This window comes from Sphingopyxis sp. (genome assembly GCF_034380315.1).
In the GTDB taxonomy this organism is placed as follows: domain Bacteria; phylum Pseudomonadota; class Alphaproteobacteria; order Sphingomonadales; family Sphingomonadaceae; genus Sphingopyxis.
On record NZ_JAXMPB010000003.1, the window covers coordinates 55,233 to 109,580 of the forward strand.

General features: G+C 63.5%; 64 protein-coding genes, 2 tRNA genes and 1 other RNA gene (2 of these 67 running past the window's edge). 27 read left to right on the plus strand and 40 right to left on the minus strand.

Annotated elements, in window-relative coordinates:
• From U0S50_RS06220 to U0S50_RS06230, 3 genes are all read left to right on the plus strand, one after another.
• On the plus strand, positions 1–1,535 hold the 3' portion of the coding sequence (locus tag U0S50_RS06220) for an ATP-dependent helicase (RefSeq protein ID WP_322308262.1). 769 nt of this gene lie to the left of the window's left edge; 1,535 of the gene's 2,304 nt are visible here — the last part of the coding sequence; its start codon lies beyond the left edge, outside the window; it ends in the stop codon at positions 1,533–1,535.
• 74 nt (positions 1,536–1,609) lie between these two features.
• Entirely contained in the window at positions 1,610–2,464 is an 855-nt protein-coding gene (locus U0S50_RS06225; protein ID WP_322307909.1) for a DUF4349 domain-containing protein, read from the plus strand.
• A 110-nt stretch (positions 2,465–2,574) separates the two neighbouring features.
• Positions 2,575–3,738, plus strand: a complete 1,164-nt coding sequence (locus tag U0S50_RS06230; protein WP_322307910.1) for an acyl-CoA dehydrogenase family protein — start codon at positions 2,575–2,577, stop codon at positions 3,736–3,738.
• Positions 3,739–3,756: 18 nt separating this feature from the next.
• Here the strand turns inward: U0S50_RS06230 and U0S50_RS06235 are convergent.
• A tRNA-Ser gene (locus U0S50_RS06235) sits at positions 3,757–3,849 on the minus strand.
• 240 nt (positions 3,850–4,089) lie between these two features.
• Between U0S50_RS06235 and U0S50_RS06240 the strand changes: the two genes are divergently transcribed.
• Positions 4,090–4,866, plus strand: a complete 777-nt coding sequence (locus U0S50_RS06240; RefSeq protein ID WP_322307911.1) for a DUF1134 domain-containing protein — start codon at positions 4,090–4,092, stop codon at positions 4,864–4,866.
• Between the two features lie 165 nt (positions 4,867–5,031).
• Here U0S50_RS06240 and U0S50_RS06245 read toward each other — a convergent pair whose 3' ends face one another.
• The 4 genes from U0S50_RS06245 to petA are packed head-to-tail and all read right to left on the minus strand — an operon-like array spanning position 5,032 to position 8,307.
• Entirely contained in the window at positions 5,032–5,586 is a 555-nt protein-coding gene (locus U0S50_RS06245) for an adenine phosphoribosyltransferase (RefSeq protein ID WP_322307912.1), read from the minus strand.
• A 25-nt stretch (positions 5,587–5,611) separates the two neighbouring features.
• A complete protein-coding gene (locus tag U0S50_RS06250; protein WP_322307913.1) occupies positions 5,612–6,421 on the minus strand; it encodes a cytochrome c1 in 810 nt (269 codons plus the stop codon).
• Between the two features lie 31 nt (positions 6,422–6,452).
• Positions 6,453–7,736, minus strand: a complete 1,284-nt coding sequence (locus tag U0S50_RS06255; RefSeq protein WP_322307914.1) for a cytochrome b/b6 — start codon at positions 7,734–7,736, stop codon at positions 6,453–6,455.
• A 13-nt stretch (positions 7,737–7,749) separates the two neighbouring features.
• Positions 7,750–8,307: a ubiquinol-cytochrome c reductase iron-sulfur subunit gene (gene petA / locus U0S50_RS06260; RefSeq protein ID WP_322307915.1), complete on the minus strand. Its 558-nt coding sequence runs from the start codon at positions 8,305–8,307 to the stop codon at positions 7,750–7,752.
• A 224-nt stretch (positions 8,308–8,531) separates the two neighbouring features.
• On the opposite strand from petA, the gene U0S50_RS06265 reads away from it, so the two are divergent.
• Positions 8,532–8,990: a tRNA (cytidine(34)-2'-O)-methyltransferase gene (locus U0S50_RS06265; RefSeq protein ID WP_322307916.1), complete on the plus strand. Its 459-nt coding sequence runs from the start codon at positions 8,532–8,534 to the stop codon at positions 8,988–8,990.
• Positions 8,987–9,847, plus strand: coding sequence for an oxygen-dependent coproporphyrinogen oxidase (gene hemF, locus U0S50_RS06270; RefSeq protein WP_322307917.1), 861 nt, complete (start codon positions 8,987–8,989; stop codon positions 9,845–9,847). The genes U0S50_RS06265 and hemF overlap by 4 nt, the downstream gene beginning before the upstream one ends.
• Positions 9,848–9,911: 64 nt before the next feature.
• On the opposite strand, the gene U0S50_RS06275 is transcribed toward hemF, so the two are convergent.
• Both U0S50_RS06275 and U0S50_RS06280 read right to left on the minus strand, forming a co-directional pair.
• Entirely contained in the window at positions 9,912–10,757 is an 846-nt protein-coding gene (locus U0S50_RS06275) for a hypothetical protein (protein WP_322307918.1), read from the minus strand.
• A gap of 51 nt (positions 10,758–10,808) precedes the next feature.
• A complete protein-coding gene (locus tag U0S50_RS06280) occupies positions 10,809–11,555 on the minus strand; it encodes a hypothetical protein (RefSeq protein ID WP_322307919.1) in 747 nt (248 codons plus the stop codon).
• Between the two features lie 132 nt (positions 11,556–11,687).
• Here U0S50_RS06280 and lipB point away from each other — a divergent pair, with 132 nt between their 5' ends.
• Positions 11,688–12,356: a lipoyl(octanoyl) transferase LipB gene (gene lipB / locus U0S50_RS06285; protein ID WP_322307920.1), complete on the plus strand. Its 669-nt coding sequence runs from the start codon at positions 11,688–11,690 to the stop codon at positions 12,354–12,356.
• Between the two features lie 9 nt (positions 12,357–12,365).
• Positions 12,366–12,701, plus strand: a complete 336-nt coding sequence (locus U0S50_RS06290; protein ID WP_322307921.1) for a hypothetical protein — start codon at positions 12,366–12,368, stop codon at positions 12,699–12,701.
• Positions 12,702–12,707: 6 nt separating this feature from the next.
• Here U0S50_RS06290 and queE read toward each other — a convergent pair whose 3' ends face one another.
• The 8 genes from queE to U0S50_RS06330 form a co-directional block, all read right to left on the minus strand.
• Complete coding sequence (gene queE, locus U0S50_RS06295) at positions 12,708–13,340, minus strand: 7-carboxy-7-deazaguanine synthase (protein ID WP_322307922.1); 633 nt, start codon at positions 13,338–13,340, stop codon at positions 12,708–12,710.
• Positions 13,341–13,342: 2 nt separating this feature from the next.
• Positions 13,343–14,035, minus strand: coding sequence for a 7-cyano-7-deazaguanine synthase QueC (queC, locus tag U0S50_RS06300; RefSeq protein ID WP_322308263.1), 693 nt, complete (start codon positions 14,033–14,035; stop codon positions 13,343–13,345).
• 200 nt (positions 14,036–14,235) lie between these two features.
• Complete coding sequence (locus tag U0S50_RS06305) at positions 14,236–14,646, minus strand: hypothetical protein (protein WP_322307923.1); 411 nt, start codon at positions 14,644–14,646, stop codon at positions 14,236–14,238.
• A gap of 146 nt (positions 14,647–14,792) precedes the next feature.
• Positions 14,793–15,707 (minus strand): Hsp33 family molecular chaperone HslO, encoded by a 915-nt coding sequence (locus U0S50_RS06310; protein WP_322307924.1) that lies wholly within the window; start codon positions 15,705–15,707, stop codon positions 14,793–14,795.
• Positions 15,704–16,630, minus strand: coding sequence for an ornithine carbamoyltransferase (argF, locus tag U0S50_RS06315; RefSeq protein ID WP_322308264.1), 927 nt, complete (start codon positions 16,628–16,630; stop codon positions 15,704–15,706). Before argF ends, U0S50_RS06310 begins: the two co-directional genes overlap by 4 nt.
• The gene (locus U0S50_RS06320; protein ID WP_322307925.1) at positions 16,627–17,814 is read right to left on the minus strand and encodes an aspartate aminotransferase family protein; all 1,188 of its coding nucleotides are present in this window, start codon (positions 17,812–17,814) and stop codon (positions 16,627–16,629) included. Before U0S50_RS06320 ends, argF begins: the two co-directional genes overlap by 4 nt.
• Positions 17,815–17,923: 109 nt before the next feature.
• A complete protein-coding gene (locus U0S50_RS06325) occupies positions 17,924–18,910 on the minus strand; it encodes an LLM class flavin-dependent oxidoreductase (RefSeq protein WP_322307926.1) in 987 nt (328 codons plus the stop codon).
• 70 nt (positions 18,911–18,980) lie between these two features.
• Positions 18,981–19,424, minus strand: a complete 444-nt coding sequence (locus tag U0S50_RS06330; RefSeq protein ID WP_322307927.1) for an Lrp/AsnC family transcriptional regulator — start codon at positions 19,422–19,424, stop codon at positions 18,981–18,983.
• 82 nt (positions 19,425–19,506) lie between these two features.
• Between U0S50_RS06330 and U0S50_RS06335 the strand changes: the two genes are divergently transcribed.
• From U0S50_RS06335 to U0S50_RS06350, 4 genes are all read left to right on the plus strand, one after another.
• Positions 19,507–20,097: a LysE family translocator gene (locus U0S50_RS06335; protein WP_322307928.1), complete on the plus strand. Its 591-nt coding sequence runs from the start codon at positions 19,507–19,509 to the stop codon at positions 20,095–20,097.
• A 74-nt stretch (positions 20,098–20,171) separates the two neighbouring features.
• A complete protein-coding gene (locus U0S50_RS06340) occupies positions 20,172–21,188 on the plus strand; it encodes an aldo/keto reductase (RefSeq protein ID WP_322307929.1) in 1,017 nt (338 codons plus the stop codon).
• 72 nt (positions 21,189–21,260) lie between these two features.
• A complete protein-coding gene (locus U0S50_RS06345; RefSeq protein ID WP_322307930.1) occupies positions 21,261–21,710 on the plus strand; it encodes a DUF411 domain-containing protein in 450 nt (149 codons plus the stop codon).
• A 27-nt stretch (positions 21,711–21,737) separates the two neighbouring features.
• Entirely contained in the window at positions 21,738–22,325 is a 588-nt protein-coding gene (locus U0S50_RS06350) for a hypothetical protein (protein ID WP_322307931.1), read from the plus strand.
• Here the strand turns inward: U0S50_RS06350 and U0S50_RS06355 are convergent.
• Entirely contained in the window at positions 22,322–23,191 is an 870-nt protein-coding gene (locus U0S50_RS06355; RefSeq protein ID WP_322307932.1) for a dienelactone hydrolase family protein, read from the minus strand. The two genes, U0S50_RS06350 and U0S50_RS06355, sit on opposite strands and share 4 nt — an antisense overlap.
• 328 nt (positions 23,192–23,519) lie before the next feature.
• Between U0S50_RS06355 and U0S50_RS06360 the strand changes: the two genes are divergently transcribed.
• Positions 23,520–24,593: a hypothetical protein gene (locus U0S50_RS06360; protein WP_322307933.1), complete on the plus strand. Its 1,074-nt coding sequence runs from the start codon at positions 23,520–23,522 to the stop codon at positions 24,591–24,593.
• On the opposite strand, the gene U0S50_RS06365 is transcribed toward U0S50_RS06360, so the two are convergent.
• The 7 genes from U0S50_RS06365 to eno form a co-directional block, all read right to left on the minus strand.
• Positions 24,571–24,918 (minus strand): DUF2794 domain-containing protein, encoded by a 348-nt coding sequence (locus U0S50_RS06365; RefSeq protein WP_322307934.1) that lies wholly within the window; start codon positions 24,916–24,918, stop codon positions 24,571–24,573. The two genes, U0S50_RS06360 and U0S50_RS06365, sit on opposite strands and share 23 nt — an antisense overlap.
• On the minus strand, positions 24,918–25,634 hold the full coding sequence (gene epsC / locus U0S50_RS06370; RefSeq protein ID WP_322308265.1) for a serine O-acetyltransferase EpsC: 717 nt from the start codon (positions 25,632–25,634) through the stop codon (positions 24,918–24,920). The genes U0S50_RS06365 and epsC overlap by 1 nt, the downstream gene beginning before the upstream one ends.
• Before the next feature lie 81 nt (positions 25,635–25,715).
• Positions 25,716–26,369 (minus strand): hypothetical protein, encoded by a 654-nt coding sequence (locus U0S50_RS06375; RefSeq protein ID WP_322307935.1) that lies wholly within the window; start codon positions 26,367–26,369, stop codon positions 25,716–25,718.
• A 114-nt stretch (positions 26,370–26,483) separates the two neighbouring features.
• Positions 26,484–27,857, minus strand: a complete 1,374-nt coding sequence (locus U0S50_RS06380) for a pyruvate dehydrogenase complex E1 component subunit beta (RefSeq protein ID WP_322307936.1) — start codon at positions 27,855–27,857, stop codon at positions 26,484–26,486.
• 1 nt (position 27,858) lies between these two features.
• On the minus strand, positions 27,859–28,929 hold the full coding sequence (gene pdhA / locus U0S50_RS06385; protein ID WP_416194963.1) for a pyruvate dehydrogenase (acetyl-transferring) E1 component subunit alpha: 1,071 nt from the start codon (positions 28,927–28,929) through the stop codon (positions 27,859–27,861).
• 202 nt (positions 28,930–29,131) lie between these two features.
• A complete protein-coding gene (locus U0S50_RS06390) occupies positions 29,132–29,458 on the minus strand; it encodes an FtsB family cell division protein (RefSeq protein WP_322307937.1) in 327 nt (108 codons plus the stop codon).
• A gap of 112 nt (positions 29,459–29,570) precedes the next feature.
• Positions 29,571–30,845 carry a phosphopyruvate hydratase gene (eno, locus tag U0S50_RS06395; RefSeq protein ID WP_322307938.1) on the minus strand — a complete coding sequence of 425 codons (1,275 nt, stop codon included), beginning with the start codon at positions 30,843–30,845 and terminating at the stop codon, positions 29,571–29,573.
• Between the two features lie 248 nt (positions 30,846–31,093).
• Here eno and U0S50_RS06400 point away from each other — a divergent pair, with 248 nt between their 5' ends.
• From U0S50_RS06400 to U0S50_RS06420, 5 genes are all read left to right on the plus strand, one after another.
• On the plus strand, positions 31,094–31,657 hold the full coding sequence (locus U0S50_RS06400; RefSeq protein ID WP_322307939.1) for a hypothetical protein: 564 nt from the start codon (positions 31,094–31,096) through the stop codon (positions 31,655–31,657).
• Positions 31,658–31,664: 7 nt separating this feature from the next.
• On the plus strand, positions 31,665–32,120 hold the full coding sequence (locus U0S50_RS06405) for a phage holin family protein (protein WP_322307940.1): 456 nt from the start codon (positions 31,665–31,667) through the stop codon (positions 32,118–32,120).
• Complete coding sequence (locus tag U0S50_RS06410) at positions 32,120–32,521, plus strand: hypothetical protein (protein WP_322307941.1); 402 nt, start codon at positions 32,120–32,122, stop codon at positions 32,519–32,521. The genes U0S50_RS06405 and U0S50_RS06410 overlap by 1 nt, the downstream gene beginning before the upstream one ends.
• Positions 32,505–32,873, plus strand: coding sequence for a hypothetical protein (locus U0S50_RS06415; RefSeq protein ID WP_322307942.1), 369 nt, complete (start codon positions 32,505–32,507; stop codon positions 32,871–32,873). Before U0S50_RS06410 ends, U0S50_RS06415 begins: the two co-directional genes overlap by 17 nt.
• 83 nt (positions 32,874–32,956) lie before the next feature.
• Positions 32,957–33,175 (plus strand): DUF4170 domain-containing protein, encoded by a 219-nt coding sequence (locus tag U0S50_RS06420; RefSeq protein ID WP_322307943.1) that lies wholly within the window; start codon positions 32,957–32,959, stop codon positions 33,173–33,175.
• Positions 33,176–33,211: 36 nt separating this feature from the next.
• Here the strand turns inward: U0S50_RS06420 and U0S50_RS06425 are convergent, their stop codons facing one another.
• The 3 genes from U0S50_RS06425 to U0S50_RS06435 form a co-directional block, all read right to left on the minus strand.
• A complete protein-coding gene (locus U0S50_RS06425; RefSeq protein WP_322307944.1) occupies positions 33,212–33,490 on the minus strand; it encodes an ETC complex I subunit in 279 nt (92 codons plus the stop codon).
• 65 nt (positions 33,491–33,555) lie between these two features.
• Complete coding sequence (gene hrpB, locus U0S50_RS06430; protein ID WP_322307945.1) at positions 33,556–36,036, minus strand: ATP-dependent helicase HrpB; 2,481 nt, start codon at positions 36,034–36,036, stop codon at positions 33,556–33,558.
• Between the two features lie 7 nt (positions 36,037–36,043).
• Positions 36,044–37,057: a polyprenyl synthetase family protein gene (locus U0S50_RS06435; RefSeq protein ID WP_322307946.1), complete on the minus strand. Its 1,014-nt coding sequence runs from the start codon at positions 37,055–37,057 to the stop codon at positions 36,044–36,046.
• 108 nt (positions 37,058–37,165) lie between these two features.
• Between U0S50_RS06435 and U0S50_RS06440 the strand changes: the two genes are divergently transcribed.
• Together U0S50_RS06440 and U0S50_RS06445 are read left to right on the plus strand one after the other, a co-directional pair.
• Positions 37,166–37,453, plus strand: a complete 288-nt coding sequence (locus U0S50_RS06440) for a chorismate mutase (RefSeq protein ID WP_322307947.1) — start codon at positions 37,166–37,168, stop codon at positions 37,451–37,453.
• The gene (locus U0S50_RS06445; RefSeq protein ID WP_322307948.1) at positions 37,450–38,145 is read left to right on the plus strand and encodes a glutathione S-transferase N-terminal domain-containing protein; all 696 of its coding nucleotides are present in this window, start codon (positions 37,450–37,452) and stop codon (positions 38,143–38,145) included. Before U0S50_RS06440 ends, U0S50_RS06445 begins: the two co-directional genes overlap by 4 nt.
• Positions 38,146–38,181: 36 nt before the next feature.
• On the opposite strand, the gene U0S50_RS06450 is transcribed toward U0S50_RS06445, so the two are convergent.
• The 11 genes from U0S50_RS06450 to U0S50_RS06500 form a co-directional block, all read right to left on the minus strand.
• Positions 38,182–39,486: a sensor histidine kinase gene (locus U0S50_RS06450; RefSeq protein WP_416194970.1), complete on the minus strand. Its 1,305-nt coding sequence runs from the start codon at positions 39,484–39,486 to the stop codon at positions 38,182–38,184.
• Positions 39,487–39,593: 107 nt separating this feature from the next.
• Complete coding sequence (locus U0S50_RS06455) at positions 39,594–40,259, minus strand: response regulator transcription factor (RefSeq protein WP_322307949.1); 666 nt, start codon at positions 40,257–40,259, stop codon at positions 39,594–39,596.
• Positions 40,260–40,358: 99 nt separating this feature from the next.
• Positions 40,359–40,667 (minus strand): hypothetical protein, encoded by a 309-nt coding sequence (locus tag U0S50_RS06460; protein WP_322307950.1) that lies wholly within the window; start codon positions 40,665–40,667, stop codon positions 40,359–40,361.
• A 74-nt stretch (positions 40,668–40,741) separates the two neighbouring features.
• Positions 40,742–40,816: transfer RNA gene (locus U0S50_RS06465), tRNA-Val, on the minus strand.
• A 162-nt stretch (positions 40,817–40,978) separates the two neighbouring features.
• Positions 40,979–41,251, minus strand: a complete 273-nt coding sequence (locus U0S50_RS06470; protein ID WP_322307951.1) for an HU family DNA-binding protein — start codon at positions 41,249–41,251, stop codon at positions 40,979–40,981.
• A gap of 168 nt (positions 41,252–41,419) precedes the next feature.
• Positions 41,420–43,816 carry an endopeptidase La gene (lon, locus tag U0S50_RS06475; RefSeq protein WP_322307952.1) on the minus strand — a complete coding sequence of 799 codons (2,397 nt, stop codon included), beginning with the start codon at positions 43,814–43,816 and terminating at the stop codon, positions 41,420–41,422.
• A gap of 259 nt (positions 43,817–44,075) precedes the next feature.
• Entirely contained in the window at positions 44,076–44,411 is a 336-nt protein-coding gene (locus U0S50_RS06480; RefSeq protein ID WP_322307953.1) for a YbaB/EbfC family nucleoid-associated protein, read from the minus strand.
• A complete protein-coding gene (locus U0S50_RS06485) occupies positions 44,408–46,135 on the minus strand; it encodes a DNA polymerase III subunit gamma/tau (protein WP_416194964.1) in 1,728 nt (575 codons plus the stop codon). Before U0S50_RS06485 ends, U0S50_RS06480 begins: the two co-directional genes overlap by 4 nt.
• A 178-nt stretch (positions 46,136–46,313) precedes the next feature.
• Positions 46,314–46,411, minus strand: an RNA gene (gene ffs, locus U0S50_RS06490) — signal recognition particle sRNA small type.
• A 207-nt stretch (positions 46,412–46,618) separates the two neighbouring features.
• Positions 46,619–46,957: a 2Fe-2S iron-sulfur cluster-binding protein gene (locus U0S50_RS06495; protein ID WP_322307954.1), complete on the minus strand. Its 339-nt coding sequence runs from the start codon at positions 46,955–46,957 to the stop codon at positions 46,619–46,621.
• A complete protein-coding gene (locus U0S50_RS06500) occupies positions 46,954–48,057 on the minus strand; it encodes a cysteine desulfurase family protein (RefSeq protein ID WP_322308269.1) in 1,104 nt (367 codons plus the stop codon). The genes U0S50_RS06495 and U0S50_RS06500 overlap by 4 nt, the downstream gene beginning before the upstream one ends.
• Before the next feature lie 217 nt (positions 48,058–48,274).
• On the opposite strand from U0S50_RS06500, the gene U0S50_RS06505 reads away from it, so the two are divergent.
• On the plus strand, positions 48,275–48,931 hold the full coding sequence (locus tag U0S50_RS06505) for an alpha/beta hydrolase (protein ID WP_322307955.1): 657 nt from the start codon (positions 48,275–48,277) through the stop codon (positions 48,929–48,931).
• A 142-nt stretch (positions 48,932–49,073) separates the two neighbouring features.
• Here U0S50_RS06505 and U0S50_RS06510 read toward each other — a convergent pair whose 3' ends face one another.
• Positions 49,074–49,238 carry a hypothetical protein gene (locus U0S50_RS06510; RefSeq protein ID WP_322307956.1) on the minus strand — a complete coding sequence of 55 codons (165 nt, stop codon included), beginning with the start codon at positions 49,236–49,238 and terminating at the stop codon, positions 49,074–49,076.
• 147 nt (positions 49,239–49,385) lie between these two features.
• Here U0S50_RS06510 and rpiB point away from each other — a divergent pair, with 147 nt between their 5' ends.
• The 5 genes from rpiB to U0S50_RS06535 all read left to right on the plus strand — a co-directional run bounded on the left by rpiB (position 49,386) and on the right by U0S50_RS06535 (position 53,030).
• A complete protein-coding gene (gene rpiB / locus U0S50_RS06515) occupies positions 49,386–49,838 on the plus strand; it encodes a ribose 5-phosphate isomerase B (RefSeq protein ID WP_322307957.1) in 453 nt (150 codons plus the stop codon).
• On the plus strand, positions 49,835–51,142 hold the full coding sequence (gene glyA / locus U0S50_RS06520; RefSeq protein WP_322307958.1) for a serine hydroxymethyltransferase: 1,308 nt from the start codon (positions 49,835–49,837) through the stop codon (positions 51,140–51,142). Before rpiB ends, glyA begins: the two co-directional genes overlap by 4 nt.
• Positions 51,143–51,148: 6 nt before the next feature.
• Positions 51,149–51,367 carry a hypothetical protein gene (locus U0S50_RS06525; RefSeq protein WP_322307959.1) on the plus strand — a complete coding sequence of 73 codons (219 nt, stop codon included), beginning with the start codon at positions 51,149–51,151 and terminating at the stop codon, positions 51,365–51,367.
• A gap of 3 nt (positions 51,368–51,370) precedes the next feature.
• Positions 51,371–51,832: a transcriptional regulator NrdR gene (gene nrdR, locus U0S50_RS06530; protein WP_322307960.1), complete on the plus strand. Its 462-nt coding sequence runs from the start codon at positions 51,371–51,373 to the stop codon at positions 51,830–51,832.
• A gap of 454 nt (positions 51,833–52,286) precedes the next feature.
• Complete coding sequence (locus U0S50_RS06535) at positions 52,287–53,030, plus strand: RNA methyltransferase (protein ID WP_416194965.1); 744 nt, start codon at positions 52,287–52,289, stop codon at positions 53,028–53,030.
• Here the strand turns inward: U0S50_RS06535 and U0S50_RS06540 are convergent.
• Entirely contained in the window at positions 53,027–53,335 is a 309-nt protein-coding gene (locus U0S50_RS06540) for a chorismate mutase (RefSeq protein WP_322307962.1), read from the minus strand. The genes U0S50_RS06535 and U0S50_RS06540 overlap by 4 nt on opposite strands.
• A gap of 198 nt (positions 53,336–53,533) precedes the next feature.
• Here U0S50_RS06540 and rpsD point away from each other — a divergent pair, with 198 nt between their 5' ends.
• A complete protein-coding gene (gene rpsD, locus U0S50_RS06545; protein WP_322307963.1) occupies positions 53,534–54,145 on the plus strand; it encodes a 30S ribosomal protein S4 in 612 nt (203 codons plus the stop codon).
• 59 nt (positions 54,146–54,204) lie between these two features.
• Here rpsD and U0S50_RS06550 read toward each other — a convergent pair whose 3' ends face one another.
• Positions 54,205–54,348 carry the final stretch of a S9 family peptidase gene (locus tag U0S50_RS06550; protein ID WP_322307964.1) on the minus strand. 1,851 nt of this gene lie beyond the right edge of the window, so the window shows 144 of its 1,995 coding nt (coding positions 1,852–1,995); its start codon lies off the right edge, out of view; the stop codon is at positions 54,205–54,207.

A 54,348-nucleotide genomic window follows, 5' to 3' on the forward strand; every position in this document is an offset into this window, starting at 1 on the left:
ACATCTGCTGCGTCGGCGACGATGATCAGTCGATCTACTCGTGGCGCGGCGCAGAAGTCGCGAATATCCTGCGTTTCGAAAAGGATTTTCCTGGTGCGACAGTGATCCGGCTCGAGCAGAATTATCGCTCGACCCCGCAAATCCTGGCCGCCGCATCGGCGCTGATTGCGCAGAACAGCGACCGGCTGGGCAAGACATTGTGGACCGAACTCGACGCGGGCGACAAGCTGCGCGTGGTCGGCGTATGGGACGGTCCCGAAGAAGCGCGGCGTATCGGCGAAGAACTTGAAAGCCTCCAGCGCCGCCGCGTGTCGCTCGACCGCGCCGCCATCCTCGTCCGCGCGCAGTTTCAGACGCGCGAGTTCGAGGATCGCTTTATCGCGATCGGCATGCCCTACCGCATTGTCGGTGGTTTTCGCTTTTACGAGCGCGCCGAGATTCGCGATGCGCTCGCCTATCTGCGCCTCGTCCAATCGCCCGCCGACGACCTCGCCTTTGAACGCATCGTCAATGTCCCGAAGCGCGGGCTCGGCGACAAGGCGGTATCGCGCATCCACCAATTTGCGCGGATCGAGCGCAGCGCGCTGTTCCACGCTGCCGCGCGGATTACCGAGACCGACGAGCTCACCCCGCAGGCGCGCCGTCAGCTTGCCAACTTCGTCGCGCAGATGCGCGGCTGGCAAGCGAAGGCGAACGAGCTGTCGCATCCCGAACTCACGCAGCTGATCCTCGACGAATCGGGTTACACCGCGATGCTCCAGGCCGACCGCAGTGCAGAGGCGGCGGGACGGCTGGAAAACCTCTCCGAGCTTGTTCGCGCGATGGAGGAATATGAATCGCTCGAGGCTTTCCTCGAACATGTCAGCCTCGTCATGGACCGCGACAATGACGACAGCGGCGAAACCGTCACCATCATGACGATCCATGCCGCCAAAGGGCTGGAATTCGACCATGTCTTCCTCGCGGGATGGGAAGATGGGGTGTTCCCATCGCAGCGCGCGCTCGACGAAGGCGGCCTCGCCAGCCTGGAGGAGGAACGCCGCCTCGCCTATGTCGCGATCACCCGCGCACGCCAGCGGGCGAGCATCTATCACGCCGCCAACCGCCGCATCTATGGCCAATGGATGAGCAGCATCCCGAGCCGCTTCATCGCGGAAATTCCGCCCGAACATGTCGAAAGCGAGAATAGTTTCGGCGGCGGTCAAAGCCTGTGGCGCGCCAATTGGTCCGCGCAGGGCGATCCCTTCGCGCATGTCGCCGAGCGCAACCCCGCGCGGACGATGACGCGCGGCCCCGCCTGGCAACGCGCGGTATCCTCCCCATCGACCGTGACGCGAGCGCCCGCGCCGAGCGAACGCAGCCCCGCCGCCTCGGTCGGCGCGAAACCGCGCAGCGACCTCGCCATCGGTATGCGGGTGTTTCACGAGAAGTTCGGCTATGGCGAGATTGTCGACGTCGACGGCAACAAGCTGGAGGTCGAATTTGAACAGGCGGGCAGCAAGCGCGTGCTCGACGGATTCGTCCGCGCCGCCTGAGGCGCATTGTCTACTTGATTGATTGTGATATGCAGTCTCCCGCGACATGCGAGTCGCGCATTGGGAGAGTCTTCATGAAAATCAAGCTCTTGGCGGGCGCGATGGCGCTCGTCCTGGTCGGCTGCGGCCAGGCTTCCGAAGAGACGTCCTCCAGCGACGCGGCCATGGCCGAAGCCGTGGACGGCCCCGACGTTCGCGTAACCGCTGCCCCCGGCGCTGCCTTCAACTATGCCTATGCATTCCGCCTCGCCGACGATCGCATCGCGCACGTTCAGGAGGAACATGCCGCCGCCTGCGAAGCGCTGGGGATCAGTCGCTGCCGCATCGCCGGCATGAATTACCGCCGGATCCGCGAAAATGAGGTCGAGGCCCGGCTGGAGTTCCGGCTCGACCCTGCCATCGCGCGCAAGTTTGGAAAGGACGCGCTCGTCAGCGTCGAAAAGGCCAAGGGCGTTCTGGCCTCGGTTCGAATCAGCGGCGAAGATGTCGGCAGCCAGATCAGCGACTCACAACGCCGCAGCGCCGACATTGGGGCCGACATTGCGCGGCTGGAGGCGCGACTGAAACAGGGCGGCATCGGCGACCGCGAACGCACCGAACTGCAACAGCAGGTTGCCGAACTTCGCGCCCGGCTCGACGACGAACGCGACACACGGCGCACCGGCGAAACGATGCTGGCGACCACGCCCGTCACCTTCGATTATGTTGGCACCGGCGGGCTTCCCGGCATCGGTTATGGCAACCCCTTCGCCGACGCCGTCAACATGCTGGTGCGCAGCGGCGCGACGATGCTGTCCCTCGTGCTGGTTGTCGGCGCGGCGCTGGTTCCCTGGGCTTTGCTGTTCGTCCTGCTGCTCGCGCTGTGGCGCACACCGCCGCTGCTCCGCGCGCGGCGCTGGCTGGCGGGGAAGACCGCCACCAAGGACTGACTCTCATCGACGGGCCGCGCCAGATGATGCGGCGCGGCCCATTCCTTTCGGGCTGGTCTTGGCCAATTCCCATTGCTATTCGAAACCGAAATATCGGGAGAATAGCCGCAATGACCCAGCCGGGAATGGACGCCGACGTCTATGACGCTTTTATCGAACAGCTCGATCGCTATGTGCGCGAACGGCTAATCCCGGCGGAGGAGCAGCTCGAGGAACTCGGCCGGGTTCCCGACGACATATTGGCGGAAATGCGCGACATGGGCCTGTTCGGCGTAACGATGCCAGTGGAATATGGCGGCGCGGGCATGAACATCAGCCAGTACGTCAATTTCATCAAGGAAATCGCCTACGCCTCCCCCGCCTATCGATCGATCGTGTCGATCAACATCGGCATGGTGTGCAAGTCGATCCTGGGCTTCGGGACGCAGCAGCAAAAGGAACATTGGCTGCCGCGGCTCGCGACGGGCACGATCGCCGCCTTCGGCCTGACCGAACCCGACAGCGGATCGGACAGCGCAGCGATGAAGACCCGCGCGGTGCGCGACGGCAATGGCTATGTGCTCAACGGCACCAAACGCTACATCACCAACGCGCCCTTCGCCGACGTCATCCTGGTGATGGCGCGTACCAATGCAGAGGCGCTACCCAAAAATGCGCACGTCAGCGCCTTCCTCGTCCCGCGCGACGCGCCCGGCGTTTCAATCGGCAAACCCGACGGTAAAATGGGCCAGGCGGGATCGCAGATCGCCGACGTGATCCTGGAGGATGTTCATGTCGATGGCGATGCGCTGCTTGGCGGAGAGGAAGGCATCGGCTTTCGCGCCGCGATGCAAAGCCTCGACAACGGCCGCCTGTCGGTGGCCGCCGCGAGCGTGGGCTATGCAAAGCGAATGCTCGACGCAGGGCTGCAATATGCCATGGAGAGAAAGGCTTTTGGCGAGCCGATCGCCAATTTCCAGCTCATCCAGGCGATGCTCGCGGACAGCAAGGCGGAAATCTACGCCGCCGAATGCATGCTCAGCGATGCCTGCGCGCGGGCCGACCGGGGCGAGAAGATCATCGTCGAAGCCGCGGCGGCCAAGATGTTCGCCAGCGAAATGTGCGGCCGCGTCGCCGACCGCGTCGTCCAGATTCACGGCGGCGCGGGCTATCTGAAGGAATATCTTGCGGAGCGCTTCTATCGCGACTGCCGCATCTATCGCATCTACGAAGGCACGACGCAGATCCAGCAACTCGTCATCGCAAAGAACATGATCCGCGATTATGTGGGATAACAGGTAATTGAGAGTAGGTGGCGGAGACGGAGGGATTCGAACCCTCGGTACGGAATCAACCCGTACGACGGTTTAGCAAACCGTTGGTTTCAGCCACTCACCCACGTCTCCGCATGGCCTGCCGCGCTAACGACAGTCTGGCCTAGGCGGGCGCTATAACCAGACCCGCATCGCCCCGCAATGTCTAACATTGCCCTTTTTTGACGTTAGGCGATCTATTTGACCGCAAATTTGATTCGTCCCGGCGCAAAATCGACTCAGGTCATCGCCGGTTCATTGCCCACACGCGAAAGTGAGTCATGATTAACGCAATATTCGGCGCGCGGCGCCGTCCGTTTCCTGGGGGATAATATGCGCAAAACGCTCAGCAGCATCGCCATATCGGCCCTTGCGGCCTTTGGCCTTGCCCTTTCACCCGTGCCCGCCGCGGCGCAGATGACGTCGATCGATCCCAATTCGGCGATCGACGCCGACCTCGACAATCCGCCACCGCCCCCTCCCCCCGCCGGGACCGATTACGCCAGCCCGGCGGACATCAACAGCGACCTTGCAACCGGCGACGAACAATATGGTCCGGTTGGCAGTGCGACGAGCGAATCCGCAGCCGCCGCCCCCGGCGCCGCCACGACCACCGTGGATCCCGCGACGACATACAAGGAAGACGATTTGATCGGCGCAGCCGAAGGCGTCTTTGGCAAGGGCGCACAGGGCCTCGCTGGCCTGATCGAAGATATTCTGAAGAAGCAGGGTGAACCCAATGCCTATATCGTCGGCCGCGAAGCCGGCGGCGCACTGGGGATCGGCCTGCGCTATGGTTCGGGCACCCTGTATCACAAGATCGAGGGAGAACGTCCCGCTTACTGGACGGGGCCTTCGATCGGCTTCGATGCGGGCGCCAACGCCGGCAACACCTTTGTGCTGGTGTACAATCTCTTCGACACCGAAGATCTCTACAAGCGCTTCCCAGCGGGCGAAGGCGCTGCCTATCTGATCGGCGGATTCAACGCCAGCTATCTGCGGCGCGGCGATGTGGTGCTGATCCCGATTCGCGTCGGCGTCGGCGCAAGGCTTGGCGCCAATGTCGGCTATATGAAGATCCGCAAGAAACAGAACTGGGTTCCGTTCTAAACCGCATGGCACCTTCGAATGCAAAGGAGGGCTCGCGCATCGGCGCGGGCCCTTTTTCTTTGGGGTGAACATCGGTGTCGGCCGCTATTCACAGCAAGCCTATCCCGTGCAGAAGAGAGCAGCGCGGTTTCCAAAGAATGCCCGAGGCGCCGCGCGGGAACGGGATCAGTCGCCCTCGAAGGCAATCAGCGTTTCGCAGCGGAGCCCTGCATCGGCAAGGCGCCCGGAGCCGCCCAGATCGGGCAGATCGATCACGAACAGCGCGGCCGCAACTTCGGCTCCGACGCTCCGCATCAATTCGGCCGTCGCGAGAATCGTACCGCCGGTTGCGAGAAGATCGTCGACCAGCACGACGCGGTGCCCGGCCTCGACCGCCCCTTCGTGCAGTTCCAGTCGATCGACGCCATATTCCAGTTCATAATCGACCCCGATCGTCACGCCCGGCAATTTTCCCGCCTTGCGAACCGGAACCAGCCCTACCCCCATGGCCGTGGCCATCGCGGCACCGAACAGGAACCCGCGCGCCTCTACCGCGACGATGAAATCGGGACGATGTCCCGCAGCCAGAACGGACAAACGCCGCACGGCTTCGGAAAAGCCGGCGGCGTCGCCAATCAGGGTCGTGATGTCACGAAACTGGATTCCGGGCTTGGGAAAGTCCGGGATGGTGCGGACCAGCGACGCAAGGTCGAGGTCCGGACGGGGCGGAAGGGCGATCATGGGGTTAATCGCCCGTCCCGGCCCATCAATGTTCCTTGTTCGCCCAGATGTTCCGGTACGACAGATAAGCAAGGATCGTGAAGATCAGCAGATAAGCCATCACAGCCCAGCCAACCTGAACGCGCTTCACCAGCTTCGGTTCGGCGGTCCATACGAGGAAGGCGGTTACGTCCTTCGACATCTGGTCGACGCTTGCCTTGGTCCCGTCGGCGTAAGTCACCTGGCCATCCGACAGCGGCTTGGCCATCGCAAGGTTCAAGTTCGGGAAATAGGGGTTGAAGTGCAGCCCTGCACCCGGCTGAAGCTCCTTCGGCAGGTTCGCCGGGGGATTCTGATAGCCGCTCAGCAACGAATAGACATAATCCTTGCCGCCTTCGCGTGCCTTGGTGATCAGCGAAAGATCGGGCGGGACCGCATTATTGTTTGCCGCGCGGGCGGCAACGTCATTTGCATAGGGCGCCGGGAAGTAATCCGACGGCAAACCGTCGCGCGTCGCCGGCTCGCCCGTGTCGGGATTCACCGAAGGAACCTGGAAGGTTTTGGCAAAGGCCTTCACCTGTCCTTCGGTATAGCCCAGGTCCTGAATGTTACGGAACGCAACCAGGTTCAGGCTGTGGCAGGCCGAACAGACTTCCTTATACACCTGCATCCCGCGCTGAAGCTGCTGCTGGTCCCAATGCGGGAACAGACCATCGCTGGCGAGCTTCAGGTGCCGCGGATGCTTGACGAAGGAATACGCGACATTGGGCTCATTCTTGAGCGGCGTCGTGACGATCGACAGCAGCAGGGCCGTAATGAACCCCAGGCCGACGAGAAAACCGAGCGGACGAACCATGGCTGTATCAGCTCCTATAAATGTCCGGCGCTCAGGCCGTTGCCGTGGCCGACGGCTTGTCGGCATGCTTTGCAAGGACAGCTTCCGTGATCGAGTTCGGCATCGGCAGCGGACGTTCGATCCGCGAAACGATCGGCAGAATCACCAGGAAGTGCGCGAAGTAATAGATGGCACCGAGCTGGCTGAGCAGCACCCACGGCTGTTCCGCCGGCTGCATGCCGCACCAGCCAAGAAGCAGGACGTCGGCAACCAGGATCCAGAAGAAGATGCGGTACAGCGGGCGATAGGTCGACGATTTGACCGGCGAGCTATCGAGCCAGGGCAGGAAGAACAGCAGCGCGATCGACGCGAACATCGCGATGACGCCCCACAGCTTTGCGTCGATCCACAGGAAGTTGAAGGTGAATGCCTTCAAGATCGCGTAGAAAGGCAAGAAGTACCATTCAGGAACAATATGCGCCGGCGTCGACAGTGCGTTGGCCGGGATATAATTGTCCGCATGGCCAAGCATGTTCGGCGTAAAGAATGTCAGCCCTGCGAAAAGGAGCAGGAACACACCCAGACCGAAGCCGTCCTTCGCGGTGTAATAGGGGTGGAAGGGAACAGTGTCCTGCTCGTCCTTCACCTCGATGCCGGTCGGATTGCTCGAACCCGGAATATGCAGCGCCCAGATGTGCAGGATCACCACGCCCAGGATCACGAAGGGCAGCAGATAGTGCAGCGAGAAGAAGCGATTCAGTGTCGCATTGTCGGGAACGAACCCGCCCAACAGCCACTGGCGCACCGGCTCGCCGACGATCGGTATCGCCGAGAAAAAGCCCGTGATGACCTGCGCGCCCCAGAAGCTCATCTGCCCCCAGGGAAGAACATAGCCCATGAAGGCGGTCGCCATCATCAGCAGGAAGATCACGACGCCGAGCAGCCACACCATCTCGCGCGGCGCCTTGTACGAACCATAGTACAGACCGCGGAAAATATGGAGATAGACGACAATGAAGAACATGCTGGCGCCGTTCATGTGCGCATAGCGAATGAACCAGCCGGAATTCACGTCGCGCATGATATGCTCGACCGAATTGAAAGCGACACCGGCATTGGCGGCATAGTGCATCGCCAGCACGATACCGGTGATGATCTGGATCGCCAGCGCGGCACCGGCGAGAACACCAAAGTTCCAGAAATAGTTGAGGTTGCGGGGGACCGGATAACCGGCGCCGATCGCATTATAGACAAGACGCGGCAGCGGCAGCTTCTCGTCCAGCCACTTCATCAGCGGCTGCTGCGGTTCATAATTCTTGGCCCAGGGAAAGCTCATCTTATCTCGCTCCTCAGCCGATCGTCACGACGGTGTCGCTGGTGAATTCATAGGGCGGCACAACCAGGTTGGTCGGCGCAGGCCCCTTGCGGATGCGGGCGGCGGTATCATAGTGCGAACCATGGCACGGGCAGAAGTAGCCGCCGTAATCGCCGCGATTTTCGCCCTCGGCGGCGCCAAGCGGCACGCATCCAAGGTGCGTACACACGCCCAGGGTGATTAGCCAATTTTCCTTGCCAACCTTGGTCCGGTCGCCAAGCGTCTGCGGGTCACGCAGGTCGCTCATCGGAACCTTGTCCGCCTCGGCAATTTCAGCCGTGGTGAGGTTGCGAACGAACACCGGCTGCTTGCGCCAGCTCGTCTTGATCGCCTGCCCCGACTGAATCGCCGAAATATCGATCTCGGTCGACGACAGCGCAAGCACGTCGGCGGAAGGATTCATCTGGTTGACCAGCGGCAGGACGATTGCCCCAGCGCCAACGCCGGCGAAGCTGACGGCCGCGATATTGATGAAATCGCGGCGACGGACGCCATCCTCGATGCCGGCATTAAGTTCGGATTCACTGGCCATTCGACTGCCCTTTATCCTCGGTAAACGGACCTATTTTCCGCGATAAGGGTCGCCCTGTCCATATGCGCACAGTTCCGCGCATCCCGACGGCCCCTCCGGGAATTGCGGGCCTGATAGCCGCACATAAAGGCCTTGCCAACAGACAATTTCCCGAAAGAGCGCCCCGCGACACCTGCGCGGCAATAGCGCTCGATTCCAGAGCAGCCCCCCGCTATGGCGACGCAATGGAGATAGCCCTCTTCCAACCCGACATTGCCGGCAATGTCGGCACCACCCTGCGAACCGCTGCCTGCTTCGGCACCACCGCCCATGTCATCGAACCGTGCGGTTTTCCTTTCTCCGACCAGGCGCTCAAGCGAGCGGGCATGGATTATGCGGAGCGCGCCGCAATGCGGCGCCACGCCGACTGGGCCGGATTCCGCAGTTGGACGGAGAATGCAGGAAAGCGGATCGTCCTGTTCACAACGGCGGGCGCCACCGCCCTGCCCGCTTTCGCCTTCACCACCGATGACGTGCTGCTCTTTGGATCCGAATCTTCGGGCGTGCCCGACCACATCCACGCCGCCGCAGCAACGCGGGTCGCAATTCCCATGCAACCGGGTTTTCGATCCTTGAATGTAGCGGTTGCGGCTGGCATCGCGCTGGCCGAAGCACTCAGACAGACGAAAGGCTTTGCGGCATGATTTCGCTCGATTCCCAGCAACAGGCGGCACGCACGTGGTTCGAGACGCTGCGCGACCGGATCTGCACCGCATTCGAGGAAATCGAGACCGAGGCCGGAAGCGACGCCCGTTTCGCCTACACGCCCTGGGACCGGGAAGCCGACGGCATCGCCCCGGGTGAAGGCGGCGGCGGCGTTCGCGGTGTCATGAAGGGCAAGATATTCGAAAAGGTCGGCGTCAATGTCTCGACCGTCGGCGGGCAGTTCGCGCCTGATTTCGCGAAGTCGATCCACGGCGCGGACGAAGATCCCAGCTTCTTTGCGACGGGCATCAGTCTTGTTGCCCATATGGCGAATCCGCACGTTCCCGCCGTCCATATGAACACCCGCTTCCTCGCCACAACCAAACGCTGGTTCGGCGGCGGCGCCGATCTGAACCCCCCTATTCCCTATGCCGAGGACACCGAAGCCTTTCACGCGCGACTGCGGGCAGCCTGCGCGCCCTTTGGCCCCGATGTTTATGAGCGCTATTCGAAATGGGCGGAGGATTATTTCTTCATCCCGCATCGCGGCGTCCATCGCGGCGTCGGCGGAATTTTCTACGACCATCTGGAATGCGGAGACGACGCCGAGTTCGATCGCCATTTCGAGTTCACGCGCGGCGTCGGAGAAGCGTTTCTCGACATTTTTCCGCAAATCGTCCGGCGCAGGATGGCGCAACCGGCGAGCGCAGCGGAGTTTGACGAACTGCTCGTCTGGCGCGGACGTTATGCCGAGTTCAACCTGGTATATGACCGCGGCACGCTGTTCGGGCTGAAGACCGGCGGCAACATCGACGCGATCCTGATGAGCCTGCCCCCGCTCGCGAAATGGGGGTAAGGCAAAAGCGGCGCGTCAAGCGAATGTGACGCGCCGCTCTGGTCTTCGAACGCCTTCGCCCTGTTCAGGCAAAGGCGGCCGCCGGATTATCGCCACCCAATGCGCGATAGATGCCTGCCGGAACGCCAACCTGCAGAAACGCCATGGGAATGCCGACCAACAGACTGCCGATCACGACCCCGGTCATGATGCCGCCCGTCGACGCGCCACCGGCAACCATCGAAACCCCGGCGATCATTCCGACGATCCCCAACATCACGAACATCACGACGCCCAGCAGGACGAAATAAGCGCACAGCTTCCATTGCGAGGCAGCCGTCAGGCGCCAGCTTTCTCCCAGCCCGGTCAGCACATTATAGGTCCGGCGATCGGCCATGATCGGTCCAGTGCAACAAAAGCGCGCGGCGAGCCACACGAACAGAAAAAGCATCGCAGGCACGAGGACCAGAACCATGAGCCCCATACTGGCGAGCGCGCCTTCGCCAGGCGTGCCGCCACCCATCAACATCGGCAGCATCGCTCCACCGAAAATCAGCACGAAGACGAGACCAAAGACGAGCGCCAACGCCAGACCCAGCAGCAGCACCGGCAGGGATGCCACGACACCGAAGGCCAGCGCCCCTCCGATCGGCTCCGCCCCATCGGTCAGGCCGATCCGCCACGATGCGAAATAGCTGCCGGTCTGTAGAATATAGCCCAGAATGCCAACAACTATGGCCGCTCCGCTCATCGCTGCCATGGAATATGCCATCGGGTCGCTCAACGCAGCCGCGCCGCCGCCAAACAGCATATTCAATAGCATGGGAACGAATATCCCGACGCCGATCAGCACTATGGCGTGGTTGGCCATCTGACCGGAGAAAAAGCTCGTCGCATAGGACCAAGCCTGACTCACGCTGATTTTGTTCATCGTTCCCCTCCCCGTTTCGAAACATGTCCTGCTGCGACGGACCGCCGCAACCTAGGCAAACGCATCCCCGGCACCGCGCACGGCAAGCTGGCGATAAACGGCCGCCGACACGGCGATCGAAACCAGGCTGCCGACCGCGCCGACACCCGCCTCGACCACTCCGGCCACCATTCGGCCCACGCCCGGCTCACTGCCCGCGACGGCTCCCGTCACGCCGATCAGGATCATCGCGACGATGAAGATCACGACCGCGACCAGGAACAGGAAAAAGAAGATCGCCCAGCCATTCCCGTGCGTCAGCGCCCAGCTCTGCCGGATCGGCTCGATCGGGTTGCGAATACCGCGGTCGGCCAACAAGGGGACCGCCACCGACAAACGTCCCACAAGATACAATGCGGGCACGACGAGCAAGAGCGCCGCAAAACCCATCATCAAACCGGTCAGCAGCTGGACGATGATCATCGTCGGAAACAGCGCGGCTGCAAAACCCAGGGACTCGCCGACGCTCGTACCGCTACGCGCGAGCCACAACCGCAGGATCGCGAGGGTTCCGATCATCGCCAGCAATGCCGCCCCCAGTTGATAGGGTAACGTCGCCCTCATGCTCTGTTGCATGGCCTCGACAATTTGCGGCAAGCCCGCGCCCTCCGCGGGCTCAACCGGAACGGGACCGAACCAGGCGACTACCAGGGCGGGGAGAAAAAGAAAGGCCGCCGCGACCGTACCGGTCAGTGCGCTATGCGATTTGAGCAGCGTGACGCTGTCTTCCCATGCTGCGGCCATGTCGAATTTTGCCATTATTACCTCTTTGTTTTTCATTGTCTCGGCGGTCCCGGAAACTGGCGATCTTATTGCGTCCTGTCCAGTCCCGATGCCGCTGCGGCATACAGGCCTTGCAAGGCGCCCGGCCAGGGGGCAGGAAGCCCCCGCATGACATCATCGACTGCCCCGCAATGGCTCGCGCCGCAATGGATCGTGTCGCCCGGCCTCACCAATTACGCCGACGCTCTCGGCGATATGGAGGCGCGTGCGACCGCCATATATGCCGGGGATGCCGACGAGCGCATCTGGCTGCTGGAACATCCGCCGCTTTACACCGCCGGGACCAGCGCCGATCCCGCCGAACTGCTGGACCCGCGTTTTCCGGTCTATGATGCCGGACGCGGCGGACGCTACACCTATCACGGCCCCGGCCAGCGAATTGGTTATGTACAGCTCAACCTGGCAAAGCGCGGGCGCGATGTCCGCGCCTATGTCGCGGCGCTGGAAGGCTGGGTGATCGATGCGCTGGCAAAGCTCGACGTCCCCGCCCGCCGCGCCGATGGGCGAATCGGCATCTGGACCGACGCGCCAGACGGACGCGAGGCCAAGATCGGCGCGATCGGCGTGCGCGTTCGCCGCTGGGTCACGCTGCACGGATTTTCGCTGAATGTGGCACCCGATCTCGGGCATTTCGGGGGGATCATTCCCTGTGGCATCGCCGAGTTTCCGGTCACGAGCCTTGCCGCGCTGGGCCGCACGACCGACTTTGCCGACGTCGACGCCGCCCTCGCCGAGACGCTGCCCGCCTTCCTCGACAAGCTTTCGGCAAAAGATTAGGAACGCAGCATGATCCGTACCCTGCTCCCCGTCTCGCTCATCCTTGCCCTCGCTGCCTGTGGGGGCAACGACAGCGGCGGCAATACATCGACCACCAAGCTCGACGCCGTGGAGGTTGAGCCCGGCACGATCAGCGATTCGATGATCATTCTGGATGATGCATCGGCCGACGGCACCGCCGTCGACAACAGCGTTCCGGGTGACGAAAGCAAGAAGGCCGCTCCGAAAAGCAGCGAAGAAAGCCCGGACGAAGAAGCGACCAGCGGCGCCGAGGATTCGGCCAACAGCGAAGACGCCACGTCGACCGTCACCGCTACCCGCAAGGCAGACGCCCAGGACAATTAGGTCCGATCAGCGCAATCCGAGATTCTTGTGCGTCTGGAGCGACAGGCGCCAGCGTGGGTCATCCATCACCAGTGCGATACATTGGCGGACATTGTCGGCCGCCTGTGGATCGTCGAGCGGCTGCACCAGAAAGTGATCGAAATCGAGTTCGGCGAGACGGTTCGGGTCATGCCCCGGCTGAGGCCACACCAGTTTCAACTCGTCGCCCCGTGTCTGGACCAGCGTACTTCCGGCCTTGGGGCTGACGCATACCCAGTCGATGGCAGCGAGAACGGGAAGCGTCCCGTTCGTCTCGATCGCCACGACAAATCCCTGCCCATGCAGCGCATCGACCAGCGCATCGTCGACCTGCAGCATCGGCTCGCCGCCGGTCAGCACGACATAACGATCGCTTGTTCCCTCGCCCCAACATTGGGCGATGGTGGCGGCAAGTTCCGCCGCATCCCCATATTTCCCGCCCAGCGTGCCGTCGGTGCCGACGAAATCGGTGTCGCAGAACTGACAGATCGCCTTGGCCCGATCCTGTTCCCGGCCGGTCCACAAATTGCACCCGGCAAAGCGACAGAAAACTGCCCGGCGGCCGGATTGCGCCCCCTCCCCTTGCAGGGTGAGGAATATCTCCTTGACCGAATAGGTCATCGTCAGGCGCCGACCGCGTAGCGCGTCGGATCGGCGATCCCCGCGTCGGCGAAGCCCTTGCGCCGCAACCGACAGCTGTCGCACAGGCCGCAGTGCTGACCATCGGGCGTCGGGTCATAGCAAGACCAACTCATCGCGGCATCCATACCAAGCCGTGCGGCTTCGGCCGCGATATCCGCCTTGGTCATATATTGCAGCGGCGCATGAATGCTGAATTCCACGCCCTTGTCGCCATCGCGCGTCGCAAGACGGGCCAGCGCCTCGAACCCCGCGATGAAATCGGGGCGGCAATCGGGATATCCCGAATAGTCGAGCGCATTGACCCCGATGACGATGTCCTGCGCCTGCCGCGCCTCTGCAAGGCCGAGCGTCAACGACAGGAAAATGAGGTTTCGCGCGGGAACATAGGTAATCGGCACCTTGTCCGCGAGCCCATCCTTCGGCACATCGATATCCGCCGTCAGCGCCGATCCGCCGAAACGGGTCAGGTCGAGCGGCAGCACGATATGCTCGACCGCGCCCACCGCCTCGGCAATGCGCGCCGCCGATTGCAGTTCGACCCGGTGCCGCTGGTTATAATCGACCGTCAGTGCGACAATATGGGCTCCGGCCTCGCGGGCGAGCCCCGCGCACACCATCGAGTCCAGTCCGCCCGACAACAGGACGATCATCGTTTTGCCGTTCATTCCTTGCATGGCGGCCCGATACGCCTCTGCGGTTCCCCGCGCAAGGGCCGCAGCGAAAGCGATGGCGGCAAGAAAATGGGCCGCAGGAAGCATCCGGCGGCCCAGTGCGGCATCGTGCCGTTAGGGAGAAGAACACACATCGGTGTCTATGCCCAGGGGCTTAGCGCAGCTTGGTTAACATTCCCTTATCGCCGCCGCCAGAATCGCGGTCAGCAACCGCCCACGCGGCGCGCCTCGATCGCTTGGGAAAAGGGGCGGCCGTCGGCGATCCCCTGTGTGTCGATCTGGACCAATCGGTTCGTCTCGTTGCGGATCGTTGTGCGGCCATGCCCCGCACCGGGACAGGTGTAGTGGACCGTCACCGCCCCCGGCGTATCCTCGATCACATAGCGCGAACAGCCCGAACGCGGGTGTCGAACCTGGATCAGGCGTCGTGCATCGCCCAGGCAAACGGTCTGAAGGACGGTATCGCTGCCGCGTTCGCGGAGCTGCCAGCTGCCCTTTTCGAGCCGGTCGAGCATGGTCAGCGACGGCGCCTGCGCCGGAACCGACGCCGCTGCACCGACGAAACCCGCCACCGCTACAAGCCAGCGCATAGAAGGAGAGAAGATCGCCATCATTATCCGTCCGTTAACCGCCCCAATATGGGCGACTTTGCGACCCTGTTGGGAATGAGTTAGCAATTCGGACCCGTAATTTCAACCGCTTGACGATGAAACGGCTCGCTTCATCGCCAGAAGGCCGCCGATCAAGGCCAACGAAGCGTTCAGTTTTCGGTTGCAATTTCGTCGAGCGAAATCGGGAAAATACGCGAACAGAAGGCGCAATCGACACGGATATGGCCGTCGTCATCCGCCATATCGCGCTGCTCGCTCGCCGGAAATTGGGAGAGCACGCCCGCGAAATGCTCGGTGCTGCAGCGACAGCCGCGCGTCACCGAAACGCCCGGCTCGATCCGCACCTCGTCTTCGTGAAACAGACGCCATGCGACCGTTTCCAGCGAAATGGCGGGGTCGGTCAGTTCGCTATCCTTCAGCGTCGCCGCTATCGTACTCGCATGTTCCCATTCGGGAAGGTCATGGCGAACATGCAGGCGATCGCGTCCAACCTCGCCTTCCGGCAGATGTTGAAGCAACAGACCTCCGGCCACGCATCCGGCCTCGGCATCATGTCGCGCGGCGAGCCGGATCAGGCTCGATATCTGTTCCGATTGCTCGAAATAATGTTCCGCTGCATTGCCGATCGACGAGCCTTCAAGCGGCACGATGCCCTGATACCGCTCGCCACTGGTCGCCTGGTCAAAGGTGATCGCGAGGAAGCCTTCGCCGAACAGCGCGAACAACGTCGGATCGGGACCGACCAGCGCAAGCCGTTCGGCATCGAACTTCAGATAGCCGCGCAGCTCACCGCCGCGATAATCGCAGACGAGCAGTTCGACCGGCCCGCCGCCCGTCTGGGCCTGCAGGGTCATCTGTCCCCCGGCGTCCTTCAGCGTCGAGCCCAGCAACACGGTCAGCACCAATGCCTCGGCCAGCAGCTTTTCTGCCACCGGCGGATAGGTGTGCGCCGCCATGATACGATTGAGAACCGGCCCCAGCCGTACCAGCCGTCCCCGAACATGGCGTTCGGAGATGGTGAAGACCAACGGTTGATCGAACCAGGTTTCGATTGTTTCGCTCACAATTTGCCCAGTGCCCACAAAAGGATCGACTTCTGGGCATGGACGCGATTTTCCGCCTCGTCCCAGACACGCGACTGCGGCCCGTCGATAACCGCATCGACGACTTCTTCGCCGCGATGCGCCGGCAGGCAGTGCAGAAAGAGCGCATCGCCCTTCGCTGCGCCCATCAGCCGTTCATCAACCTGATAAGGCGCCATCGCCGCCAGCTTGTTATGGGCATGATCCTGCCCCATCGATACCCAGGTATCGGTCACGACCAGATCGGCACCCGCGACCGCTTCGCGCGCATCGGCAACAATATCGATCCGCGCGCCCTGCGCCCGGGCGGCGTCGACAAAAGCCGCATCGGGCTCATAACCCTGCGGACAGCCCGCCCGGATATTGAACCCCAACAGGCCCGCCGCCTCGATCAGAGACGACAGGACATTGTTGCCGTCGCCGAGCCACGCGAGTTCCAGCCCCGGCAATGCCTTTCCGCTTTCCAAAATGGTCAGAAGGTCGGCGACGATCTGACACGGATGCGACAGATCGGTCAGACCGTTGATGACGGGCACGCTGGCATGCGCCGCCATATCCTCTACCTTGGAATGATCGTCGGTGCGGATCATGATGGCGTCGGCATAGCGCGACAGCACGCGCGCGGTGTCGGCGATGCTCTCGCCCCGGCCAAGTTGCATCTGATCGCCGGCCATGACCATCGGAGCGCCCCCGAGCTGACGGATCGCGACCTCGAACGACGCACGGGTGCGCGTGGAGTTTTTTTCGAAAACCATCGCCAGCACATGATCGGCCAGCGGGGCATCGGGGTCAGCCTTTCCCTTCGGCCAGCCGGCGCGGCCGGCCTTCCGGTCCAGCGCGTCGTTCAGCATCGCCGCAACGGCATCGCCGCCCGCGTCCGACAGGTTCAGGAAATGCCGCATCAGCTTTCCGGCGGCGTATAGTTCGCCGCCCCCGTCGACAGTTTTTCGATGCACTCGTCGATGTGACCCTGCTCGATGTTGAGCGGGGGCAAGATGCGAACGACATTGTCGCCCGCCGCAACGGTCAGGAGGCCGTGGTTGTCCCGCAGATGCGCGACAAACGCACGGCTGTCGCTCTTGAGTTTGATGCCCAGCATCAACCCCATGCCGCGGACGCTTTCGAACAGATGATCATGATTCGGGATCAACTGCTCCAGCGCGCCGCGCAGCCGCTCGCCGGTTGCCTTCACCTGATCGAGGAAGCCGTCTTCCAGCACGACGTCGAGCACCGCCTGCCCCGCCGCCATCGCAAGCGGGTTGCCGCCATAGGTCGAGCCATGCGTACCGATGACCATACCGCGCGCCGCCTTTTCGGTGGCCAGGCACGCACCCATCGGGAAACCACCGCCAATACCCTTGGCGCTCGCCATGATATCGGGTGTCACGCCGAACTGTTCATAGGCGTAGAGCGAACCCGTGCGCGCAACGCCGCACTGGACTTCGTCGAACACCAGCATCAGGTCGCGTTCGTTACAGATATCGCGCAACGCCTGCATGAAGGGCTGCGACGCGGGGCGGATACCACCCTCACCCTGTACCGGTTCGACCAGGAAGCCCGCCGTACTGTCATCGACCAGGTCGAGGACGGCGTTGATGTCGTCGAACGGCGCATAGGCGAAACCAGGCAGAAGCGGATCGAAACCCTTGCGCAGCTTTTCCTGGTTAGTCGCCGAAATCGTCCCCAGCGTGCGGCCGTGGAAAGCGTTGTTGAAGGTGATCAGCACATGCTTTTGGGCATTGCCGGCGCTCGAATGATAGGCGCGCGCGGTCTTGATTGCGCATTCGACCGCCTCGGCGCCCGAATTGGTGAAAAAGACCGTGTCGGCGAAGGTGTTTTCCACCAGCCGCGCGGCATAGGCTTCGCCCTGAGGGCTGCCGTACAGGTTCGACACATGCATCAGCGTCGCCGCCTGGTCCTGGATGGCCTTGGTCAGGTGGGGGTGGCCGTGACCCAGCAGATTCACCGCGATGCCGCTGGCAAAATCCAGGTAACGCTCGCCTCGTTCGCCGATAAGATAAGCGCCTTCGCCGCGAACCGGGCGTACATCGCACCGGGGGTAAACGGGCATCAGCGGCGTGATCGACATGGCAAGCACCTTTCCAAAAAGCCAAAAGGAAAAAGGCGGCCCCTTCCGGGCCGCCCTTTGGTAGGGTCGCTCCTATACTGCCCCTGCCGGAGCCGCGTCAACACACGCCCTACAGCGATTGCCCCGCCTCCATAGCCAGGGCGAGCGAGCGCTTGCGGGCGGCATGATCATACATCGACGACGCGACGATGACCTCGTCGACACCCGTGCGATCGACAAAGCTCTTAAGGCCCGCGCGTACGTCGTCGACCGTCCCGACCGCGGAGCATTGCAGAACATGATCGAGGATCGCGCGCGCATTGGGCGGCAGGCTGTCCTTGTAACCCGGCAACGGCGGCTGCATCCGGCCCGGGTTGCTGGTGCGAAGCGCGACGAACGCCTGTTGCTGGGAACTGGCGAGCAATTCGGCTTCGTCCCTCGTGCCGGCCGCGAAAATGTTGAATGCGGCGGCCGTATAGGGCGATGAAAGCTGCGCAGAGGGCTTGAACTGCCGCCGATAGATCGCCAGCGCTTCGTCAAGCGCATCGGGCGCGAAATGGCTGGCGAAGGCGTAAGGCAAGCCAAGCGCGGCGGCGAGCTGCGCCCCGAACAGGCTCGATCCCAATATCCACAGGGGCACATGTGTCCCCTCGCCCGGCACGGCCCGGATCCCCAGCGCCTCGTCGCCGGCCAGAAAGGCCTGAAGCTCGACGACATCCTGCGGAAACTGCCGCTCATCGCTCGCCAGGTTGCGCCGCAGCGCTCGCGCCACGATACCGTCCGATCCGGGCGCTCGCCCCAATCCAAGGTCGACGCGCCCGGGGAACAGGGCCTCCAACGTCCCGAACTGCTCGGCAATGACCATCGGGGCGTGGTTGGGCAGCATGATCCCGCCCGCCGCGATACGGATCGTCGATGTCGCAGCACCGATATGCGCCAGAACCACCGAGGTCGCCGCGCTCGCAATCCCCGCCATCCCATGGTGCTCCGCCACCCAATAGCGATAATAGCCGAGCGCTTCGGCATGAGCCGCCAGATCGGCGGCATTGGCCAGCGCCTGCGCAACGCTGCCGCCTTCCGTCACTGGGACGAGATCGAGAAAAGATAGTTTCGTCATGAAACGGATATGCGGACTATGCCCTGCCCGTTCAAGGCACCTTCACACCGGCCGCGCCCCGCGGGGCCGATCAGGCGCGCTCATCCTTGGTCGAGTCCATCAGGACATAGGTGGTGATCGAATGCACCTGCGGAAGCACCCCCAGCACGTCGGCATGAAAATGCTTGTACGCGGCAAGGTCCGCTGCCTCGACGCGCAAAAGATATTCGATCGCCCCGGTGACATTATGGCACTCACGCACTTCGGGCGCGTCGGCCATCGCCGCCTCGAAATCGGATTGCGCCGCCTTGGTATGCGACGACAGGCCCACGGTGACATAGGCGATGAAGGTCGACCCGACCTTCGCCGGATCGATGCGGGCCCGATACCCCTTGATCACCCCGCTGCGTTCCAGTTCCTGCACCCGCCGCAGACAGGCCGAGGGCGACAGGCCGACCCGGTCGGCAAGTTCGATATTGGCGAGTCGCCCATTCCGCGACAGTTCGCGCAATATATTTCGGTCTATTCCGTCCATTCTGCCCATATGTTGCAGAAAATACTCTATGCCAGCCATCATTTGCAACCCAAGGTCGATCACATCGAATTATGTTGCAGCGATGAACGATACGACATTGCTGGCCCTTTCCGCATTCGCGCTGGTTTCCTCGATCACGCCGGGCCCGAACAATATGATGCTAATGGCATCGGGCGCCAATTTCGGGCTGCGCCGAACGGTGCCCCACGCCCTGGGCGTCGGGGTCGGCTTTACGCTGATGATCATATTGGTGGGCGTGGGGTTGATGGGATTGTTCGACTTGTTCCCGCTCCTCCACACGCTGCTGAAGATCGTCAGCATCGCCTATCTTCTGTGGCTTGCGTGGAAGATCGCCCATGCCGCGGCACCCGACGGAAGCGGCAGAGCGGACGGGCGGCCGATGTCCTTTTTCCAGGCGATGCTGTTCCAGTGGGTGAACCCCAAGGCGTGGACGATGGCCCTGACCGCGATCGCGCTTTACGCGCCGGATCGGAATTTCTCGGCGATCCTGCTGGTCGCCATGGTGTTCGGCATCATCAACCTGCCGTCGACCAGCCTGTGGGCGGCCATGGGCACCGCCTTGCGCGGCTGGCTGGCCGCGCCGGGGCGGCTGCGCCTGTTCAACTGGACGATGGCCTTGCTGCTGGTCGGATCGCTCGCGCTGATGATCTGACATCGACCAATTGCCAGCCCGCCCCACGCCACGTAGAACGGCCCTTTCCAAACCCGGCCGGAGACAGTGTCCGCATGAACAGCCGCCGCCTTGGCCAAAGCGCCATCCATGTGTCCGACATCTGTATGGGAACCATGACCTTTGGCAGCCAGACCGACGAAGCAGAGGCGCTGCGCATCCTCGACCGCTGCTTCGAGGCGGGGATCAACTTCTATGATACGGCCGAAGGCTATCCGGTCCCGCCCGATGCCAAATGGGTCGGGCGCACCGAAGAAATCGTCGGCCGCTGGCTCAAGACCAAGCCGCGCGACGCCATCATTCTGGCCACCAAGGTCTCGGGGCCGAGCCACGTCTGGTTCAAATCACCCTGCCGCGGCGGAATGACCGCGCTGGACCGTCATCATATCTTCAAGGCAATCGACGACAGCCTGGCCCGGCTTCAGACCGATTATGTGGATCTGTATCAGGCCCACTGGCCTGACCATGACGCGCCCTATGACGAGATGATGGACGCGCTCGACGAGTTGGTGCGCATCGGCAAGGTCCGTATTCTCGGCTGCTCGAACGAAACAAGCTGGGGACTGATGAAAGCGCTCGCAGCATCGGAACGTCTTGGCATCGCCCGCTATCACACCATCCAGAATAATTTCAGTCTGAACAACCGGCGGTTCGAAGATGAACTGGCACAGGTCTGTCGCCAGGAAGGGGTCAGCCTGATCCCCTACTCCCCGCTGGCCGGCGGGGTTTTATCGGGCAAATATCAGAATGGCGCCCGTCCCGATGGCGCGCGTTTTTCACGCTATCTGGCGATGGAGGGGCGACAGGCCGCAATGGGCCGCCGCTTTGTGAATGAAAAGAGCCTGGCCGCGACCGAACAATATCTCGCCATCGCGGCCGAGGCGGGGCTCCACCCCATCACCATGGCAACAGCATGGTCGAAACAGCATGATTTCGTTGCCTCGACGATCGTCGGCGTCAGCGCGGACGCGCAACTGGACCCGATACTGGCGGCGGCAGACCTCGTTCTCGACGACGCGCTGATGAAAGCGCTGAATCGCGTCGGCAAGGACATACTTTATCCGATGGGCTGATCGCACGAATTGGACTTGCGGGGGCCGGCTCGTTAGAGCGAAGGGGCGATGTATCAGCCCAAGGAATCTGCCATGTCTTCTGCCCGCCGTATCCTGTTCGCCCTTGCCGCCTTCGCCGGCGCAACCGGCGCCGCCCATGCCGCCAATCCGACGATGTTCCGGGACGCGGGGTGCGGCTGCTGCCTTAAATGGCTCGAACTGGTAAAGGCGTCGTTGAAAGCGCCGGTGAAGGTCGTCAATTCGACGAACATGAATGCGATCAAGGACAAGCAAGGCGTTCCGCAGGCGCTGCGAAGCTGCCACACTGTTCTGGTCGGCGGCTATGTGATCGAAGGCCATGTGCCCGCACGCGAGATTGCGCGGCTGCTCCGCGAAAAGCCCAAGGGCGTAAAGGGACTCGCCGTCGCGGGCATGCCGACCGGTTCGCCGGGGATGGAATATGGCAATCAGCGCGACGCCTATCAGGTCATGACCTTCGGTTCTGGCGGCCAGCGCGTCTATGCAAGCTACGCCGCCCGTTAAGCAGCGGTCAAACCGCGAGGGCATCTGATGCTCTTTCGCTCAGCCCTGCTGAACGGCATCCAGGCCGGAACGGTCACGCTGGCGTTTCGACGCTGGCGGCGCCCGTCGGTCAAACCGGGAGGACGCCTGCGTACCGCGGTCGGCGAACTGGCAATCGACGCGGTCGAACGGATAGACGCCACGGCCCTGTCCGAACGCGATGCCGTCGCGGCTGGTTTTCCTGACCGCGAGGCATTGCTTGCCGAATTGGCCAAGCGCGATGGAGGGGATCTCTATCGCATCGCCTTTCGTTACGCTGGGGCCGATCCGCGGGCCGCGCTGCGCAAAAATGATCAGTTGTCGGCGAAGGACATCGCAGAGCTTGGACGCCGCCTGGCACGGCTGGACGAGCGCAGCGAAACGCCCTGGACCCTACCGGTCATGCGCTACATCGCCGACCATGAGGGGGTTGCGGCAGCCGTCATCGCCCAAGCGATGCGTGCAGACAAGCTGACGCTCAAACGGAACGTCCGCAAGCTGAAGGAGCTTGGCCTCACCGAAAGCCTCGATACGGGCTATCGCCTATCGCCGCGCGGACAGGCCTTTCTGAAATCGGTCGGCCGAATGCGTCCCTAAAGGCTCGCGCGAAACAGCTCGAGCATCCTGGCCCACGCCTTTTCCGCTGCCGCCTCGTCATAGGCGCGGCCGTCCGGCGGGCACCAGCCGTGCATGGCGCCCTTGTAAACCTCGACCTCGTGCCAATGCGGCGACGCAGCGAGTATCGCCGTCAACCGGTTCTTTTCTTCGGGATCCTTTTGATCGTCATTGTCGGCGATCGCGAACAGATAACCCGCGTTGGTTTCGGGAATCAGGAGGTGAGGACTGTCGGGCTTGTCCGTCCCGACACCACCGCCGTGAAAGCTGGCCGCGGCGCGCACCCGGTCGGGGCGCAAGGCAGCCGTATAGATGGTCATCGCGCCGCCCATGCAATATCCGGTCGTCGCCAATCCGCGCGCGCCATCGACCTCGGGCTGCCGGTCCAGAAAGGCGACGTGCGCAGCCGCATCGGTTTCCACCAAACCCCGGTCGAGTCGTTTCAGATAGCCGAACAAGGTTTCACGCACCGTGGGATCGTCGAAATCGTGCCCGGCATATACGACTGGCGCCTTCGCCCAACGATAGAAAGGATTGACGCACAGTACGGCGTAACCCGCCGCAGCCAGCCGGTCGGCCATCTGTCGAAAAGCGGGCCGCAGCCCCCTGATGTCTGGCCAAATGAGGACGCCGGGATGCTTGCCGACCGCAGGGGCGACGAAATAGGCGTCGACAATGCCCTCGGCGGTGGTGATTTGCACCTCCCGCCCTTTTACCGCCACCCCCTCGGCAGCGCCAAGCGGCATTGCGGCCATCAAAACCCCGCCGCCCGCCAGCGCCGCAAAGCGGCGGCGGCCAACGGGAACGCCCGCGCGATCCAGGTCGCCTTCGGTGATTTCATCGCACATCGCATCTCTCCTCGATCAGCTCGCCGGCATCGTCGCTGGGTTCGGCGCATGATACAAGCCCGTCCGCATCGGCAAAGGCACGCGGACGACATGGATCCAAGGCTAGGTCAGTCGCTTCGCGCCGAACAGCGAAATTTTGGGGGCTCCTGGGCACTCTCCTCGCCGTAGCCCGGCCGGCAACTGACGATTGCCCCACCGAGCATCGATACCGCCCGGCTCACATCGGCGCCATGCTGTATTGACACAACAACACAGTTGTGCGATCCATTCGGTGGGCAAGGGGCTCGGACAAGAGACGACACTGTAAAAGTGAAAAGGACGACCCCACATGTATAGTGAAAGCGACCTGCAAGCTGCGGTCGATGCGAGAGTTTTGACGCCAGAGGCGGCCGCCGCCTTTCGGTTGCATGTCGCATCGGTTCGCGAAACGCCCGGTGCGGACGAGGAATCCTTTCGCCTGATCACCGGATTCAATGACATCTTCGTCAGCATCGCTGCCGTCATTCTGCTCGTTGCCGTAGGGTGGATCGGCAATTCGATCCACACCGCGCTCGCGGGTGCCTTTGTCGCAGCGTCAGCCTGGCTTCTCGCCGAATATTTCACGCGCAAGCGCCGCATGGCCTTGCCTAGCATTCTGCTCGTATTCGCCTTTTCGGGCGGTGTGGCGGCCGCAATGGTCGGCGTTGTCGTCCGACACGGGGAGCAGATATTCGGGCACGATACAGGTCAGGTGGTCGGCACGCTGATCATCGGCGGCATCGCTCTGGCGACGGCCGTCGCGACCTGGCTGCATTGGAAACGGTTCATGGTTCCGGTGACGGTCGCCGCTGGCACCGCTGCCCTGGCCGCCACAGCCATTGCGCTGGTTCTGGCGATCGTCGGCGTTCCCAGCAATGATCCGACGCTCGTGATGCTGCTGGTGCTCGTCGCAGGCGTTGGCGTCTTCGCCCTCGCCATGTGGTGGGACCGCAGCGACCGCATGCGCCAGACGCGCCGCAGCGACGTAGCATTCTGGCTGCATCTGCTGGCAGCACCGATGATCGCGCATCCGATCTTTCACCTCCTCGGCGTTACCGACGGGGCCAATATCGGCAGCGTCGCCGCGATGATGGTAGTTGCCATTTATGTGCTGTTCGGACTGATCGCTCTGGCGATCGATCGCCGCGCGCTTCTGGTTTCGGCCCTCGCCTATGTGCTGTTCGCGCTCACCGAATTGTTCCGCACCTTTGGCGCGGTCGAGCTCAATGTCGCACTTACCGCCTTTGTCATCGGATCGGCGCTGCTGCTGCTGTCCGCATTCTGGCAGAATGCGCGCGGCATGGTGGTCGGATTGCTGCCTCCGGCGCTGGCCGATCAGCTTCCCGCGACGGTGCGGCCGGTCAGCCCCCAACCAGCTTCATAAGCTTGCGTTCGACGGGGGCGAGTATGTTCGACAACTCGTCCCCGCGCTTCAACACCGCCCCGCCTTCGGAAACCAGCGCCCACATACCCTGGCGTTGCCGCAAGGCGGGGCGTTTTTCGATGCGATATTCGGGACGCTCGGACGTCCGGCGAAACGCTGAAAAAATCGCTACGTCGCGCTGAAAGTCCATCGCATAGTCGCGCCACTTCCCCGCAGCCACCATCCGCCCATATAGATCGAGAATGCGAAGCAGTTCCTGCCGGTCAAAACCGGTCTGCTGCGAGATGGACCGATCCGATAGCGGCCAAGGCGTGACCGTCCCCATCAGGCGCTTTTCCGCCCTCCTTTACGCGCTGGCTGGACGTCCGCCGGATCGTCAGCCTCGCGCTCGGCGATCAGCGCCGCCAACTGCTTTTGCATTTGCTCAAGCTGGCACTGCAATATTTCGACCTTTTGCGTCGCCGGGTCGAACGTCTCGCTGCACGGCGTCCCATAGGGGACGAAGTCACGCGAATATTCGCTGGCATCGAGCAGGGTCGAGCGCGCCGGAATGCCGACCATCACCGCGCCTTCGGGTACATCCTTTGTCACCACCGCATTGGCGCCGACCCGCGCCCGCTCGTGGACCGTGATCGGCCCCAGTATCTGCGCACCCGATCCGACGATGACACCGTCGGACAGCGTCGGGTGACGCTTGCCTCCCACCCCGTTGGCAGGGTCGGTGCCGCCCAATGTCACGCATTGATAAATGGTCACATTATCGCCGATCTCGGCGGTCTCGCCGATCACCGTAAAGCCGTGGTCGATAAACAGGTGACGGCCGATCTTGGCACCCGGATGAATATCGATTGCAGTCAGCCAGCGCGACAGATGGTTGACCAGCCGGGCCAGGAAGAACAGTTCCGCCTCGAACAGCCAGTGTGCGATGCGATGCATCCCCACCGCATGAAGCCCGGGATAGAGCAGTATCTCCCACCGCGTCCGCGGCGCCGGATCCCGCGCCTTGATCGAATCCAGGTAGGCGATCAGGCCATTGAACATCGCATAATCCCCTGCGACCATTTTGTTCGGGCCAAGATAGGTCTTTGGAGGGTTCATTTCCACCCCCCACCGCGTGATCGCTCAGCGGCCGATCAGGCCCAGCCGCAACAGCAACAGTCCCTCGGCGCGCCAGCGGCGCGCTCCGCCGTGCGCCGCGATGCTCGCGGCCCAACGGTCGAGCATCAAAAGCGCACGATGACCGCCAAAAGCTGAGCGTGGCGGCGCACCTGCGGCAGCGGCGGCGCCGATCAGCGCCAACCCATCCTCCGCAGCGTCCTGCACGCACGCACCCCACAGCAGGCCCCAACGATGTCCAGCCCCATCCCCGACCGCTTCGGTTCCAGCGGACAGGGTAAAAAGATTCTGTCCGAACGCCATCGCGGCCGCACGCCGTTCGGCTGCATCCTCGGCAAGCAGCAGCGCCTCTGCCGCGTCGACGAGCGTGTCGAGCCCGGCACACCCCGTCCATCGCCGCTGCAATTCGGCAAGAAGGGGCTCCCCTTTCGGCAGCGCGCTCGGTTTTTCGGACAGCATGACCATCATGTCACGCCACCAGGCGAGCTTGATCTGGCCGATCAAGGGTTCGCGTGCGTCGATCAGCAGCTTGGTCAACCGTTCCGCAAGCATCCACAGCGTCGCTGTCGCGGTGCGACGCGCGCGCGGCACCGCCACCATCACGCGTGGATCGCGAATGTCGGGACACAGCCCCAGGCCGGGTTCAGGGTCGACGCTCATGCGGGCCCGCTAGCACTGCCTTCGTATCATGGCGAGCGAAACGACGCGGTCCAGGCGGCCTCGAGCCGCTCCGGATCGCGTCGTTGCTTCAACCCTCGCAAGGGACGACCGAGTTCAACCCCGGTTGCACACCGCCTTCACCGCCGCGATCACGCGCGGGGTGTCGACCAGCGCCGCCTTTTCCAGATTGGCAGCATAGGGCAACGGCACATCCTCGTTGCACACGCGCATCACCGGCGCGTCGAGGTCGTCAAAGCCCTGTTCCATCGCGACCATCGCGATTTCGCTGGCGATCGAGCAGACCGGCCAGCCTTCCTCGACGACGACCAGACGGTTGGTCTTTTTCAGGCTCGAAAGCACCGTTTCGGTGTCGAGCGGGCGCAGCGTGCGAAGGTCCACGACCTCCGCGTCGATGCCGTCGGCTGCCAGCGCGTCGGCGGCCTCGAGCGCAAGCCCGACGCCGATCGAATAGCTGACGATGGTGACGTCGCGGCCCTCGCGCATGATACGCGCCTTGCCGATCGGCAGGACATGATTGTCGAGGTCGGGAACTTCGAAGCTGCGACCATAGAGCAGCTCATTTTCCAGGAATACGACCGGATCCTCGCTGCGGATCGCGGCTTTGAGCAGACCCTTGGCATCGGCGGCGTCATAGGGTGAGATCACGATCAGCCCGGGGACATTTGCATACCAGGGCGCGTAGTTCTGGCTGTGCTGCGCCCCAACGCGGCTCGCCGCACCGTTGGGACCGCGGAATACGATCGGACAGCGCATCTGGCCGCCCGACATATAGTTGGTCTTCGCCGCCGAGTTGATGATGTGGTCGATCGCCTGCATCGCGAAGTTGAAGGTCATGAACTCGATAACGGGCCGCAAGCCGCCCATGGCCGCGCCCGAACCGAGGCCCGCAAAGCCATATTCAGTGATGGGCGTGTCGACGACGCGGCGCGCGCCGAATTCCTGAAGCAGTCCCTGCGTGACCTTGTAGGCGCCCTGATACTCGGCGACCTCTTCACCCATCACGAACACGCGATCGTCGGCGCGCATTTCCTCGGCCATCGCATCGCGCAGTGCTTCGCGGACGGTCAGCTTGACCATCGCGGTCCCTGCCGGAACGGCCGGGTCGGACGCTCGCTGCGTCGGTGCACTCGGGGCCAGAGCCGGAGCAGCCGCCGGCGCCGGGGCAGCTTCGACCGCCTTGGGGGCTTCCGCGACCGGAGCCGGCGCGGGAGCAGCCGCATCTTCACCCTCGCCCGCGATCGTCGCGATCACGGCTCCGACCTTCACATTATCGGTGCCTTCGGCGACCAATATCTGTACAATCGTGCCCTCATCGACGGCTTCGAATTCCATCGTCGCCTTGTCGGTCTCGATCTCGGCCAGGATGTCGCCCGACTTTACCGTATCGCCTTCCTTGACGAGCCACTTGGCGAGCGTACCTTCTTCCATGGTCGGCGACAGCGCCGGCATCTTCAATTCGATCGCCATCTCAATATTGCTCCACCAGCACGTCGGTATAAAGTTCGGCCAGATCCGGTTCGGGCGCGCTTTCGGCGAAATCGGCCGATTCAGCGACGATGGCGCGGATTTCCTTGTCGATCTCCTTGATCCGGTCTTCGCTGATCCCGGCGCCTTCCATGATCTTTTTCAGGCCCTCGATCGCATCGCTCTTGTCGCGCACTGCCTGCACTTCCTCGCGGCTGCGATATTTCGCAGGGTCGGACATCGAATGGCCGCGATAGCGATAGGTTTTGAGCTCCATCAGCACCGGCCCCTTGCCCGCGCGTACCCATTCGAGCGCCGCTTCGGCCGCGCCGCGCACCGCGAGCACATCCATGCCGTCAACCTGCATGCCCGGAATACGGAAGCTTTCGCCGCGGCGATAAAGCTGATCCTCGGCCGACGAACGATTGACCGACGTCCCCATGGCATATTGGTTATTCTCGATCACGAAGATGATCGGCAGCTTCCACAGCTCGGCCATGTTGAAGCTTTCATAGACCTGACCCTGGTTCGCAGCGCCGTCGCCGAAATAGGCCATGGCGACACCGCCGTCGCCGCGATATTTGTGCGCGAAGGCAAGCCCGGTACCCAGCGACACCTGGGCGCCGACGATGCCGTGGCCGCCATAGAATTTATGCTCGACGCTGAACATGTGCATCGACCCGCCCTTGCCGCGCGAAATGCCCGCGGCGCGGCCGGTGAGTTCGGCCATGATGACCTTGGGATCAATGCCATAGGCGAGCATGTGGCCATGGTCGCGATAACCGGTGATCACGCTGTCCTTGTCGCCGTCAAGCGCCGACTGGAGTCCCACCGCCACGGCCTCTTGGCCGATATAGAGGTGGCAAAAGCCGCCGATCAGGCCGAGGCCGTAAAGCTGCCCGGCCTTTTCCTCGAAGCGGCGGATGAGCAGCATCTCGCGATAGAATTTCTCGAGCTCTTCCGGCGATGCGTCATAGGGCACCGGATCGCGCGGCTGTTCGCGATTGGTCGTGGGAGCTGGGGTGGAAGCAGATTTTTTTGGCGCGGCAGTCTTGCCCGCAGGTGCTTTGGCCAAGGCGGTTTCCTTTGCATTTAGCCGTTACGGCAAGGCTCCCTATAGGAGCGCCCGGCCATGTTTGGCAACGCCCGCTTGGGCGGCGCCAGGGCGCAGCATTACGTATGCAGCAAAGACCGCCCAGCCCCATCCCATCCATGGCACGGGACGCTCTCCAAGCCGAAGAAAGCGAACGCAAAATCCGGAAATGACGCCGCAAAGCCTATTCGGCCGCGTCGGGCTCCATCGGAATAATCACCTCGTCCGGATGATAGGCGCCCAGCTTTTCGCGCACATATTCTTCGGCAAGGTCGGGATCGACACGCTGGCGATCAAGCAGGTTGACCCGGTTCTGAAGCTCGTTCTGCTTCTTCGAAAGCTCGGTCAGCACGACGCGCTTCTTCTCGACCGACTGGCTGTAGTCGCCCCAGGCGTAAAGCCCCGTCGGCCCGAAGATGATATAGCCGATCATCGCCAGCACGGCGATCAGTGCCAGGGCCGGACCGGCTGCCCGATTCATGGATCGGCGAAATTTGTGGCGCTGGCTCATTGGGCTTCTTGAATCACAGACGATATATGGCGTCAAGGCACCATATCAATTTGTCCCGGGCGCGGCCTTATACCGCACCCGGGACATCGAAATCCTCGATTGAAAACGGGCTTCAGCCGAAAATGGCCATCCCCGGATAGCGCGCCATGTCGCCCAGTTCTTCTTCGATGCGGATCAACTGGTTATACTTTGCAAGCCGATCCGAGCGCGCAAGGCTGCCGGTCTTGATCTGGCCGCAGTTGGTCGCGACGGCGAGGTCCGCGATCGTCGAATCTTCGGTCTCGCCCGAACGGTGCGACATGACCGCCGTATAGCGCGCGCGGTGCGCCATATCGACCGCGTCGAGCGTTTCGGACAAGGTGCCGATCTGGTTGACCTTGACGAGCAACGAGTTGGCAAGGCCGTCCTTGATCCCTTGTTCCAGTCGGGCCGGGTTGGTCACGAACAGATCGTCGCCGACCAACTGGCACCGGTCGCCGATCAGGTCGGTCAGCGCCTTCCAGCCCGTGAAGTCATCCTCGCTCATGCCGTCCTCGATCGACAGGATCGGATAATCCTTCACGAGCGCCGCGAGATATTCGGCCATCTGCTCCGGGCTCAGCGACAGTTTTTCTCCGCTGATCTCATATTTTCCGTCCCGGAAGAATTCGGTCGCGGCGCAATCGAGTGCAAGCACGACATCGGTGCCGAGCTTGAATCCAGCCTGATCCACCGACGCCGCGATGAAGTCGAGCGCATCGCGCGTCGAGGCAAGATTGGGAGCAAAACCGCCCTCGTCGCCCACCGCCGTCGCGAGGCCTTTTTGCGACAGACCTTTTTTGAGCGTGTGAAAAATTTCGCTGCCCCAGCGCACTGCTTCGGCGATGCTGCCGGCGCCGACCGGCATGATCATGAATTCCTGAACGTCGATCGGATTATCGGCATGTTCGCCGCCGTTGATGATGTTCATCATCGGCACCGGCAGTGTGCGCGCCGACACCCCGCCGACATAGCGATAGAGCGGCAGGCCGCGCGCATCGGCCGCGGCCTTGGCGGCGGCCAGGCTGACGCCGAGGATCGCATTGGCGCCAAGCCGCCCCTTGTTCGCGGTGCCGTCCAGATCGATCATCGCCATGTCCAGATCGCGCTGATCCTCGGCGTCCATGCCGATCAACGCCTCGGCAATTTCGCCATTCACGGCGTCGATCGCCTTGGTAACGCCCTTGCCCAGATAGCGCGCCTTGTCGCCGTCGCGCAGTTCGACCGCCTCATGCGCGCCGGTCGACGCACCCGAAGGCACCGCGGCACGGCCGAAGCTGCCGTCTTCCAGCAACACATCGACCTCGACGGTGGGATTGCCCCGGCTATCGAGAATTTCGCGGCCATGAATGTCGATGATGGCGGTCATGAATATCGTCCTGCTGGCGCCCCGCACGGGGGATCGTTGATGGAGCCGAAGCCGGATCGACTTCGTGATTGGCGGCACCCGGCCCCTTGGCGCGTGCCTGTTATCGGCGCCGCGTCCGCATGGCAATACGGAGAGGAATTTCTCGCCGCTATGGAACCAAATCGCGCGCGTTGCTATATATCTTCATACAGGACCAAAAGGGCGACGCGGCTGGCGCGGCGCCCCGATAAGAAGAAGAGGACGATCCGATGGCAAAGGCCGCGACACCCGCGACGAAAAAAGCTGCTCCCCGCCCCAAGGCCCCGGCGAAAGCCGCCGCAACAAAAGCGGCACCGGCGCGCAAGCCAGCCGCTGCGAAAAGCACCGCCGCCAAGAGCAGCGCCAAGGAGCATCCCATCCGCGATCAGCTGGCTGTTACGCGCGACACCATCAAGGCCGAAGCCAGCAAGAAAGCCGCCTCGCTGAAGGAAGAAGCGACGAGTTTTGCCAATCAGGCTTCGGCCAAGGCACGCGAAGCCGCAGCCAAAGGCAAGGACAAGGCCGCCGAAACGGTCGGCACCTTCGCCAAGATGCTCGAAGACAGCGCCGAAACGGTCGATAGTAAATTCGGCAAACAATATGGCGATTATGCCCGTTCCGCGGCATCCACCGTCGCCGGCCTTGCCTCGACCCTGGACAAAAAAGATCTCGACGAGCTTGCTGCCTCTACCCGCGACATGGTGAAAAAGAACCCTGCGGTGGCCGCCGGGGCAGCCGCCGTGCTGGGCTTCGTTCTTGCCCGCATGTTGAAGGGCGGATCGAGCAACGACTGATCCTGCCTTGTCGTCCAACGATCCCCAAGCGTCCGATTCACCGAACCAGCGCAGCTTCGATGGCGTAAGCCATGGGTTCGCCCCCGACGGGCGTCCCCCGGCCCCGTCGCCATCGGTGCCGTTGGAAGCGCTGGTCCGCGACCTCGTCGAAAATTTGTCGGAAACGGCAAAGGCCGAACTCGCCCTGCTCGAAGCGCGAGGCGCGCTGGCTGGGCACGGCGCAAAATGGGCATCGGCGTGGGGCTTTGTCGCGGCATGCGCCTTGCTGGTTGCGATGCTGGCGGTCGCCTTTGGCGCCATACTGGCACTGGCTCCGCATGTCGGCCCCTTGCTGGCGACGCTCATCGTCGTGGCGTCGCTGATCGCGCTCGCCGGATTTGCGGCTTGGCGGGCAAAGCGCGGCGCCGACGATATACGGACGGCCTTTCGGCGCGACCTGATGCACGAAGGGGAAAGCGACTGATGTCCGGATCGCGCACACGGTTGGTCAACGCCGTACGCCGCTCGATGATCCAGCGGGCGCAGTTGCAGCGCAAGCTCGGCCTCGCAAAGGAGGAGTTCCGCCCCGGCGCGCTGTTCGGGCGCGGCAAAGCGCAACTGGGCGCAAAAGTCGACGACGCCGCCCATGCGGTACGCCAGCAGGTTCGCGACAATCGGTGGCCGATCGCTCTTGCCGCCGCAGCCGGGCTAGCCTGGGTATTCCGGGAACCGATCAAGGAACATGCGCCCAGACTGGGGCGCCGGATCAAATCGATCGCTGACGATATCGCTGCCCGCCTTCACGGCTCCGACGCAGGAGACGACAGCGATGCAGCGAACCAACAGGACCAGACAGAGGAAGACGAGAATGAAACCCTTCGCTGAAACCGCCCGTGACACCCGTGCAAAAGCGAGTGAACTTGCGGAGAAAACCGCCGAAAATGCTCGTGCAACCGCAGAAGCGGCAAAGGTACGGATACAGGATGGTTACGGCCGCGCCCGCGCCGCGACGAGCGATCTTGCAGCCAAGGGCCGCGAACAGGCAGAAGTTGCCCGCGACGCAGCGGAACAGGCGCTGGAAAAAGGCAAGGTTCAGGCCAAGCGCGCCGGTGGAAAGCTCAAGGAAGTGGCAGAGGAACAACCGATGGCACTGCTCGCCGGTGCGCTGGCGGTCGGCGCCCTGATCGGCTCGCTCATTCCCAAGGGCGACGGGCCCAAGGGGGACCGGAAGGACTGACCCGCTTGCCGTAACGGCGCGGCACTGGTAGGGGGCGCCTCCTCTCCCCCTCCCTACCGCGTTTTACGCCAAGGAAAGCGAAAATGAGCAAGCTGCATCTGGTTTTCGGCGGTCGCGTCAGCGATCCGCAAGGTCTGGATTTTGTCGATCTGGCTAATCTCGACGTCGTAGGCCTGTATCCCGATTACAAGGCCGCCGAAAAGGCTTGGCGCGCCGCTGCGCAGCGCACCGTCGACGACGCCGAAATGAAATATGTGGTCGTCCACCTGCACAAGCTTCTGCAACCCACTGCAGAAGACTGACATACCCCGCCATCCCGGCGAAAGCCGGGATCGCAATCAGCGGAAATTGTCGGCGTAGGCCTGGATCTTCAGCTTGCGTTCGGGCGTCGCGATCACTTCGGCTTCGATACCGTTCCGCGCTGCATAGGCAATCGCCTCATCCCGGCTGGCAAAGCCCAAGCGTAGCTGACGCTGCGTATCGCCACTTCCCGCCCAGCCCATCAGCGGGTCGGCCTGACGCGCCTCGGTTGGCGCGAATTCCAGAATCCAGCGCTGCGTACCGGCGCGGCCGGACTGCATCGCATTCTTTGGTTTCTGGAAAATCCGCGCTTTCATAACTTGTCCTCAATTGCTGACTATGCCGCCGCCTTAGCCCTTTGCGCCGCTGTCGGAAAGAGGGCTTATTGTGCGTCGCGCCGCGCCTGTGCCGCCTTGGTGAGCAGCGTCGGACGCGCCGTTGCCGGATCGTCCGGCCAGCTGTGCTTGGGATAGCGCCCGCGCATCTCGCGCGCCACCTCGTGCCAGCTCCCGCTCCAGAAGGACGTGATGTCGCGGGTCGTCTGAATTGGCCGGTGCGCCGGTGAAGTCAGCGCCAGCACCAGCGGCACCGCCGGGTCACCGACGGTTGGATGTCGCGCCAGACCGAACATCTCCTGCACCCGCACGCTGACCGTCGGACCGCCCGCCGCGCTATAATCGATGGCATGGCGGCTTCCCGCCGGGGTCGTATAATCGGCGGGCGCCAGCTTTTCGAGCAGTTGCCGTGCGGGCCAGTCGAGCAGCGCCGCCAGCGCGTCGGTCAAACGCCGGTCGCCAATGTCGCGCAACCCCCGGCATCCCGCCAATAGCGGCGCAAGCCACAGTTCCAGACTGTCGGCCAGCGCCGCCGTCGACAGCATGTCGAGCCCGGCAAAAGAGGCGCGCTGGCGGAGCGCCTGCGCCTGATCGCCCCAACCGATCAGTCCCAGCCCCTTTTCGCGTACCGCCGCCAACCGCACCGCGACATCCTCATCCGCACTAGTGCCGCGCGGCGCCTGACCGCTGGTCAAGGCAATCGCGCCGAGCCGCCGTTCGCGGCGGTGGTCGACGCGGTCATTGGCCACGTCATACACGCTGGCGCTGTGCTGGACGATCTGGTCGGCGAAGATCGCTTCGACCTCGGCCGCATCGATCGCGGCGGCGGCAAGAATGCGTACCCCCGCAGCATGGCCCTGGGCATCGGCGATGGCAATCCACTCGCTGCCTGCCAGCGGATCGAGCGGGTCGAGGCGATAGGCGCGCCCGCCCGCGCTCAGATATTCGCCGCGCTGTCCGGCGCGCTGGCGCGCAATGCGATCAGGCCAGGCCGTCGCGATCCAGCCGCCAATCGAGCGGTCATCGCCGCCCATCGACGTCGTTCGATCCCCCAACCGCTCGCCAAGCGCCGCCAAGCGCCGCGCAAGCCGCCCCGCGCCTGCTGCACGGTCGCCCTTCATCCCGCCCCAGCGTTGTAACCGTGCCTCGACATCGACACCGCGCCCGCCGAGCCCCGGCTCGGTGAGCAACACCGCAAGCCTCGCCGCGGTTTCGGCCTCACCCGCGCCGCCCGCCGCAATCAGCATGTGCGCCAGCGGCACCGGCAGCGGCACCGATGCCAGCGCCCGCCCGCCTGCGGTGATACGGCCATCGTCGCCCAATGCACCGATCGCCTGAAGGCGCCCCTTGGCCTCGGCCACTGCCGCGGGCGAAGGCGGGTCGAGCCAACCGAGCTGACGCGGATCGATGATCCCCCAGCTTGCGCAATCGAGCACCACCGGCATCAGGTCATTCTCGTGGATTTCGGGCGGATCGAACGGCGTCATCCCGGCGGTCGCCGCCGCCTCCCAAAGCCGATACGCGACCCCGGCCCCTTGCCGCGCCGCACGCCCGGCGCGCTGGGTCGCCGATGCCTGGCTGGCGCGTTCGGTGACAAGCCGCGCGATTCCGGCCGCCTTGTCGAAACGCGGACGACGCGACAAGCCCGCGTCGATCACGATCCGGACCCCGTCGATCGTCAGACTGGTTTCGGCGATACTGGTTGCAAGGATCAGCTTGCGCCCGCCAGCCGGATCGCGAACAAGCGCTTTTCGCTGCAACGCCGGATCAACCTGCCCATGCAACCGATGGACGGCAAGCGGCAGGCGTGCGTCCTCCACTGCCGCAGCCGCACGCTCAATCTCTGCTGCTCCGGGAAGGAAGGCGAGCATATCGCCATCATCCTCGTCGACCATCGCCTGGCGGACGGCGGCAAGAATGCTCGCCTCGAGCCGATCTTCCGCCCGGCGACCGATGTGGCGGACATCGAGCGGCCAGGTCTTTCCTTCACTCCTTACCACCGGCGCATTGCCGAGCAGCGCCGCGAAACGCGCCCCGTCGAGCGTCGCGGACATGGCAACCAGGCGCAGTTCGTCGCGCAGCCCCTGCTGGGCGTCGATCGCCAATGCCAGCGCAAAATCCCCGTCGAGGCTGCGTTCATGCACCTCGTCGAACAACACCGCCGAGACACCCTTGAGCTCGGGGTCGGCGAGAATCCGATTGCGGAACAGGCCGGGGGTCATGACAAGCAACCGCGTCGCCGCCGATTGCTTGCTGTCGAGGCGGGTCGCATAGCCCACCTTGTCGCCGATCGGCACGCCCATCTCTTCGGCGATCCGTTCGGCAGCGGCGCGTGCCGACAGCCGCCGCGGCGACAGCAGCCAGATCGCCTCGCGGCACCACGGCTGATCGAGCAACGCAGGAGCGATGCGCGTCGTCTTCCCTGCCCCCGGGGGCGCCACAACGACACAATTTGGTTTCAGCGCCAGCGCCGCCGCGACATCCGGCAGCACCGCATCGATCGGCAGGCTCGACCGCAGAGGGTTCATCCCTGTTCTAATAGGCGCGCGCGACAGCGAAGGCGACGGCCTCGGTGAGCGCCGCCTTTGCCTGGCTCGCGCTGAAACCGCCAATCGCATCAATCGCACGCTGGCCATAGTGACGCGCGCGCGCCAGCGTATCCTCTATCGCGCCATGCTTGTGGAGCAGCTCGGTCGCATAAGCCAGATCGGCGTCCGACGCCCGGTGGCCGACCATGGCAAGTTTCCAGAATTCGCGCTCTTCCGCCGTACCGCGCGCATGGGCGAGAATCACCGGCAATGTGATCTTGCCGTCACGAAAATCGTCACCGACTCCCTTGCCCATCGTTTCCGCGTCCGACACATAATCGATCGCATCGTCGACCAGTTGGAACGCGATGCCCAAATTGCGCCCATAGGCATCGAGCGCCGCCTCGGTCGCTTCGTCGCGTTCGGCTACGACCGCAGCGATCTTGCTCGCCGCCGCGAAGAGTTCGGCAGTCTTGGCGTTGATGATCGCGAGATACTGGTCCTCGCTCGTTTCAATACGGCGCTGCGCCGACAACTGGTTGACCTCTCCTTCCGCGATGACCGCCGAAGCGCGCGACAGGATTTTCAGGACCTTCAGCGAGCCGTCTTCGACCATCACTTCGAATGCCCGGCTGAACAGGAAGTCACCGACCAGAACCGACGCACTGTTGCCCCAGATGATGTTCGCGGTCTTGCGCCCGCGGCGCAGGTCCGACCCGTCAACGACATCGTCATGGAGCAGCGTCGCGGTATGAATGAATTCGACCGCAGCGGCGAGCTTGCAATGGCGGCGCCCCGGATAGTCGAGCAGCTTTCCGCACGCCAGCGTCAGCATCGGCCGCATCCGTTTTCCGCCGCCTGCGATCAGATGCCCCGCGAGTTCGGGGATCAACGGCACTTCCGACTGCATCCGGTCGAGGATCACCGCATTGACTTCGTTCATATCGGCGGCGACGAGCGCCATCATCGGGTCGAGCGAGGGCGGATTGTCGCCGTGCAGTTGATGGATTTCGGCAGTCATGATGGGGGCTGCATTGGCCGCGCGGCGGCGATTTTGCAATGACTTTCGGCTTGCCAGCGCCCCCCCGGCGGTGCCAAGCGTGCCCCGCACGAGAGGAGCAGCGCCCGCATGTACGACCAATTGAGCCGGTATCGCCAAAGCATCGACAATATCGACGCGGCACTCGTTTATATGCTCGCCGAACGGTTCAAGGTGACCAAAGCCGTTGGCGAACTGAAGGCGCAGGGGGGACTGCCTCCTGCCGACCCGGCTCGCGAGGAAAGACAGATCGAAAGATTGCGGAGCCTCGCCCGCGACGCCGATCTCGATCCCGAGTTCAGCGAGAAATTCCTGCGCTTCATCATCGAGGAAGTGATCCGCCACCACCAGCAGGCCAAGCGCGAGACGGAGGCGTGAGCGCGGATCATCCGATATTCGCGCGTTGGCCTTCCCGGCATCCCGACAGACTGCAACTTTTCACCGCGCCGACCCCCAACGGCGTGAAAGCCAGCATCATGCTGGAAGAATGCGGTTTACCTTATGAAGCGCACCGGATCGACATCATGGCAAACGAAAGCCACGACCCGGCGTTTTTGGCTCTCAACCCCAATGGCAAGATCCCGGCGATCTATGATCCCGATGGCCCTGACGGCAAACCCCTCGCACTGTTCGAATCGGGCGCGATTCTGATCTATCTGGCCGACAAGACAGGACAGTTTCTGCCGTCTGCGCCCGCCGGGCGATATGAAGCGATACAGTGGCTGATGTGGCAGATGGGCGGCGCCGGGCCGATATTTGGCCAGCTCGGCTTCTTTCACAAGTTCGCCGGTCGCGATTATGCCGACAAGCGCCCCCGCGACCGATACGCAAAGGAATCGGAACGGCTGCTCAACGTACTCAACGACAGGCTGGTCGATCGGCCATGGATCGTCGGCGACACATACAGCATCGCCGACATTTCGTTGCTTGGCTGGATCCGCAATCTCATCGGCTTTTACGATGCTGGCGAAATTGTGGGATATGAACGGTTCACCAATATCCAGCGCTGGTTGGCGGCCGGCCTGGCACGGCCCGGGGTCCAGCGCGGTTTGACGGTGGGTGCAGGCTGATTGGCAGACCAGCCCCCGGGGACCGTCCGCGGACGCTCAGCCAGCCGGCAACCGGAGTCGAACCAGCAGACCGCCGAGATCTTCGCTTTCCTCCAGCGCAATGCTGCCGCCATAAATTTCGGCCACATCGCGAACAATCGCCAAGCCCAAGCCGGTCCCGGGCTTTCCACTGTCCAGGCGGACACCGCGATCGAATATTCGGACGCGATCGACTGGTGAAATTCCCGGTCCATCGTCCTCGACTTGTATCTCGGCCTCATTCCCGTCGCGCAGCACCGTGACGAAGACGCTTCCGCCGCCATATTTGGCAGCATTTTCAAGAAGGTTTCCGATCAGTTCGTCGAGGTCCTGCCGCTCTACACGCGTCACCAACGCCTTGTCCCCATCCGCATCGAGCCGAACGTCCGGATAAAGGCGCGCGATCGCCCGTGACACACTATCAACACTGTCCCACACGTTCGAACGGGCCTGGGCAGCCCCGCGGCGCCCGACCGCGCGAGCACGGGCCAGATGGTGTTCCACCTGCCGCTGCATCGTCGCCGCTTCCCGCCGGATGGTTTCGGCCAACTCGGTGCCCGACCCCGACGCGCTGTTGAGCAATACGGTGAGCGGCGTTTTCAACGCATGGGCAAGATTGCCGGCGTGGAGCCGCGCCTCCTCCGCCTGTTTTTCGTTATGGGCGAGAAGCGCGTTCAACTCCTCGACCATCGGCTGCACTTCGAGTGGCAGAGGCGCAGTAACGCGGCGATTATGACCGCCGCGCATCGCCGCAATCGCCCGCCGAATATGCCGCAACGGCCACAGTCCGTAAAATGTCTGGAGCGCAGCAAGAATGATCAGTCCGATTCCCAGCAACGCCAGGCTGGGAATCAACGTGCTCCGTACCGCCCCGATCTGGACGTCGAGCGCCTCGCGCGATTGGGCAATCTGGAACCGCCAGCTGACATTGCTGCCGGGAAGGATGACATTGCGTTCGAGAACCCGAAGCTGCTCGTCGGGAAACTGATTGCTGTCATAGGTGTGAATTTCGTCATCGACGTGTGGCGTCGGCGCTTTCAGCGTGCGCTCCCACAGCGAACGTGATCTGTAAGGTTCCTGATTGCCGCCGCTGATCTGCCAATAAAGGCCGCTATATGGCTCCAGAAAGCGCTGATCACCCAGCGGTTCTATCTGGCGAACCTCTCCCTCCGGACCGATTTCCGAAGACCGGATCATCGCGATCAGCACATATTCGAGGCTGGTATCGAAATTTCGCGTGATCGCGCTGGTCAGCACTCTGTCGAGCGCAAAGCCGCCGCCGATCAGCAGCACAGAAATCCAGATCGCCGCAATGGCGATCATTCGCCGTGCCAGCGACCCGGTCAGGCGGCTCGACAACGCGGGGCGCGAGGCGGCGTCATCCGCCGCTTTGTCCATCTCCACGCTGTCATCTGTCATTCGGTCAGAGCTCAACCCTGTGGGTCGTCGAGCTGATAGCCGAGCCCGCGGATCGTCGTGATGATGTCCGCACCCAATTTCTTGCGGATACGCGTCACAAAGACTTCGATCGTATTCGAGTCACGATCAAAATCCTGATCGTAGATATGCTCGATCAACTCGGTCCGCGACACGACCTTGCCCTTGTGATGAAGCAGGTAGGACAGAAGCTTATACTCCTGCGCCGTCAATTTGACGGGCTCCCCATCAAGCGTCACGCGGCCCGACCGGGTATCAAGACGCACCTTTCCTGCGATCAGTTCGCTCGACGCATTGCCCGACGCACGGCGGATCAGTGCGCGCAGACGGGCAATCAGCTCCTCGGTCTGGAAAGGCTTGGCCAGATAGTCATCGGCGCCGGCATCGAGGCCGGCAACCTTGTCAGACCAGCTGTCGCGCGCTGTCAGGACTAGAACGGGAAAATTCCGTTTCTCTTTCCGCCAGCGGTCGAGAACGGTCAGCCCGTCAACCTCGGGCAGACCAAGGTCAAGAATCACGGCGTCATAGGTTTCGGTGGACCCGAGAAAATGTCCATCCTCCCCATCGGTGGCAAGATCGACGGCGTAGCCGGCGCCCTCCAGCGTCGCTTTGAGCTGGGGTCCCAGCGTGGGTTCGTCCTCGACGATCAGAATACGCATTCAGGCGCCTTTCCATTGCGCGCCGGTTCACCCGGTCGCGATTTACGACTGTCTAACAATTCACAACGATCATCGCAAAATGTCGTTGCAGGCTGAATGTCAGGGCTTGCGTCCCACGATCCGACCGGTGCGGGCATCGACATAGACAACCACGACCTGGCTGCCATCCATAAACTTGAGCGCATAGATCATCTGCCGCGAGTCAAATTGCGGCCCGCCGAGATAGGTCATGTCGCTATAGGGCGAACGCGAACTGACCTCGGAGATCAGGCGCTTCAGCGGGATTACCTGTCCTTGAGCGGCAGCTTCGCGCAGATGCTCCTGGTCGCGGTCGCCGCGCGCTAGCGCGGGCATGGCGGTACCAAGCAACAGGGCAGAAGCAAGCGAGATGGTCAAAGTGCGGATCATGGCCGGATACCTAATGCAGAAGCATTGAATAGGCGATGAATGGCATAAGGCAACGCCGAACAGCGCCACCGCCATGGTGGGCGCGACAGGGATTGAACCTGTGACCCCACCCGTGTGAAGGGTGTGCTCTACCGCTGAGCTACGCGCCCGTTCCGGCATCTGGGCGATTGCCCGCTTCCGAAAGCTGGACGTCCATAGCCTGTGGCGCGGTGAATGCAACGGCGATTTGCACCTTCACAACCGATAAATACAAATCGGGCCGCGGCTTGCGCCGCGGCCCGAGATGTTTTCGCCAAAAGGCACTGCCGTTATTAGTTGACGGCGTCCTTGAGAGCCTTGCCGGCCTTGAACTTCGGCTGGTTCGATGCCGCGATGGTCATCGTTTCGCCGGTGCGCGGGTTGCGGCCGGTCGAGGCCTTGCGCTGGCTGACGGCAAAGGTGCCGAAACCGACGAGACGGACTTCGCCGCCCTTCTTCAGCGTACCGGTGATCGCGTCGAAAACGGCTTCAACCGCCTTGCTCGCGTCACCCTTGGTCAGGCCGCTCGAGTCAGCGACGGCGGCGATCAGGTCTTGTTTGTTCATGCCTAAGGAACCCCTGCATATGGTTGGATAAGTGATTCATGGCCGAGCCATGGCGCGCCACTAACGCTGTTTCAGGCAGGCTTGTCAAAGCAAAAAACCACGAAAACCGGCCCAAAATGCCGATTTTGCGATGAAAAGCCTCACGACAAACCCGCTCTTACTTACACGCTAGTGACGAATCGCATTTTCAGCATCGCCGCCGGGTGCGATCGGCGGTGACGCTGCCAGTTCGTCCGCTTCGGTCCATTCGATCGGTTCCACCGGTGCGACCAGTGCTTCGGCTAGCACCTGGTCGACGTGACTGACCGGAATGATCTTCAGCGTCTCGGTGATGTTCGCCGGGATTTCGACCAGATCCTTTTCATTTTCCTCTGGAATCAGGACGGTCGTGATCCCGCCCCGCAGCGCCGCGAGCAGTTTTTCCTTGAGCCCGCCGATCGCCAGCACGCGGCCACGAAGGGTGACTTCGCCGGTCATGGCCACATCCTTTCGCACCGCGATGCCGGTGAGTGTCGAGATCATCGCGGTGACCATGCCGATGCCCGCCGACGGGCCGTCCTTCGGCACCGCCCCTTCGGGCAAGTGGATATGAATGTCCTTGCGTGCGAAAAGACTGGGACGGATGCCATAGGCGGGCGCGCGCGCCTTAACGAACGACAGCGCGGCCTGCACCGATTCGGTCATCACCTCGCCAAGCTTGCCGGTGGTCTTGACCTGCCCCTTGCCCGCCGCAGTGACGGCTTCGATGGTCAACAGCTCGCCGCCTACCTCAGTCCAGGCCAGGCCCGTAACCGCGCCGACCTGATCCTCCCGGTCGCCGACACCATGGCGGAATTTCCGAACGCCGGAAAATTCCGACAGATTTTCGGGAGTGACGGTGACGCTTTCCGCCTTTCCTTCCAATATCTTGCGCAGCGCCTTGCGAGCCAGCCGTGCAATTTCCCGTTCGAGCGTCCGGACGCCGGCCTCGCGGGTGTAATAGCGAATAAGGTCGCGCAGCCCTTCTTCGGTAAGTTCGAATTCGCCGTCCTTCAGCCCATGCGCTTCGACCTGTTTGGCGATGAGGTGGCGTTGGGCGATTTCTACTTTTTCATCTTCTGTGTAACCTTCGAGCCGGATGATCTCCATCCGGTCGAGCAGCGGCTGCGGCAGATTGAGCGAGTTGGCGGTGGTCACGAACATCACGTCGCTAAGGTCGACGTCGATCTCGAGATAATGGTCCTGAAACTTCGTATTCTGTTCAGGATCGAGCACCTCGAGCAGCGCCGATGCCGGATCGCCGCGGAAATCCTGGCCGAGCTTGTCGATCTCGTCGAGCAGGAACAGCGGGTTCATCGTTCCCGCCTTTTTGAGGTTGGTCACGATCTTGCCCGGCAGCGATCCGATATAGGTGCGGCGGTGGCCGCGGATTTCGGCCTCGTCGCGCACGCCGCCGAGCGACTGGCGCACGAATTCGCGGCCCGTCGCCTTGGCGATCGAGCGGCCGAGCGAGGTCTTGCCGACCCCCGGCGGGCCGACGAGGCACAGGATCGGCCCCTTCAGCTTGTTGGTGCGCGCCTGCACGGCCAGATATTCGACGATCCGGTCCTTGACCTTTTCGAGCGCATAATGGTCGTCGTCGAGGACGGCTTGCGCCTTGGCGATGTCCTTCTTAAGCTTCGACTTCTTGCCCCACGGCAGGCCGAGCAGCGTGTCGAGATAATTGCGCACCACCGTCGCTTCGGCCGACATCGGAGCCATGGCTCGCAGCTTCTTGAGCTCGGCTTCGGCCTTTGCCTTGGCTTCCTTTGACAGTTTGAGCTTGTCGATCTTTGCCTGAAGCTCGGCAAGGTCGTCGCCGCCCTCGCCGCCGTCATTACCCAGCTCGCGCTGGATCGCTTTTAGTTGTTCGTTTAGGTAATATTCACGCTGACTCTTTTCCATCTGGCGCTTCACGCGGCCGCGGATCTTCTTTTCGACCTGCAGCACGCCGAGTTCGCCCTCCATGAAGGCGAACACCATCTCGAGCCGCTTCGCCGGGGTATCCTCGACCAGCAGCGCCTGCTTGTCGGCGACCTTGATGTTGAGATTGCCCGCGACCGAGTCGGCGAGACGCGAGGCGTCGTCGATCTGCGACAGCTGGACCGCGGTTTCGGCCGGCATCTTCTTGTTGAGCTTGGCATAGGATTCGAACTGATCGACGACCGAGCGCATCAGCGCCGCGGTATCGACGCTGTCGTCGACCATATCCGCAATCGGCTTCACATGCGCGATCACCGCCTTGTCGGACGTTTCGAGCGCCGTGAGCTTCGCGCGCTCCTTGCCCTCTACCAGCACGCGCACCGTGCCGTCGGGCAGCTTCAGAAGCTGCAGAACCGTGGCGATGACACCGACGTCGTAGAGGTCGTCGCGCGCCGGATCATCCTCACCCGGATCGAGCTGCGCGACGAGAAAAATCTCCTTGTCGGCTTCCATCGCGGTTTCGAGCGCGGCGACCGACCGGTCGCGACCGACGAACAGCGGCACGATCATGTGCGGGAAGACGACGATGTCGCGAAGCGGAAGAAGAGGAAAAGATTGCGTCATTATGGCTCCTGAGCGGCGTCCGTCACGAACGCATCGCCCTTTCTATGGGATATTGATCGCTAATATGGCGTAACTTGTCAGCCGTTCAATGACACAGTGCTGAACGGCATGGCCACGGCCCGCCGGAAAAACCATGCCAAGGCGGCCAGGACACGGGCGCCGAACAAGGGACGCGGAACACCGTCGCGGCCGATCCTGCACCCGGTCAGGCGGGATGATCCCCCCTCCCCGCGACTTTACCACAGCGGGGATAGTCCTGTCAGAACGGGAGCTTGAAACCCGGCGGCAGCGGCAGGCCGCTGGTCATCTTGCCCATTTCGTCCTGGCTGGCGCGATCGGCCTTTTCACGCGCATCGTTGAAAGCCGCGGCGAGCAGGTCTTCGAGCATCTGCTTGTCGGCGGGCACGATCAGGCTGTCGTCGATGGCAATCGCCTTGATTCGTCCCTTGGCGCTGGCGCGAATCCGCACGAGACCGCCGCCCGACACGCCTTCGACTTCGATGCTGTCGAGCTTTGCCTGCGCCTCCTGCATCTGCGCCTGCACCGTGGCCGCCGCTTCCTGCGCCGCCTTCATCATTTCTTCGATCGATTTCATGGGTTGAGCTTATGGCGATTGTCGTCGTCTTCGACAAGCGTTGCGTCGGGAAAAGCGGCCAGAGCGGCCTTTACCACCGGCAATTCGCGAATCCGCGCATCATTGTCGGCGAGCCGCGCATCGCGCACTTCACCCAGGCTTGGCCGCGCATCGCCCTCGCCCGCCCGCACCTGCCAGCGATTGCCGGTCGCATTCAGCAGCGCATCGCCAAGATCGCGCGCAAAACCCGGATCGAGCGCCGGAACCGACGCAAAGACGAGCACGCCCGGCGCCAGTTCGATCAGCCGCAGATGTTCATAGACCATCACCGCCAGCCGGTGATTGCCCGTCTGTTCGAGAAGCTGGTGAATCTGGGCGATGGTGAGCGCCGCGACCGGGGCATCCACATGCGATTCCGAAGCGGCGGGTGCGGGGGCCGCAACCTCCGCGACCGGCGAAGGCGCCTGTCCCATATCGCCCGGCGCGGCGGGCGGCGCCAGCGGCATCGTGCGCGACGCGCCCGCTTCGAGCAGCTTGGCCAGTTCGCCGGGATCGGGCATCGCCGCGGCATAGATGACCCGCAGCAGCAGCATTTCCAGATGCTCGATCGGGTTGTTGGCGCGCAGCACCTCTTCATGCCCCTTGAGCAGCAGCTGCCACAGCCGGTTGAGCGGCGCAAACCCCAGCTTTTGCGCCCATTCGCCGATGCGCGCGCGGTCGGATTCGGCGAGCGCCGGATCGTCGTGGCGCGACACTTTGGCGAGGGTGATCGCATGGGTCAGGTCCATCAGCCCGCGCACCATCGCAACGGGTTCGATCCCCAGCGCATATTGCGCGCGCGCAAGATCGATCGCGCCGCCGGCGTCGCCCTCCAGGACCGTCGCCATCAACGAGGCAATCGACGAACGGTCGGACAGGCCGAGCATCGCGCGCACCTGTTCGGCGCTGACGATGCCGCCGCCATCGAGGTCGGCATGGGCGATCGCCTGGTCGAGGATCGACAAGCCGTCGCGCACCGAACCTTCGGCGGCATTGGCGATCAGCCAGATCGCCGGAGCCTCTGCCTCCACCCCTTCCTTTTGCAGGATGCCACTGAAATGGGTGAACAGCATGTCGGGGGTGATGCGGCGCAAATCGAAACGCTGGCAACGCGACAGCACTGTCACCGGCACCTTGTTCACCTCGGTCGTCGCGAACAGGAACTTGACGTGCGGCGGCGGCTCTTCGAGCGTTTTAAGCAGCGCGTTGAAGGCGTTACGCGACAACATGTGCACTTCGTCGATGATATAGATTTTATAGCGCGCCGACACGGCGGCATAGCGAACCGCCTCGATAATCTCGCGCACATCGTCGACGCCGGTGTGCGAGGCGGCGTCCATTTCGATGACGTCGATATGGCGCCCGTCGGTGATCGCGCGGCACGGTTCGCACACCCCGCACGGATCGATCGTCGGCCCGCCCTGGCCGTCCGCGCCGACGCAGTTCAGCGCCTTGGCGATCAGCCGCGCGGTCGAGGTCTTGCCGACCCCGCGCACCCCGGTCATCAGGAAGGCGTGGGCCAGCCGGTCGCGGGCGATGGCATTGCCCAGCGTGCGGACCATCGCATCCTGGCCGATCAGTTCGGCAAAGGTTTGCGGACGATATTTGCGCGCCAGAACGCGATAAGGACCGGAAGACGCCTGCGGCGCGGTTTCCGGCAGGTCCATGCCCAGCATCGGGGTTTCATCGTCGGCGGAATCGCTCATAGCGCCTGTCTTAGGGGCGAGCCGTCCGCTTGTCGAAGGGGAATAGGGGCGACCATGATCCGATACACGCACTGCCCTGAATTGCTTCGCTGCGCTCGCAGTGACGAATAGGGGAATGGGGCGGGATCAACGCCGACCTGGATCGCGGTCGTGATGCGCCCGGATGCGCAATAGCGTCGAGGGTGGGAGCCGGAACGACCCGCAGCGAATTCGTTGCGGCTGCTTCCTTCCGGACCTGACCGGGTTGGCGAAGACTGCGTCCGCCCGACTCCCGGCGCGCATATGGCGGCGGCGGCAAGAAAATGCAAGGTGGCAGTCGGCCAAGCGTCGGCCGGCCACAGCCCACCCGCCGGGACACCCCCAGCGCGACCCCGCATTATGTATGGTATTGTGCATGGTATCGAAAAGCGCGGGATGACAAAATCCACCCCGATTTCCGCTTCGGTTTCGGGGTCAATTTCGGTACCAGTTTCGATGCCGGGCTCAGCGTGGCGCCTGCATGTTGCGGCTTTCGGCCGGAATATGCACCGTCAGCCCATCCATCGCCGGTGTCAGGACGATCTGGCACGCCAGGCGGCTGGTGCGGCGCGCGCCGGAGGCGAGGTCGAGCATATCCTCCTCCATCTCGCTGGCGGGCGGCAGGCGGTCGAAATCGGCGCGGTCGACGATGACATGACAGGTCGAACAGGCCATCTGCCCCTCGCACGTCCCCTCGAGCGGCATCAGATGCGCCTGTGCAACGTCGAGCAGGATGTCGCCGGGCTGTGCCTCCGCCTCGGTGCGGCCCTGGCCGTCGGCGTGGATGAAGGTGACGCGCATCAATTCACTCCCTGAAGGCGCGCGGCCGCCTTGATGGCATTCAGCCCGTCGCGCAGCGCCTGTTCGCTGGTGTAGCGCCCCCAGCCGAGGCGGATCGAGGCGCGGGCATCGGCCTCCGCCACCCCCATCGCGCGCAGCACATGGCTGACCTTGCCCGACCCGCTGCCGCACGCGCTGCCCAGCGAAAAGGCGATGTCGCGCGCATCGGACATCAGCCGCAGCCCGTTGACGCCTTCGCGCCGGATATTGAGATTGCCATGATAGCGCCGCTCTGCCGACCCGTTGAGCGTCCATTCGGGAAGCATGTCCATGGCAAGCGACCAGAGCCGTTCGGCATGGGCGGCGTCGGCGTCGAAACGCTCGGCCGCGAGCGCCGCAGCGGCGCCGAAACCCGCGCACAAGGCGGGCGACACGGTGCCCGAGCGCATCCCCAGTTCCTGCGCCCCACCGACCATGAAGGGCGGCAGGTCGACACCGTCGCGCACCCACAGCGCCCCGATCCCCTTTGGCCCGTGGATCTTGTGCGCCGACAGCGCGATCAGGTCGGCACCATCGGGGATCGCGACGCGGCCATAAGCCTGCACCGCATCGCAGAGCAGCAGGCTGTGCTTCGCGTGGGCCGCGTCGGCGAAATCGGCGACCGGCTGGATCGTGCCGACTTCATTGTTCACCAGCATCGCCGCGACGATACCATTTTCGGGGATTAGCGCGGGATCGGGCGGTAGCGCAACCCCGTCGGCCCCGACCGGCAGGATCGCCGCGTTCAGCCGTTCGAGGCATTGCAGCGAGGCGGCATGTTCGATGCTGAGCCCCGCGACGCCGCCCGGCATCGCCTCTGCCCCGCGAAACAGCGCCCAGTTGAGCGCCTCTGTCGCGCCCGAGGTGAAGAACAGCCGCCCGCCGCGCGGCAGCAGCGCCGCGACCTGATCGCGCGCGACCTCGACCGCCGCGGCGGCGGCGCGCCCCGCCTTGTGCGTGCTCGACGGGTTGGCGAAGCCCCCGGGATCGCCGGCGCCCTCGTCCGGCCCGGCCAGCCAGCGCAGCATCGCCGCGCGCGCTTCGGGCGCCAGCGGGGTGGTGGCTTGATAGTCGAGGTAGATCATCGGGCGCATGTGCCCCGTTCCGCGGCGTGTGTCGAGTAATGCCGCCATCATCGTCACCCCGCCGCAGTGACGAATGGAGGAATGGCGCGCGTCATTATTGCGAGCGATTCGCAAAAGTTGCAACTTGCCACCCGATTTCTATATAGGCGCCAATCTCGCTCCGCCACCCCGCCGATCCGGCGAATCGGGGGCCAGCCCAAGAAACATGAGGTGCCCTTTGCCCGACGTTATTTTCCCCGGCCCCGAGGGCCGCATCGAAGGCCGTTTTTCGCCTCCGCCGCGCCCGCGTGCGCCGGTCGCGCTGATCCTCCACCCGCATCCGCACGCGGGCGGCACGATGAACGACCGCATCACCCAGGCGATGTACAAGAGCTTTGTCGCGCGCGGTTTCGCCGTCCTGCGCTTCAACTTTCGCGGCGTCGGACGCAGCCAGGGCGCGTTCGACAATGGCATCGGCGAGCTTTCGGATGCCGCCTCGGCGCTCGACTGGGTGCAGTCCATCCACCCCGAGGCGCAGACGACCTGGGTCGCGGGCTTCAGCTTTGGCGCGTGGATCGGGATGCAGTTGTTGATGCGCCGCCCCGAGATCCGCGGCTTTCTGTCGGTCGCGCCGCCGGCCAACATGTATGATTTCAGCTTCCTTGCCCCCTGCCCCTCGTCGGGCATCATCGTCGCGGGTGGCCAGGACGAGATCGTCCCCCCCCCCGCGGTGCAAAAGCTGGTCGACAAGCTGCGCACCCAGAAGGGCATCACCATCCATCACGACGAAATTCCGCGCGCGAACCATTTCTTCGAGCATGAACTCGATCAGCTGATGAAGAGCCTCGACAATTATCTCGACATGCGGCTCGCCCCGGATTCGCCGATCCGCTGATGAAAAACGCCTCCCTGTGGCGCAGTCATGGGGAGGTGGCGGCGGCGCAAGCCGCTGTCGGAGGGGCGCCGCGATGTCGCGGCCCCTCCACCACCGCTTCGCGGCGGTCCTCCTCTCCCCGCCAGGCGGCAGGAGAGGATTTCTATTTCACCGGCACCAGCCAGATCGCGACATTGCCGAACAGCACCAACGCGGCGATCAGCATCAGCAGCGCACGCCGCCGGTCGCCGTGGCGGAAGACCATCACCGCGCCGCCAGCAAGCGCCAGCCCGGCCAGCATCACGATCGATAACAGCAAATCGCCCATGGCCGACGCTCTACGCGCCGGGCCCGATGCGGTAAATGCGCTTTGTGACAAAAAGCCGTCAAAAGGCGCTGCCGCTTATGGCCAATTCGGACCGCTTCGCCTAAAGCGCGCTCACCGATTCCCTTTGCCGTTACGGGAGACGCGCCGATGCGCATCGCCATTGCCTCTGACCACGCCGCCTATGACCTTAAAGCCGCGCTTGCCGAGTGGCTGCGCGGCCAGGGACACGAGGTCGCCGACCTCGGCCCCGACAGCCCCGACAGCGTCGATTACCCCGATTTCGGATATCGGCTGGCCGCCGCGATCGCCGACGGCAGCGCCGAAAAGGGCGTCGCGCTGTGCGGATCGGGCATCGGCATTTCGATGGCGGTCAACCGCAATCCGGCGTGCCGCTGCGCGCTGGTCGGCGAACCGCTGTCGGCGAAGCTGTCGCGCGAACATAATGACGCCAATGTCATCGCGATGGGCGCCCGCCTGACCGGCATCGACATGGCCAAGGCGTGCCTCGACGCCTTTCTGACCACCGAATTCGCCGGCGACCGCCATGTTCGCCGCGTCGACAAGCTTTCCAATCCCCCCCAACTGGAGACCAGCCGATGACCACTTCCACGCTCGACAAACCCATTCGCTCGGCCGGCTACTTCACCGATGGCGTCGATACCGTCGACCCCGCCGTCGCCGCGGCGATGAAGCATGAAATGGAACGCGAACAATATCAGATCGAGCTGATCGCGTCGGAAAACATCGTTTCGAAGGCGGTCCTCGAAGCGCAGGGCAGCGTTTTCACCAACAAATATGCCGAAGGCTATCCCGGCCGCCGCTATTATCAGGGCTGCGCCCCGTCGGACGAGGTCGAAACGCTGGCGATCGAGCGCGCCAAGCAGCTGTTCGATTGCGGCTATGTCAATGTGCAGCCGCATTCGGGGGCGCAGGCGAATGGCGCGGTGATGCTGGCGCTGACCAAGCCCGGCGCGACGATTTTGGGGATGAGCCTGGATGCCGGGGGCCATTTGACCCACGGCGCGCCGCCCGCCCTGTCGGGCAAATGGTATAATGCCGTGCAATATGGCGTGCGCGCCGACGATCATCTGGTCGATTTCGACCAGGTCGAGGCGCTGGCCAAGGAGCATCGCCCGACGCTGATCATCGCGGGCGGTTCGGCCTATCCGCGCACCCTGGACTTCGCCCGCTTTCGCGCGATCGCCGACGATGTCGGCGCGCTGCTGATGGTTGACATGGCGCATTTCGCGGGCCTGGTCGCAGGCGGCGCGCATCCTTCGCCGATGGAACATGCGCATGTCGTCACCACCACGACGCACAAGACGCTGCGCGGTCCGCGCGGCGGCATGATCCTGACCAATGACGAAGCGATCGCCAAGCGCATCAACTCGGCGGTCTTCCCCGGCCTGCAGGGCGGCCCGCTGATGCACGTCATCGCCGCCAAGGCGGTGGCATTCGGCGAAGCGCTGCGCCCCGAGTTCAAGGATTATGCCAAGGCGACGATCGCCAACGCCCAGGCGCTGGCCAACCGGTTGAAGGCGCGCGGCGCCGACGTCGTCGCGGGCGGCACCGATACGCACCTTGCGCTGATCGACCTGCGCCCGCTGGGCATCACCGGCCGCGACGCCGACGAGGCGCTGGAACGCAGCGCGATCACCTGCAACAAAAATGGCATCCCCTTTGACCCGCTGCCGCCGGTCAAGACCAGCGGCATCCGCGTCGGATCGCCCGCCGGCACGACCCGCGGTTTCGGCATCGCCGAGTTCGAACAGATCGGCGACATGGTGGCCGATGTGCTGGAGGCGCTGCGCGACAAGGGCGAGCAAGGCGACCCGGCGGTCGAGGCCGATGTTCGCGCCCGTGTTCGCACGCTGTGCGAACGCTTCCCCATCTATCAGGGGTAAGGGGCGATGGCGCGCCCCAACCCCGAGGAACCGACGCTGTTCGAACGATCGATCGAAGAAGCCAAGGCCATGGGCCGTCAGGGGATGGATCATCCCTCGACGCGCCCGGTGCTGACCGGCGGCGTTGTCGGGGCCATCGCGGGCGCGATATTGCCGGTGGTGAGCTGGCCCGTCGGCCTGTTCGCGGGCGCCGTCGTCGCGCTCGTCATGCAGGTAAAGCGCTGAACGATGCGCTGCCCCTATTGCGGCCATGAAGACAGCCAGGTGAAGGACAGCCGTCCGACCGAGGACGGCGCCGCCATCCGCCGCCGCCGCCAGTGCGAGGATTGCGGCGCGCGTTTCACCACCTTTGAGCGCATCCAGCTTCGCGAGGTTGGGGTCGTCAAGGCCGATGGCGCGCGCGAACCCTTTGACCGCGAAAAGCTGATGCGCAGCGTCCAGATCGCCTGCCGCAAGCGCCCAATCGAAAGCGCGCGCATCGATCGGCTGGTATCGGGCATCCAGCGCCAGCTCGAAACGTCGGGCGAAAGCGAAGTGCGGGCGCAGCAGATCGGGGCGATGGTGATGGAGGCGCTGAAAGGCGTCGACAATGTCGCCTATATCCGCTTTGCCAGCGTCTATCGCGATTTCACCGAAGCCAAGGATTTCGAGGAATTTGCAAGTCAGGTTGGCGGCCTCGGCAAGGACTGAACCGCCCGGACCGCCCGGCGCTGCCATCCCCCGTTCCAGCACGCCCAAGAGACCGCCCGCCCAAGGCGACTATGCCATTCGTCGCCTGTTTCGGCCATTGATAGGAAGCATGGTTGAACGCCGCGCGCCGAGCCTTTCATCTCGCTGCGCCATTTCCATGTTGGAGTTTCCTATGATCATGCTTCCTTTTGCCCTAATGCTGGCCGCGACCGCCCCCTCCGGTCCCGCAGACGCCGCCTCCCCCGCTCCCGCGGAGAAGAAGAAGCGGATATGCGTTCGAAACGACACCACCGGCTCACGCCTTGCCCCCCCCATCTGCAAGACCAGGGAGGAATGGAATGCCAGCAAGAAGCGGGCGCGCCGAGAACCGAAGGAGCACGGTACGCCCGATGCACATCCACTTTGAATTGACGACCCATCCGACCATCCGTCCCGTACTTGGCGACCAGACGGGATGCAGGGCATGACCCCGCCCCCCGTCATCGTCCTCGTCCGTCCGCAGCTTGGCGAGAATATCGGCAAGGCGGCGCGCGCGATGCTCAATTTCGGGCTGACCGAGATGCGCCTCGTCGCCCCGCGCGACGGCTGGCCCAACCCCGATGCCGGCCCCGCCGCATCGGGCGCCGACATCGTGCTGGCCGGGGCCGAAGTGTTCGGCACGCTGGCCGAGGCGGTCGCCGATTGCACCACCGTCTATGCGACGACGGTGCGCAAGCGCGGCGTGACCAAGCCGGTGCTGACCCCCGAAGCGGCGGCACGGCAGGTCCATGCAAGCGCCGGCCGCTCCGCCTATGTCTTCGGCCCCGAACGATCGGGGCTGGAAACCGATGATGTCGCGCTGGCGCACAATATCGTCACCGTCCCGATCAACCCCGAATTCGGATCACTGAACCTGGCGCAGGCGGTCATCCTGCTTGCCTATGAATGGTCGAAGGGGGTCGCGCTCGCCAGCCCGCCCGAGGTTCCGCTCGATCCGCCCGCCGCGCATGGCGAGTATGAACAGTTGATCGATCATCTCAACCGCGACCTTGACGCGGCCGGCTATTTCTTTCCGCCCGAACGCACCGAGGCGACGCTGCGCACGATCCGCACCGCGATCACCAAGACGGGCTGGTCCTATAATGATATCAGGATGATGCACGGCATCATCACGACGCTGGGCCGTGCCCGCAAGGCGCCCGGGAGCGGCGACGCCTAGGCGCGAAGGCCGTCCCAGCGGGTCAATTCATGCGCGATCGACTGTTCGACCAGTTCGTTCCACACCGCGCGGATCCGCTGCGGGTCGAGCCCGGCGGCGGCGGCCTCGTTCGCGACATTGTCGAGCACCTGGGCCTTGCGCGCCTCGTCGCGCACGCTGTCCCGGTCCGGCTTGATCCGCGCGGCGGCATCCATATAGCCGAAACGGCGAACGAGCAGCGCGACGAGTTCGCGATCGACCGCGTCGACCCCGGCACGCACATCGATCATCGTTTCGCACTGTTCGGGCAATTTGGCGGCAGTCATGGGCGCTGCCTTTAGCGGCTTTTTCCGCCGTGTCGAGACGGGGCTTCGCCCCTTGACTTTCGCCCCCTCGCCGTCTAGTCGCGCGCCTTCGCAATGGACCCCACACCCCGGTGAAGTGGCGGTCGCGCACGGCAATGCCGCGCGGTGCGACCCGGGAAACGCCGAAATCCTTCGGCAAACAGCAAATTGGAGACGAACATGTCGAAGCGCCAGAGCGCCAAGTACAAACTCGACCGCCGGATGGGCGAAAACATCTGGGGTCGCCCGAAGAGCCCGGTCAACCGCCGCGAATATGGCCCCGGCCAGCACGGTCAGCGCCGCAAGGGCAAGATGTCGGACTTCGGCATCCAGCTTCGCGCCAAGCAGAAGCTGAAGGGCTATTACGGCGACATCACCGAAAAGCAGTTCAAGAAGAATTATTTCGAAGCGTCGCGCATGAAGGGCGATACCGGCCAGAATCTGATCGGCCTGCTCGAACGCCGCCTGGACGCCATCGTCTATCGCGCCAAGTTCGCACCGACCATCTTCTCGGCGCGCCAGCTCGTCAGCCACGGTCACGTTTATGTGAACGGCGTGAAGTGCAACATCGCCAGCCGCCTCGTGAAGCCGGGCGACGAAGTCACCCTGGGCAAGAAGGCGCAGGAAATGGCGCTGGTCGCCGAAGCGCAGAGCCTGCCCGAGCGTGACCTGCCCGAATATGTCGCGGTCGATGGCACCAAGGCGACCTTCGTTCGCGTGCCCACGCTCGACGAAGTGCCCTATCCGGTGAAGATGGAACCCAATCTGGTCGTCGAATTCTATTCGCGCTGATCGGTTTCGATACGCATTCGAAAAGGGGCGGTCCGAACAATCGGGCCGCCCCTTTTTCGTTACTTCGGCAGGAAAGCCGAAATCCGGCGCAGCATGTCGGTGCGCGCCTCGCTCGCCTCCAGGCTGTGGGCGAGCTCCGGATATTCCACGAGTTCGACAGTCTTGCCCTTGCCTTCCAGCGCCCGGCGCATGATCCGCGCCTG

Bases quoted from the DNA above. Each gene is read 5' to 3' on its own strand.
- U0S50_RS06275 (WP_322307918.1), bottom strand. From the start codon at position 10,757: ATGAACAAAATCAGCGTGAGTCAGGCTTGGTCCTATGCGACGAGCTTT.
- U0S50_RS06330 (WP_322307927.1), bottom strand. From the start codon at position 19,424: ATGGACGGAATAGACCGAAATATATTGCGCGAACTGTCGCGGAATGGG.
- U0S50_RS06320 (WP_322307925.1), bottom strand. From the start codon at position 17,814: ATGTCGATCACGCCGCTGATGCCCGTTTACCCCCGGTGCGATGTACGC.
- U0S50_RS06305 (WP_322307923.1), bottom strand. From the start codon at position 14,646: ATGATGGCGATCTTCTCTCCTTCTATGCGCTGGCTTGTAGCGGTGGCG.
- U0S50_RS06535 (WP_416194965.1), top strand. From the start codon at position 52,287: ATGCAGGGCATGACCCCGCCCCCCGTCATCGTCCTCGTCCGTCCGCAG.
- U0S50_RS06525 (WP_322307959.1), top strand. From the start codon at position 51,149: ATGGCGCGCCCCAACCCCGAGGAACCGACGCTGTTCGAACGATCGATC.
- U0S50_RS06230 (WP_322307910.1), top strand. From the start codon at position 2,575: ATGACCCAGCCGGGAATGGACGCCGACGTCTATGACGCTTTTATCGAA.
- U0S50_RS06390 (WP_322307937.1), bottom strand. From the start codon at position 29,458: ATGAGCCAGCGCCACAAATTTCGCCGATCCATGAATCGGGCAGCCGGT.
- U0S50_RS06400 (WP_322307939.1), top strand. From the start codon at position 31,094: ATGGCAAAGGCCGCGACACCCGCGACGAAAAAAGCTGCTCCCCGCCCC.
- U0S50_RS06460 (WP_322307950.1), bottom strand. From the start codon at position 40,667: ATGATCCGCACTTTGACCATCTCGCTTGCTTCTGCCCTGTTGCTTGGT.
- U0S50_RS06290 (WP_322307921.1), top strand. From the start codon at position 12,366: ATGATCCGTACCCTGCTCCCCGTCTCGCTCATCCTTGCCCTCGCTGCC.
- lipB (WP_322307920.1), top strand. From the start codon at position 11,688: ATGACATCATCGACTGCCCCGCAATGGCTCGCGCCGCAATGGATCGTG.
- rpiB (WP_322307957.1), top strand. From the start codon at position 49,386: ATGCGCATCGCCATTGCCTCTGACCACGCCGCCTATGACCTTAAAGCC.
- U0S50_RS06450 (WP_416194970.1), bottom strand. From the start codon at position 39,486: ATGATCGCCATTGCGGCGATCTGGATTTCTGTGCTGCTGATCGGCGGC.
- U0S50_RS06380 (WP_322307936.1), bottom strand. From the start codon at position 27,857: ATGGCGATCGAATTGAAGATGCCGGCGCTGTCGCCGACCATGGAAGAA.
- petA (WP_322307915.1), bottom strand. From the start codon at position 8,307: ATGGCCAGTGAATCCGAACTTAATGCCGGCATCGAGGATGGCGTCCGT.
- U0S50_RS06360 (WP_322307933.1), top strand. From the start codon at position 23,520: ATGTATAGTGAAAGCGACCTGCAAGCTGCGGTCGATGCGAGAGTTTTG.
- nrdR (WP_322307960.1), top strand. From the start codon at position 51,371: ATGCGCTGCCCCTATTGCGGCCATGAAGACAGCCAGGTGAAGGACAGC.
- U0S50_RS06435 (WP_322307946.1), bottom strand. From the start codon at position 37,057: ATGACTGCCGAAATCCATCAACTGCACGGCGACAATCCGCCCTCGCTC.
- U0S50_RS06440 (WP_322307947.1), top strand. From the start codon at position 37,166: ATGTACGACCAATTGAGCCGGTATCGCCAAAGCATCGACAATATCGAC.
- epsC (WP_322308265.1), bottom strand. From the start codon at position 25,634: ATGTTCAATGGCCTGATCGCCTACCTGGATTCGATCAAGGCGCGGGAT.
- U0S50_RS06255 (WP_322307914.1), bottom strand. From the start codon at position 7,736: ATGAGCTTTCCCTGGGCCAAGAATTATGAACCGCAGCAGCCGCTGATG.
- U0S50_RS06240 (WP_322307911.1), top strand. From the start codon at position 4,090: ATGCGCAAAACGCTCAGCAGCATCGCCATATCGGCCCTTGCGGCCTTT.
- U0S50_RS06470 (WP_322307951.1), bottom strand. From the start codon at position 41,251: ATGAACAAACAAGACCTGATCGCCGCCGTCGCTGACTCGAGCGGCCTG.
- U0S50_RS06355 (WP_322307932.1), bottom strand. From the start codon at position 23,191: ATGTGCGATGAAATCACCGAAGGCGACCTGGATCGCGCGGGCGTTCCC.
- U0S50_RS06510 (WP_322307956.1), bottom strand. From the start codon at position 49,238: ATGGGCGATTTGCTGTTATCGATCGTGATGCTGGCCGGGCTGGCGCTT.
- U0S50_RS06425 (WP_322307944.1), bottom strand. From the start codon at position 33,490: ATGAAAGCGCGGATTTTCCAGAAACCAAAGAATGCGATGCAGTCCGGC.
- U0S50_RS06455 (WP_322307949.1), bottom strand. From the start codon at position 40,259: ATGCGTATTCTGATCGTCGAGGACGAACCCACGCTGGGACCCCAGCTC.
- U0S50_RS06500 (WP_322308269.1), bottom strand. From the start codon at position 48,057: ATGATCTACCTCGACTATCAAGCCACCACCCCGCTGGCGCCCGAAGCG.
- U0S50_RS06420 (WP_322307943.1), top strand. From the start codon at position 32,957: ATGAGCAAGCTGCATCTGGTTTTCGGCGGTCGCGTCAGCGATCCGCAA.
- U0S50_RS06485 (WP_416194964.1), bottom strand. From the start codon at position 46,135: ATGAGCGATTCCGCCGACGATGAAACCCCGATGCTGGGCATGGACCTG.
- queC (WP_322308263.1), bottom strand. From the start codon at position 14,035: ATGCAAGGAATGAACGGCAAAACGATGATCGTCCTGTTGTCGGGCGGA.
- U0S50_RS06480 (WP_322307953.1), bottom strand. From the start codon at position 44,411: ATGAAATCGATCGAAGAAATGATGAAGGCGGCGCAGGAAGCGGCGGCC.
- eno (WP_322307938.1), bottom strand. From the start codon at position 30,845: ATGACCGCCATCATCGACATTCATGGCCGCGAAATTCTCGATAGCCGG.
- U0S50_RS06410 (WP_322307941.1), top strand. From the start codon at position 32,120: ATGTCCGGATCGCGCACACGGTTGGTCAACGCCGTACGCCGCTCGATG.
- U0S50_RS06280 (WP_322307919.1), bottom strand. From the start codon at position 11,555: ATGGCAAAATTCGACATGGCCGCAGCATGGGAAGACAGCGTCACGCTG.
- U0S50_RS06325 (WP_322307926.1), bottom strand. From the start codon at position 18,910: ATGACGAAACTATCTTTTCTCGATCTCGTCCCAGTGACGGAAGGCGGC.
- glyA (WP_322307958.1), top strand. From the start codon at position 49,835: ATGACCACTTCCACGCTCGACAAACCCATTCGCTCGGCCGGCTACTTC.
- U0S50_RS06345 (WP_322307930.1), top strand. From the start codon at position 21,261: ATGTCTTCTGCCCGCCGTATCCTGTTCGCCCTTGCCGCCTTCGCCGGC.
- U0S50_RS06245 (WP_322307912.1), bottom strand. From the start codon at position 5,586: ATGATCGCCCTTCCGCCCCGTCCGGACCTCGACCTTGCGTCGCTGGTC.
- hrpB (WP_322307945.1), bottom strand. From the start codon at position 36,036: ATGAACCCTCTGCGGTCGAGCCTGCCGATCGATGCGGTGCTGCCGGAT.
- U0S50_RS06265 (WP_322307916.1), top strand. From the start codon at position 8,532: ATGGAGATAGCCCTCTTCCAACCCGACATTGCCGGCAATGTCGGCACC.
- queE (WP_322307922.1), bottom strand. From the start codon at position 13,340: ATGACCTATTCGGTCAAGGAGATATTCCTCACCCTGCAAGGGGAGGGG.
- U0S50_RS06350 (WP_322307931.1), top strand. From the start codon at position 21,738: ATGCTCTTTCGCTCAGCCCTGCTGAACGGCATCCAGGCCGGAACGGTC.
- rpsD (WP_322307963.1), top strand. From the start codon at position 53,534: ATGTCGAAGCGCCAGAGCGCCAAGTACAAACTCGACCGCCGGATGGGC.
- U0S50_RS06335 (WP_322307928.1), top strand. From the start codon at position 19,507: ATGAACGATACGACATTGCTGGCCCTTTCCGCATTCGCGCTGGTTTCC.
- U0S50_RS06540 (WP_322307962.1), bottom strand. From the start codon at position 53,335: ATGACTGCCGCCAAATTGCCCGAACAGTGCGAAACGATGATCGATGTG.
- U0S50_RS06340 (WP_322307929.1), top strand. From the start codon at position 20,172: ATGAACAGCCGCCGCCTTGGCCAAAGCGCCATCCATGTGTCCGACATC.
- U0S50_RS06415 (WP_322307942.1), top strand. From the start codon at position 32,505: ATGAAACCCTTCGCTGAAACCGCCCGTGACACCCGTGCAAAAGCGAGT.
- U0S50_RS06225 (WP_322307909.1), top strand. From the start codon at position 1,610: ATGAAAATCAAGCTCTTGGCGGGCGCGATGGCGCTCGTCCTGGTCGGC.
- U0S50_RS06365 (WP_322307934.1), bottom strand. From the start codon at position 24,918: ATGGGGACGGTCACGCCTTGGCCGCTATCGGATCGGTCCATCTCGCAG.
- hemF (WP_322307917.1), top strand. From the start codon at position 8,987: ATGATTTCGCTCGATTCCCAGCAACAGGCGGCACGCACGTGGTTCGAG.
- U0S50_RS06250 (WP_322307913.1), bottom strand. From the start codon at position 6,421: ATGGTTCGTCCGCTCGGTTTTCTCGTCGGCCTGGGGTTCATTACGGCC.
- lon (WP_322307952.1), bottom strand. From the start codon at position 43,816: ATGACGCAATCTTTTCCTCTTCTTCCGCTTCGCGACATCGTCGTCTTC.
- U0S50_RS06375 (WP_322307935.1), bottom strand. From the start codon at position 26,369: ATGAGCGTCGACCCTGAACCCGGCCTGGGGCTGTGTCCCGACATTCGC.